Raw genomic sequence first — 57671 nt, forward strand, 5'->3', positions numbered from 1 at the left:
CGCATATGCCGCGTCCAGAAGCGCCTGACAGGCTGCGTCGATGTCGCCCGCCAACGCCTCGGAATCGTCCATAACCGCCAGTGCTTCCTGCAATGCGCCGGCCAATGCGCTCCAGGTTTCGCTGGTAAAGTCCTCTTCGTCCAGTTGTTTCAGGACGGTGAGCAGGTCTTCCAGTGCACGCTTGTCGCCGGGTTTAAATTCCAGGTAGTGGATGGCGTGCAGGAGGTCGGTCCAAGCCCGGTCGATTTCCGCCTGTGTGGCGAGCGGGTCGTCAATCGCGTCTCTGGCGGTCTGATAGGCGTGCAGGAAGGCTTCTTGAACCTCGGGAATCAGTTGGCCTACTGTGCCATTGTCCACATAGGATTTGGCGTAATCGAAGGTCTGTTTTAAAATGGTTTTGCTCGTCAGTTCAAACAGGAAATTCAGCTGGACGGGTTTGCCCGCGGCGATAAAGTCGTAGGTATATGAGGGTTTGCCGACCAGTTCCGTTTGGCCGTTGACCGTCACGGCGCGGAACGTGCGGTCTTCCAGACGCGGCGCGAAGGTCAGGGTGAAGGTGGTTCCGCTCTCCACATCTTTTGCGGCAAACTTTCCGGTCAGGTCCGCCAGCTTCTGCGGTTCTCCGTTGACCTCCAATGAGACGTCCCTGCCGGAATAGGTTACGATAACGTCCGTTTGCGAAACGGAGTGCGGTGTCAGATCGATGCAGTCGAGCTGGGCAAAGCTGTTTTCCAGCCCGGAATGGGTAAAGGTGATGGTGTTGGTTCCCTCGCTCAGCTGAATTGTTACCTCATAGGTGTGCCAGTCGCCCCAAGAGGTTGCGTTGGGATACGAAATAAGTTGTGCATGTGCGGTGTCGCCGTTGATAAAGAATTTATGTGATGCGTTTGGAAAGGCCGTATGGCCGTCCGCTGTGACGGCCATTTGATACATCCCTGCCGATGGGGCCTCTACCGTAAAGGTAACGGTGGCATTTTCGTTGTCGATGGAGGCCACGTGTTGGCCGCCGGAGGACGTTGCACCGCTTGCAACTGCCGCGGGCGCGGTGACGGTACCTTGCTCCGCTTCATACCGCACCGTCGGATTTTCCGTTTCGACGGGCAGAACCAGGTCGATGCAGTCGAGCTGGGCAAAGCTGTTTTCCAGCCCGGAATGGGTAAAGGTGATGGTGTTTTCACCCTTATTAAGCATGATGTCGACCGGGAACTGCCGCCAGTTAAACCAGCCGGTTCCGCCGGGATAACGGATGATCTGCGCGTTTTTTGTGTCGCCATTGACGTAGTATTTGTGGGAGGCGTTCGGGAAGGAGGGGTGGCCGTCCGCAGTGACGATCAGTTCATATTTGCCGGCGGCAGGGGCCTCAACGGTAAAGGTTACGGCAGCGTCCCCATTGTCGATGGACTGAACATGTTTGCCGCCCGACGATGCCGGGTGGCTTCCCACAAACGCGGGCGCAGTAATGGCCGCATCCTCCGCCTCATAGCGGACAACGTTGTCAAGCACCGTTACCTCTGCGGAGACGGTCAGGCGGTTGCTGTTTACATAAAGTGCGGAGGGAGCCGGCGTCCCGATAAAGTTGTAGACGCCCGGCACGGACGGGTCGTAGGACGTACATCTCCAGGCGGAGATTTTTGCCGTTGTGGTCGTGGCGGGGTCTCCATAGGTGACCTCCACCTCCTGCGGCAGCTTGGAAGCGACGTCATTCAGGGAGAGGTATTTTCCAACCTGGATGCCCTCTACTGGGGCGACGCCGGTCAGCGCCGGGCGGGTTTCTCTGCCGGTTTCCTTTAGGCCGGTTTTCAGGCAGCTTTTGGCGAGGTCGTAGTCCATCTCATTGGGTTCATCCGTTGTAAGGACTCGTTCGGCTTCGGCGATTGCCTTTTGCAGGCGCGCCCAGGCCTCATCCGTATAATCGGCCTGAGAAGCGGTGCGGGCTTCGTCGAGTGTCTCAAGCAGGGGGGCTGCATAGCCTGTCAGGTCGGGGCGCACACCCGGGGTAAATACATATTCGGGGGAGTAAATGGTTTCATATGCGTCGCTCAGGCGCAGGTAATAGGAAATACCGTTTTCCAGACCGGTGACGCTGGCTTTATCGCTGGCGAATTTGCTGTTGATGCCGTATACCACATGGTCATACACGCCCGGAGCGGTTCCGTACGCAATTTTCATCTCGCTGGAAGGCCGTTTGTAGGCAAGCTGTGCGCCTTCGTATACACTGTAAACGAGGTCGTCGTAGAGTATGTCTGTGGGTTCTACCGGAACCTCAGCCGCCTCCTCGCGCTCGGCCTCCGTTAGATTTCGCACGCGGAAGGAGGAAACTTCGAACGCCTTGTTCCAGGAACGCACGCCGACTCTGCCGTTCTCATAGCGGGAATCGGTGAACTGGCAGGCCTTTTCACCGTCAATGTAGATGAGGATCCGGGCGCCGCAGGTTACAACCTTGACGGAATAGGTTTTCCCGGCCTGAATGTCGTAGGGGGTATCCTTGACTAGGTTCCAGCCGTATGCGCTGTATCCAAAGCGAACCGCGCCGCTCATCAGGCCGACATAGTAGCCGCGGTAGGAATCGGTGGTAGTACTTGCGCTTTCGTCGACGTCGGTAACGCGGAACATGATGCCGAAATCAGCGCCGCCGGCACTGTCCGTCCGCAGGTCCGCTTCAACCGCGTAGTCGGTCCAGGCTTCATCACCCGCGACAGCCTTGACGTTTCCATCGGAGGCGATCTGTATCTTGCCCTCTGCAAAGGTAACGGCGCCCGGGGTGCCGGAGGGGCTCCACAGCCTGGCGCTGGCTTCGGGATCGCTGAAGTCGTCGTAAAATTCGGCTTTCGGCACGTCTGCTTCGGAACCGGATCCGCTGGTCGTGACAGAAATTTCCTCTGACTCGACCGTTCTGCCGTTTAACAGCATGGAGAGTTTACAATAGTAAGTCGTGTTTTCCCGCAGCCCGGTAAGGTTGGCGACGTTGGTACGGAAGCCGGAGGCGGTCGTGGTATATTCGCCGCTTTCAGTGCCGTACCGCACGCGGTAGAAGCCATCCGCCCGGCTGACGTTGGTGGTCAGGCGGATGGAAGTGGCGTCAGACGCTGTCTCTGTGATTTCCGGCTGGATCAGTCGGTCAATGGGAATGATTTCAATTTGCTCAATGGTGACGCCGCTGTCCCCGAAGAAACGGATGTTGTTGTACTGCCCGTAGCCGAACTGGAATCCCTTGACCGTGGTTCCCAGCATGGAGTCCTCCTGCGCCGGCAGCAGGCCAACCAGATTGTCAATAACGACCGGTTCGCCGCCTTCGGCAAAATCGATCTCCTGGTTGTACTTTGCATTGAGATTCAGGCGCAGCCTGCCCGCGCCGCGGTAGGATATTTTCAACTGGTAGTTTTCCGCGTTGGGCACTATCACATTGTCAAACTCCAGAACCGGCTCGCCGTCCAGCGTTTTGGAATCGGCTTCCCTGGCCTTTCGGACGACGGTTTCTTCCGCATCGCCCACACGGGGCATCTGTACGATGCGCAGGCGGCTGCAGCCGTAAGGGACCAGCTCAATCTGCTCCTGCAGCGCCGGATCGGCCTGGATAGGGGAGTAGGGCGGCTCCGGAACCACGTTGTTGAGCAGCTGCCATTCCGGCACAATCTGCCCTGTGGCCCGGATGGTGACGGGGGCGTTGGCAGTGTGGAAGGGCTGCAGTGCAATCTCATCTGCAACCGTGACGTCAAACGAAGCGGATGGGTCGTCCTGATCGTAAACCAGCGCGTAGTTCCACCGGCTGGCCGGGGTTACCTCGCGGGAGGGGAACGCCTTTGTGGGAGCCACGCCGCCGGGACTCATTTTTAATACGCGCGGATCGTCCATCTCAGGGTCCGGCGTGTGCCAGTCCTCTTTTACATGGATGGTGTAGATCAACGGGCCGCGCTCCACGGCGGTGGAGTTGTTATACCAGGTGCTGGTGTGGATTTCCATTGGGAAATCGACGTCCACCGTATCGCCAAAGGCCCACTCGCGGTCGATCGTGAAATAGCCGTTGGAAAGGATTCCTTCCGCCGGTTCGCCGTTTACGGTAAAAGACGGCGATTCACACCAGTCCGGAACGCGCAGCAGCAACGGAAATTGTGCAGATTCTCCCTCATAGTGCAGCGCAATTGCACCGTCGAAGGGGTATTTGGTCTCCTGGTCAAATACAGCGGTTTTACCGTCTGCGACCTTTGCCTGCACGCGGTTGGGACCGTAGGATATGACCGCCAGGCCGTCGTCCGCCGTTGCCATCCACATGTTCTGAATAAATTTGGGCCAGCCCATGTGCATGTTGGAGATACAGCAGGCGTCGCCCGCCGGGGCCGCAAAGGCACTGCTGTTCCCGTGGTCGTGAATGAATTCATGCGCGCCGTTGGTGGCCATCATCTGGCTCTGCGCCTGGAAATAATTGTGCGCGGTGAAGTCGGGCGTATAGCCGGCGGGCAGGTTGTTGTAGGCAACCCGTTCCATGTCGTCGCCGATCCAGCTATCGCCCAGGATGCGCATGGCGACGCCGTAGGACTGCAGGCTTTCCACCACGGAACAGAGCTCAGCGCCCATATGGGGCAGGTTGTCGCGGGCCCATTCGTCTGAATTCGCCAGCCCATCCACGCGCGCGTGGTCGATGCCCATATTGAAAATACCCTCGCGGATGGCGGTACGGTCGCGCTCCGCGCCGGTAAACTGGTACTGCACCGGCGGGGATTTCATCGCCTGTGTGGTATTGACTACGTGATTGCGCACGGTGCTGTCGTGGAAAATGGTGGTCCAGTCGTTGTAATTGCCAAAGATACCGTGCGAATTTTTCATCAGCTCTTGGGCGACCTCAATCAGCCATGCGCTGGAGGCAGGATCCTCCGGATCGTAAACGCGGTTGTAATACCACAAAACAACTTCGGCATTATCTCCCGCGCGGGCGGCTGCCCAGCTGGTCACCGGATAACCGGGTAGGCGGTCGTGCTGGAACCGGAAGTATTTTTTAAAGAAGGGGAGTACCCGCTCGTCCGGTACGCCGGTATACTCGGTATATTCGTAGTAGTCGCGGATCGCTTCGATCATAATCATGCGGGGCCACCAATCCCAGCCGGCAGACGTGCCGTCCCCGTCGGCAAGGGGACCGAAAAAGCCGTTTTCGCGCTGGTGGTCTAGGCTGAAGTCGATCCACTCCATCGCTTTTTCCTGAAGCTCCGCGTCATCCAGCACGAAGGCCAGAGAAATCAGGCCGCGCGCGTAGTACGGCCCGCGCTCCCAGCCGTCCCCAGAGCCGCCGCGCCAGCCGTTGCTGCTCTTGTACATCTCGTACAGGTCGTGCATTTCCCCCGTCATGCCATGCTTTTGCAGCAGAAGCTGCTGCTTGAGCCAGTCCTTTGCCTGCACGGCGCTCATCGGCAGCTGTACGAACGGGGACGGTTCCAGGTCGCCCTGGTTGGAATAGTAATTCCGGCTCCCCACCCGAGGCGGCTCCGTGCGGGCGGCGGCGAGCCCCGTCAGGGTGCTCAGCACCATCATCAGTGCCAGAATAACGGCGGTCAATCGCTTGATCATAAATACTTCCTCCTTTTTTGTTTTATCCTCTTTTTGTCCTTATCCAGCAGGCGATACGCTGTTGTCATGTACAGTATAGAGGTCCAGTTTTCCGCTTGTATTTACAAAAATTTAGCAGGTTTATACGATATTCTGTTGAAATTCCTTTATTAAGCAACTGGAAGAATCAAATTGGGGTATTTGTTTCACATACCAGAAATTGGAAGGCCTTTTTGCGGCAGACGGCATGTTTTTGCAGTGCGGGGCATACCTATTAAGGACGAGAAAGCGGCAGGCGCCGCGGGGAGGGATCATTTTGTTTGTCTGTTCTGTAAAAGCGGGTAAGAAAAAGGTTTTTATCGTGGTGCTTGCCGTGGTGCTGGCGGTGGTGACCATCTGCTTCGCGGCGGGAAAGCTGCAGGCGAGTTCCGGCGGGGGAAGCGCGCAGTCCTATAGCTGCCAGGCGGCGACCAACGAGGAGCGCATTGCGTTCCTTTCGCAGTTTGGCTGGCAGGTTGGGCCGGAACCGTTGGAGATCAAGGAAGTCACGCTGCCGCAGGCGTTTGACGAGGTGTACAGCAGCTACAACGAGCTGCAAAAGCAGCAGGGATTTGATTTGCTGCCATTCGCAGGAAAGGTCTGCCGCCTGTGGACGTACGAGGTGACAAATTACCCGGACGCGAATCCGGTGCATGCCAACCTGCTGATCTGCGACAATCTGGTGATCGGCGGAGACATCAGCTCCACCGCGCTCGATGGCTTTATGTGTACCTTTGATACGAAGCCGGAGACCGGTTCCTCCGAACCGGTAAAGGACAGCACCAGCATGCCGGCGGAGAGTACCACCCCGGAGGGCAGCAGTGCGGCTCCGCAGGAAAGCAGCGCGGCGACGGCAGCAGAGCCGGAAGAGGCGCAGCAGACGGAAGCGGCGGTCTCTTCGGAAATTCCGGCCAATGCCTGGCCGACCGATTGAGCGAACAGTTCTTTGATCAAAAACAGGACCGGCGGGGCAAAATTTTCCCCCCCCGGCCTGTTGCCCTTTTTTTTTATTTAAGGGAGATCGAATTAATTGCGGGGTTCACCACGGCCGCGGCGGAGGTTTCTTCCAATTTTGTCGTAAAGGGAAGTTTCCGCGGGCTGCCCCCGGGAGCGGCGCAGCAGGGGGAGGCGGGGGCCTCTTCGAAAATCCCGGCAAAGCCGGGGCCGACCGATTGAGCAAACATTTTTTTAAAAAAAAACAGGCCGGGGGGGGCAATATTTGCCCCGCCGGTCCTGTTGCCTTTTTATTGTATTAAGGGAAGATCGATTCAATGGCGAGTTCCACCAGGCCGTCGGCGCAGTTCTCTTCAAATTCTGTCGTAAAGTGAAGTTCCGGCGTGCTGCCCGCGGGAATCTCCTGCGTGATATGAAACTGCGGAATGGTGTGCCGGGGGAAGAGCTCCTCCACAAAACGGCGCAGGGCGTTTGTGTCCAGCTCAATGGTGCGGTCGTGGCTTAAAACCAGATACCGCGGGTTAATGACGGAGAGAATCGCCGCGATCTGGCTTTTGACCTCGTCCATCAGGTTATCCTGCGGCGGCCAGACGTTGCATACCTCGCCGGCAAAGCCGGAAAAACCGTTGATGATTTTGCCGTTGATGATGATACCCGCACCGGGGCCGCTGTGGTTGCGGAACAGGTAAGCCATGCTTTCCTGTTTGAGGGAGACTTCAATATGCCTCTTGTAAAATCCATAGGCCATGGCGTTGACGTCGTTGCAGATTTGAATGGGCAGGTGACAGCGTTTTTCCAGCTCCTCCACGACATTGCATCCTACCAGATAGAACGGTGTGGCCATGTAAACCAGACGGCCGTCCAGAATATTGCCGGGAAGACCGATTTCCACCAGACGGATGTTGGGTAACCGGGTGCGTACGTCGCTGATCAGGTCCGCCGCTTCCAGAATGTGCGTTTCACCCTGGATGGGAATGGTGCCGGATTCCTTTTTCTTCTGTGCCAGGTTATTGACCTGATAGTACAGGCTGTCTGTGGTGAAAATCAGGATCAGCACGTGGTGGTAGTCGTAGTCCAGGCGGTATTTGTCAGAGCAGCGGCCGCCATAGGAGGTCTCCTTTCCCACTTTTACGGCCTGACCGGTTTCCACCATTTCGGCCAGAACCTTTGCGACGGTTGGATGGCTTAGTCCGGAGCCGTTGGCGATGTCCATCTTGGTACATTCCCCGTACTCCATCAAAAAACGCTTGACGAGTTTTTCATTGCTTTCGCGGATATCGGTTGCACGGATTCCTTCCATAGCAGCTAAACCCCTTTCCTGAATATACGAGTGGATGGCTTCTTTGTTGAGCCTATCGTAACACAGAGAAAACATAAATGCAATACATTTTGAAAAATAATTTTAAAAGTATTTTCAAAATTATTTTTGCGGTAAAGTTTGCTACAGAATGAGATTGTTTTTTCAGGAGAGAACCGATATAATAGGGGACAATCGAGGAATGGAAGTGATCACAATCGAACGTCTGGATAAAGTGCTGGCATCCCAGAATGTGGGGAGCCGGAAAGAGGTGGGCGCGCTGGTACGGCGCGGCGCGGTGACGGTCAACGGCGCCGTGGTGAAAAAGGCGGATTATAAGGTGGACGCGGACCGGGATGCAATTGAAGTGAACGGACAGCGCGTGCGTTTTCAAAAATATGTATACATTATGATGAATAAGCCCATGGGGGTGCTTTCCGCTGCGCGGGACGAACGTCAGAAAACCGTGGTGGATCTGCTGCCGCCGGAACTGCGGAGGCGGGGCCTGTTTCCCGCGGGACGGCTGGACCGGGACACAGAGGGCCTGCTGATCATCACGGACGACGGCGATTTTGCTCACCGGATGCTGGCCCCTAAGAGCCATGTTTTTAAACTGTATGAAGCGGAGCTGGACCTGCCCGCAACGCCGGAAGACGTCACAGCGTTTGCACAGGGGCTGGAGCTGGACGATATGACCTGCCTGCCGGCGGAACTGTTTCTGCCGGAAAACGGCGCGCGGGTGCGGGTGCGCATCCGGGAAGGCAAATTTCATCAGGTGAAGCGCATGTTCCGTGCGGTGGGCAAAACGGTGGTGCGATTAAAGCGGCTGCAAATCGGCGGCCTGGCGCTGGATCCCGCTCTGGAGCCGGGACAGGCCCGTCCGTTGGACCAGGAAGAGCTTGCCAGCATCTTTTCTGAACATCTTTCATGAAAAAATGCATTGGGATTTGTCTTTTAGCGGATTTACATAAAGTGTTTGTTGCATTTTTGGGTAAAAAACGTCTGTTAAAAGAATAGGGCTTCTGCTATGATAGGGACTATCAATCTAAAAACGGGCAAAGAATGCCCGGAAAGCTGCATGCCCAGCCGGCATTCCTGGGGGAATCCGCAGGATGGGACACCAAACGCGATGTAGGAGGTTTACATATGGCGGGCTTATCATTGAAACATATCTATAAAGTATACGAGGGCGGCGTCACGGCGGTTTCCGACTTTAATTTGGAGATCGAGGACCGGGAATTCATCGTTCTGGTCGGTCCCTCCGGATGTGGAAAGTCCACGACGCTGCGGATGATTGCCGGTCTGGAAGAGATCAGCAAAGGCGAACTCTATATTGGGGACACGCTGGCGAACGACGTTTCGCCGAAAGACCGCGACATCGCCATGGTGTTCCAGAACTACGCCCTTTATCCGCATATGACGGTTTATGAGAACATGGCGTTTGGCCTGAAGATGCACAAGACGCCGAAGGACGAGATCAAACGCCGGGTGGAGGAGGCCGCGGAAAGCTTGGGCCTCACCGATCTGCTGGACCGCAAGCCGAAGGCGCTTTCCGGCGGGCAGCGGCAGCGCGTGGCGTTGGGCCGCGCGATTGTGCGGAACCCGAAGGTCTTTCTGCTGGACGAGCCGCTCTCCAACCTGGATGCGAAGCTGCGCGCACAGATGCGCACGGAAATCAGCCGGCTGCACAAACAGCTTGGCACCACCTTTGTCTATGTAACGCATGACCAGACGGAAGCCATGACCATGGGAGACCGGATCGTGGTGATGAAGGATGGCTTTGTCCAGCAGGTGGATACTCCGCAGAATCTGTATCACCATCCGGTCAACCTGTTTGTGGCGGGTTTTATGGGCTCGCCGCGCATGAACTTCCTGCCGGTGCAGGTGGAAAAGAGCGGCGCGGGCTATGCACTGCGGTTCGGCGCCTATGCGCTGCCGGTTCCGGCAGAGAAAAACGGGGAGGACGTGCTGGCGCCGCATGTGGGCAAGGCGGTGACCTTTGGCATCCGCCCGGAGGATGTACACGATGAACCGGCCTTCCTGGAGGGCGCGCCGGACTGTACGGTGGAAGCTGATGTGGACATGACGGAGCTGATGGGTGCGGAAACCTACCTTTACCTTTCCTGCGAGGGGAATCCCATCACCGCGCGCGTGCGCCCGGAGACAAACGCCGTGGGTGGTGAAAAGCTCCGCGTAGCATTCGATATGCGCAAAATGCACCTGTTTGACAACGATACAGAACAGGCAATCCTGAACTGAATCAAGAAAAAGCCGCGTCATTTGGGTAAAAATACCTGTGGCGCGGCGCTTTTGATGTATAAATCGAATTTTTTAGGACCAGAATAGGATTAAGTTGGAAATCCAGCGGCATTTTTCACAAAAATATTTTTTATTTTGTGATATATAGTTGAAATGTTCCTCAACTTTATGTAAAATATATGTAGCCATTGTGAAATAGGAAAAGAAAGATTAGCAAATATAGATAAAGTGAGGGAAAAGCATGTCAAACAGGCTATTTCAAGGGGTTATCCATCAGATGCGCGACGCCATCGACAGAACCATCGGTGTGATTGACGAGACATCCGTCATCATCGCCTGCAGTGAGCTGGGGCGCATCGGGGAAGTCAACGAAAGCATTACCGCAGACGTCCTGGCAGCGCCTGGAACGTTCGTGGTAAACGGATACACATATAAATCCTTTGGCAGCCGGCCCAGACCGGAGTATGCCGTCTTTGTATCCGGCTCCGACCCGGAGGCAGGCCGCTATGCGACATTGCTTTCGGTCTCTCTGAGCAGCATCAAGCAGTACTATGATGAGAAGTACGACCGCAGCAACTTCATTAAAAACGTCATCCTGGACAATATTCTTCCGGGAGACATCTACCTCAAGGCGCGGGAGCTCCGCTTCAATTCCGATGTAAGCCGCGTCTGCATGCTCATCAAGATCACCAACAAGTCCGATATTTCCGCATACGACGTGGTGCAGAACCTGTTCCCCGACAAGAACAAGGACTTCATCATCAATATCAACGAGACGGACATTGCGCTGGTCAAGGAAATCCGCACCGGCATCGAGCCGAAGGACCTGGAAAAGCTGGCGGGCTCCATTGTGGACACCCTGTCCAGCGAGTTCTACACCCACTGCGTTGTGGGGATCGGCACCACGGTGACCGGGATCAAAGACCTGGCCCGTTCCTTTAAAGAAGCACAGGTTGCTCTGGAGGTCGGCAAGGTGTTCGACACGGAGCGTTCCATTGTCAGCTACGACAACCTGGGCATCGCGCGCCTGATCTATCAGCTGCCGACGACCCTCTGCGAGATGTTCCTGAAGGAAGTTTTCAAGCGCGGTTCCATTGAATCCCTGGACCATGAGACGCTGTTTACGATCCAGCGCTTCTTTGAGAATAACCTGAACGTTTCCGAGACATCCCGCAAGCTGTTTGTCCACCGCAATACGCTGGTGTATCGTCTGGAGAAGATTAAAAAGATTACGGGCCTTGACCTCCGCGAGTTTGAGGACGCCATTGTCTTTAAGGTGGCGCTGATGGTCAAGAAGTATCTGTCGTCCAATCCGGTCAAATTCTAAGAAATATCCGAATTCGGCAATAATTTGTAAAAATTACAAAAATATTACAAATTATTTCCAATTAGGAACAATAAAAATAGCGCCCATTGGTATTATGTAAACGTCCCAATGGGTGCTATTTTTGTGTGCATTTTAAAGGACGCCGGCGGTTTATCGGCGGGCTTTATTTTCGTTGGGAATTCTGAACGGGAATGATTGGCGTTGTGCATAACGCTTTTGAGTGGATCCGGGAAAAGTCCGGAGAAGAATGAGCGCCGGTGCAGATGCGCTGTACCGCACGCGCAATGAGGCTGAGAAAAAAGGTCTTGGGAGAGATTTGATGATAGAATTTAAAAATGTAAGTAAAACTTACAGCAATGGAACGCACGCGCTGCGCAATGTAAGTTTGGAGATTCCCGACGGAGAGTTTGTCTTCATCGTCGGTTCTTCCGGTGCGGGCAAAAGTACGTTTTTGAAGCTGATTATGTGTGAGGAAACGCCGAACGAAGGGGAGATCATCGTCAACCAGACGCGGCTTTCCAGCCTGAAACGGCGGCAGATCCCGTATCTGCGGCGCAAAATGGGCATCGTATTTCAGGATTTTCGGCTGATTGATACTATGAGCGTCTACGACAACGTGGCGTTCGCCATGCATGTCATCGGCGCGACACAGAGCGAAATCAAGAAACGCGTGCCGTACATATTGAGCCTGCTGAATTTGCAGGATAAGGTAAAATGCCGGCCGACGGAGCTTTCCGGCGGCGAACAGCAGCGTGTGGGGCTGGCCCGCGCGCTGGTCAACAACCCGAAGCTGATCATTGCCGACGAGCCGACGGGCAACATCGACCCGGCGCTGTCGTTTGAAATTGTCGATCTGCTCAGCGAGATCAACCGCAGAGGAACCACCATTCTGATGGTGACCCACGAGCATTCGCTGGTCAAACACTTCCACAGGCGCGTGGTGGAAATCCACGACGGACAGATAGTGGCGGATACTGCCGCGATGGAGGTGCAGCAGGATGCGGAATAAATCGATTAAAAAAACAACGGGCAGCTCCGCACGGACAAGCGGCGGACGGGGGAAGGCCTCCGGTTCCCGCATGGCGAGCCTGCAATATTTGCTGAAAGAGGGCGTCCGGAACATCTGGAGCAACCGGACCATGAGCTTTGCTTCCATCGGCGTGCTGGTTTCGTGCCTGCTGCTGACGGGCGCGGCGATCCTGTTTTCCATGAACGTGGACGTGGCGATGAAATCGCTGGAGGGCAACAACTCCACCACGGTTTATCTGCAGGAGGGACTTCCCACCCTGACCAGTTTGCAGGTGGGGCAGGAGATCAAGAAGCTGGACAATATAGAGGACTGCGAGTTTGTCTCCAAAGAGGATGCAGTCCAGAATATGCTGGATATGCTGGGGGACGACGGGACGGTGCTTTCGGGCCTGCTGGGGGATGAAAACTTCCTGCCGGACGCGTTCCGCATCTCGGTGAAGGATCTTGCGCTGTACGACGAGACGGCGGCGGAGATCAAGGCGATCAATGGCGTCGACGAGATTATCGACTACTCCGACATCGCGGAAAAGCTGATGAGCATGGACAACCTGGTGACCACGGCGGGCTTCTGGGTGATCCTGATGCTGAGCCTCGTTTCGCTGTTCATCATCTCCAATACAATCCGCGTGACGATGTTCTCGCGGCGGCTGGAGATCAGCATTATGAAATCCGTGGGCGCGACAAACTGGTTTGTGCGTGTGCCGTTTATCGTGGAGGGCGTAATTATCGGCTTATTCTCCGGCGGCGTTGCCAGTTTGCTGCTCAACCTGGTCTACAGCAAGCTGATCGAATCACTGACCTCCATCCCGGTGTTTTCCCCGGTGGACATTGGCCCGATCTCGTGGGAAATCACCCTGGCCTTTGTGCTGACCGGCACACTGTTCGGTGCGATCGGCGGTCTGATTTCTCTGGGTAAGTATCTGAAGAAAGAAGGGGGAGACGTCGTTGGCTTCTAATAAGAGATGGGTGAAAGGCCTGGTTGCCCTGGTGCTGGCGTTCAGTGTGTTCTGCATGCCGGATACATTGCAGCTCCACGTGGGCGCGGCCTCCTCCGATAAACTCTCTTCCCTGCAGCAGAAGCAGCAGGATCTTAAAAAACAGAAGAATGAGCTGGCGAAGCAGCAGGCGGCCACCAATCAGAAGCTGGCCAATTTAAAGGCGGACAAAGCCAAGCAGCTGGAATATAAAAACGCGCTGGATGAGCAGATGAACAATCTGCAAAGTCAGATCAGCGTGCTGAATCAGCAGATTTCCACGCTGGATCAGAATATTACGGAAAAAACCGCGCAGATCGCGGATAAGCAGAAGGACATCGATTACAATTACGAGCAGCTGAAAGAGCGCCTCTGCGCACTGTACAAGACGGGCGAAGCAAGCAGCCTGCAAATTTTGCTCAATTCCGAAAACGTCATGGATTTGGCAAATAAGACACACCTGCTCAAGATCATCACCGAGCACGACACGGAGCTGATCAATACGCTCAAGGCGGAGATGCAGGCGATCGCAGACGAGAAGGCGGAAATTGAAGAAAACCGCAAGGAGGTTGCGGCGGCGAAGACCGAGCTGGACGGAAAGCGCAATGAGCTGGGCATGCTGGAGAGCGAGGCGCAGAAGGTGCTCAGCGAGATCAGCGCGAACGAGCAGGACGTGCAGTCGGAAAGCAACGCGCTCGCCGCGCAGCAGAAGAAGATACAGAAGGAAGAGGCCGCGGCAGCGGCGGAGATCGACAAATGGTGGGCCGATTACTATGCGTCGCAGAAAAGCGGCAGCAGCAGCGGCGGCTCTTCCGCACCGCTCTCCTATGTGGGTGGAACGTTCACTTGGCCGGTGCCGGGGTACACGCATATTTCCTGTAACTACAGCAGCGGACACAAGGCGATCGATATCAACCGCACCAACGGGCGCAGCATCTCCGGTGCTTCCATCGTGGCGGCGAACGGCGGCACCGTGGTGAAGGCGGAGTATCACTACAGCTATGGCAACTATGTGATGATCGACCACGGCGGCGGGTATTCCACGCTGTATGCGCATGCCAGCAGCCTGGCGGTGAGCAAGGGCCAGAAGGTAAGTAAGGGCCAGACCATCGCTTATGTGGGCAGCACCGGCAATTCCACCGGCCCGCACCTGCATTTTGAAGTGCGCGTCAACGGCGTGCGGAAAAACCCGTTTAACTGGTTCTCCGCGGGCTGAACCGGCGATAGGAAAGAGACAAATACAAAAGGGACTGTTGCAGCGATACCGAATGCGACAGTCCCTTTGCAAAATATGGGGTAAAGGAGACCGGTCCATGGATAAAAAACGCAAAGCCCGAAAAGCGGCGGCATTCCTGCTCGCAGTGCTGATGCTCTGTTCATCCGCTTCGTCGGGGTATTTACAGCGCGCGTATGCCGTTGAGGGAGAAGACGACCTGACCTCTTTGCAGCAACAGCAGGAGGAGCTGCAGCGGGAGCGGGAGCAGCTTGCCCTGCAACAGCAGGAGACCAACGCCAAGCTGGAGAAGCTGCGCGCCGATAAGGCCAAAAAACTGGAGTACAAAAATACGCTCGACGGGCAGATTGAAAACGTCCAAAGCCAGATCAGCGTATTAAACCGGCAGGTTGAAACGCTCGACGCCAATATTCAGGACAAGACCGCGCAGATTGCAGATAAGCAGAAGAGCATCGACGAACAGTTTGAGCAGCTCAAAAAGCGCCTTTGCGCCATCTATAAGACCGGGGAGGCCAGCACGCTGCAAATTCTGCTGAACGCGGACAACGTGATGGACCTGGCGAATAAATCGCATTTGCTCCGGATCATCACCGAGCACGACACCGGCCTGATCGAAGGGCTGAAGGAGGAAATGCAGGGCATTGCGGGGGAAAAGGCGGAGATCGAGAACAACCGCAAGGATGTGGCGGCCGCGAAGGTGGAGCTGGACCGCAAGCGCGCGGAGCTGGGTGTTCTGCAGACCGAGGCACAGCAGGTGCTGAACGGGTTGACTGCCGAGGAGATGGGCTTTGAATTTGAAAGCGGCGATCTTGAGGAGCAGCAGCGCGTTCTGCGGCAGAAGGAGAACGAGGCTGCGGAAGAAATCGACCGATGGTGGGCAAACTACTATGCGGAGCAGAAGCGCCGCCAGGAGGAGCTCAAACGCCAGCAGGAGGAAGAAGAGCGCAGGCGGCAGGAAGAGGAACAACGGCGTCAGGAGGAACAGAACCAGAATCAGGAGCCGGAATCCGAACCGGCGCCGGAGCCTCCGCAGGAGCCGGAGCAGAACCAGCCGGAGGCACCGAACGTACCGGACGACGCCCCGCTGGAATATGTGGGCGGCGCGTTTGCCTGGCCGGTACCGGGCTTTACCCATATCTCCGACAATTACAGCAGCGACCATAAGGCGATTGACATCAACCGCACCAATGGCGTCAGCATCGACGGCACACCGATCGTGGCGGCGAATGACGGCGTGGTGGTCAAAGCGGAAAGTCATTACAGCTATGGCAACTATGTGATGATCGACCACGGTGGCGGGTATTCCACGCTGTACGCGCATGCCAGCCGTCTGGCGGTCAGCGCGGGCCAGCAGGTCAAAAAAGGCCAGACCATCGCGTATGTGGGCAGTACCGGAAATTCCTCCGGTCCGCACCTGCATTTTGAGGTGCGTGTCGACGGCGTCCGGCAGAACCCGTTCAACTGGTTCTCCGCCGCAAACTGAAATTTACAATTTCCGGTATAAATTCGTGTGAATTTCCGGTATGATAAAACAAAAGCAAAATGATGGCGCGGGGTCGCCCCGCCAAGGTTAGGAATGATAAAATGGGTAAAAAAATATCGCTGGGAGCGGCGGTTGCGGTCGCAGGCATTACGGCGGCGGTGACGGTGTCCCTGACCTATGTGTACGCCATGAATAATTTTAACACCAAGGTTGCGGACGTCAATGAACGGCAGGCGATGTATACCAAGCTGAGCGAGATCGACCAAAAGGCACGGCAGGCATATGTGGGCCAGATCGACGAAGCAAAGCTGACCGACGGCATCTGCGCGGGCTATGTCGCGGGCTTGGGCGACCTGCAAGCGCAGTACATGTCCGCGGAAAGCTACAAGGCGTACCAAAGCGGCACGGCGGGGAAAAACGTGGGTGTCGGCATCAAGACGATGCAGGACGAGGACGGCAACATGGAGGTCATCCAGGTGATGCCAAATTCTCCCGCTGAGCAGAGCGGAATCCGCAAGGGCGATACAATTATTACAATGGACGACAAGGAAATTGTGCGCATGACGTACGGTGACGCGTGGAACAAGCTGGACGGCACGGCGGGCACTACCGTCAAGCTGGGGATCCTCCGCGCGGGCCAGACGGAGAACGCGGAGAGCGCCGCGTCGGAGCCGCAGGGCGAAAAGCTGGAAATCACCGTGACGCGCGCGGAGTATACCAAACAGAGCATCGTCTCCAGCATCATCAACGGCAACGTGGGCTACCTGAAAATCTCGGAATTTAACGACAGCAGCGTGGAGCAATTCAACGCGGCGCTGACCTCCCTGACCAAACAGGGCGTGGTTGGGCTGGTGATCGACCTGCGGAACAACTCCGGCGGAAGCATCGAGGCGATGGCCTCCATGCTGGACACGCTCCTGCCCGCCGGCAATCTGGTGACGATCCAGGACCGGTCCGGGAAGACGACTGTGGAGTACACCTCGCGCGCGAATGAGATCGCACTGCCCATCAGCGTAATCGCCAACGAGACCACCTTTGGCGCGGCGGAAATTTTTGCCGCGGACGTCAAGGAGTTTAAAAAGGGACAGGTGATCGGCGGCACGACGGCGGGGTACGGCACAAAGGACGAAGTCGTGCCGCTTTCCGACGGGTCCGCGGTAAAGCTCTCTGTGGCGTACTATCTGACGCCCAGCGGCAGCGTGTTCAACCGGTCGGGCGTGCCGGCGGATATTTCCGCGTCGCTGACGGACGAGCAGAAAACGCTGCTATCCCGCAACCAGCTGGCGCAGAAAGACGACGCACAGCTGCAGGCGGCGGTCAGCGCTTTGCTGCAGCAGGGCGCGGCGGTGCTAGAGCCTCCTGGAACGGCCGACACGGCGGGGACGGACGCGCTTCCGGAGAGCGAGATGGCGGACGAGCTTGAAAGTCCGGCGGAAAGCGATGCGGCTTCCTCGGAGGAACAGGGATAAAAGCGGCGTTTTCCCGCGGTTTGGCACGCACGGTTCCTGTTGACAGGCGGGAAAGGTTTGATTATAATAAATAGAAATGTACGCATTGATCAAAATGCCGCACGATCCGATGCGGCGACGACAAAGGTGGTAAAGAAAATATGGCGGGTAAACCGGTAGTGTTAACACAGGAAGGCCTGGAAAAACTGGAGAACGAGCTGGAAGAGCTCAAGAGCGTCAAGCGCAAAGAGATTGCGGAAAAAATCAAGGTGGCGCTTTCTTTTGGCGACTTGTCTGAAAACAGCGAATACGACGAGGCGAAAAACGAGCAGGCCATTATGGAGGCCCGCATTGCCGACATCGAAGTCACGCTGAAAAACGTGAAGGTCATCGATGAAAGCGAACTGAGCAACGAGAGTATCCACGTCGGCTCCAAGGTGGAGGTACGCGTCAACAACCCGCGCACCGGAAAGGCCAACGTGATGAATTATAAAATTGTCGGTTCCAATGAAGCCGATCCGCTCAACGGCAACATCTCCGATGAATCTGCCGTAGGGAAGGCGCTGTTGGACCGCAAAATCGGCGATAAGGTCGAAGTGGAGGTTCCCGCGGGCGTGATGGAATATGAGGTGCTGACCATCTCGAAATAAATCGTGCAGGCGGAACGCGGGCGGCGGAGACGGCGCTCCGTCCGCCTTTTCTTTATGGAAACAGGAATGAAAATAAAGGGAGCGCGCAAGCGCCTCTGAGACAGGGAGAGCTGAACATGAGCGAAAACAAGAACGAACAGCCGGTGCAGGACGCGCTGCCGGAACAGGATCTCAGCGAGCTGCTGCAAATCCGCCGCGATAAGCTGGCCAGACTGCAGGCGGAGGGGAAGGACCCGTTTACCATTACCACCTGTCCGCGCGACCGCTATGCGCAGGAGATCCGCGACAACTTTGAGGCGCTGGAAAACCAGGACGTCTGCATCGCGGGCCGCGTCATGAGCTGGCGTGATATGGGAAAGGCAAGCTTCATCGACCTGCACGACAAGACGGGTCGTATGCAGGTGTATATCAAGATCGACCAGGTGGGCGAGGACGCTTACACGGAGATGAAAAAAAGCTGGGACCTGGGCGACATCGCTGCGGTCTACGGCTATGTGTTTAAAACCCGCCGCGGGGAAATTTCTGTTCACGCGACCAAAATTGAGCTGCTGAGCAAATCCCTGCTGCCGCTGCCGGAGAAATTCCACGGCCTGAAGGACACCGATCTGCGGTACAGACAGCGCTATGTGGATCTGATCGTCAACCCGGAGGTCAAGGATACCTTTGTACGCCGTTCCCAGATTGTCACGGAAATCCGCAATTTCCTGAATGACGAGGGCTTTTTGGAAGTGGAGACGCCGGTGCTGCATCCCATTGCGGGCGGCGCTTCTGCAAGGCCGTTCATCACGCACCACAATACGCTGGATATGGACATGTACCTGCGTATTGCGCTGGAACTGTACCTCAAGCGGTTGATCGTGGGCGGCTTCGATAAGGTTTACGAGCTGGGCCGCACCTTCCGCAACGAGGGCATGGATACCCGCCACAACCCGGAGTTTACCATGCTGGAGCTGTACCAGGCATTTACTGATTACAACGGCATGATGGACATTACCGAGCGGCTGATTCGCACCGTGGCACAGAAGGTGCTGGGGACCACGGTCATCACCTACGGCGACGTGGAAATTGATCTGGGCAAGCCGTTTGAGCGCATTTCCATGGTGGACGCGGTCAAGAAATACGCGGGTGTGGACTTCGATGCGATCGAGACGCTGGAGGAGGCCCGCGCCATTGCCAAAGAGCATCATGTGCAGTACGAGGAGCGCCACAAGAAGGGCGATATCCTCAACCTGTTCTTCGATGAGTTCTGTGAGGACAAGCTGATCCAGCCGACCTTCCTGATGAACCATCCGGTGGAGATTTCCCCGCTGGCGAAAAAGATGCCCGGCAACCCGGCGTATACGGAGCGCTTTGAACTGTTCATCGTGGGCCGCGAACATGCGAACGCATTCTCTGAGCTGAACGATCCGATCGACCAGCGCCAGCGCTTTGAGGCGCAGGCCGCGTTGAAGGCGGCGGGTGACGACGAGGCGTGCGACGTGGACGAGGACTTCCTTACCGCGCTGGAATACGGCATGCCGCCTACCGGCGGACTGGGCATCGGCGTGGACCGTCTGGTCATGCTGCTGACAAACGCGGCCTCCATCCGCGACGTGCTGCTGTTCCCGACCATGAAGCCGTTGGACGGGAAATAATTTTAAATTTATCTCTCTGAGAGCCGGGACTGCATTGAAAATGCGGACCTGGCTCTTTTTACAGAGTTGTACAGGCGATACCTGGTCTCGCGGCTATGGAAAATTTGTGGGCAGGTTTTCACCCGTCTTGTGATTTAAAAGGGGATATGCTATACTGAATTTTATGCAGCCGGGTGCGATTCGACCGTTTTGTCCGATTGATACAAAAAAGAAAGCGGGACGACAGCGGTCGCGGCGTTTGTATAGGCGGGACACTGGAAAATAGCTTTTATGAATGAGCAAGAGGCTGGCTGTGAAGGGGAAAATAGAAGGGCGGAAATCCGTCCTCTCAATTCAAAGGGACCGCCGGTTTGTGCGGCGGTTTCTACATAAAGGAGAGAAAATATTATGAGAAGCGATTTAATGAAGGAGGGCGCGACGCGTGCGCCGCACCGCTCCCTTCTGCGCGCGCTGGGATTGACTGACGACGAGATGAAGCGGCCCTTTGTGGCGGTAGTTTGTTCCGCCAGCGATTATATCCCGGGCCACAGGCATTTGAAGGACATTGCGGAAGCGGTCAAGGCCGGTATCCGCAACGCGGGCGGCGTCCCGTTTGAATTTGAAACCATCGGGGTATGCGACGGCCTTTCGATGAACCACAAGGGGATGAAATATTCCCTGTGCTCCCGTGAGCTGATCGCGGATTCCATCGAAGTGATGCTGACCGCGCATCCGCTGGACGCGGCGGTTTTCATTCCGAACTGTGATAAAATTGTTCCCGGTATGCTGTTGGCAGCGTGCCGTATGAATTTGCCGAGCATTTTTGTCAGCGGCGGCCCGATGCTGCCCGGCGAGCACAACGGCGTTCGCTTTGGCCTCTCCGAAATGTTTGAGGCAGTGGGCAGCCATGCGTCCGGTAAAATCGACGCGGATGAATTGCTGGCGCTGGAAAAATCCGCGTGCCCGACCTGCGGCTCCTGTTCCGGCATGTACACGGCGAATTCCATGAACTGCCTGACGGAGGCCATCGGCATGGCGCTGCCCGGCAATGGCAGCATCCCGGCGGTTTACTCCGAGCGCATCGCGCTGGCAAAGCGCGCGGGCGCGCAGGTGATGGAGCTGTACAAGCAAAATCTGCGCCCGTCCGACATTCTGACGGAACAGGCGTTTCAAAATGCCCTGCGCAGCGAAATGGCGCTGGGCTGCTCCACCAACTCCGTGCTGCATCTGACGGCGATCGCCTATGAGGCGGATGTGAAACTGGATATTGACACCATCGATGAGATGAGCCGTTCCACGCCGCAGCTCTGCAAGCTGAATCCCGCCAGTCAGGTGTTCATCACCGATCTGAACCAGGTGGGCGGCATTCCCGCCGTGCTGAAGGAGCTTGCGCGCAAGGATTTGGTGCATCTGGATATCCCCACGGTGTGCGGTACGGTGCGCGAGCGCATCGAGTGTGCGCCCGATGCGGACGGTACCGTCATTCGCACGGTGGAAAATCCGTTCCGCGTGGACGGCGGCATCGCGGTGCTCAAGGGCAATATCTGCCCGGATGGCGCGGTTGTCAAGCAAGGCGCGGTCGTGCCGGAGATGATGCATCATATCGGCCCAGCCCGCTGTTTCGACTGTGAAGAGGATGCCTCCGCGGCGATCCTGGGCGGTGAAATCAAGGAGGGCGACGTGGTGGTGATCCGCTACGAGGGACCGAAGGGCGGCCCCGGCATGCGCGAGATGCTGGCCCCGACCTCCGCACTGACCGGCATGGGGCTTGGCTCCAGCGTGGCGCTGCTGACGGACGGGCGGTTCTCCGGCGCGACGCAGGGCGCGGCGATGATCGGCCATGTTTCCCCGGAGGCCGCGGTGGGCGGCGCCATCGCGCTGATCCGCGACGGCGACATTGTGGATGTCGATATTACAGGCCGTCAGCTGAACGTACAGGTCAGCGATGAGGAGCTGGAAAAACGCCGTGCCGAATGGAAGGCGCCCAAGCAGGAGCTTTCCGGCTACATCAAGCGCTATGCGAGCCTCGTGACCTCCGGTTCCCGCGGCGCTGTGTTTGAGAAATAAGACGGCCGCGTTGTAGGCGGCAACAAAGGGTGCGGGACTGTCTCACCATTGGCAGGACACGCAAAAAACCGGCTGAATATGGTGATTCCCCCCGCCGCAGGCAGGGGGAATCACTCTTATCCTGCTATTGTTCAGTATCAAACCTGCGTTTTAACAGGAACCCTTTTTATGGGGATGAAAAAAATCTGAATTGTAGCGCAGTTTACATTCTGCCGTCCGGCAGTATGATAAGATAGAAGACAAAGGCAGGGAACCAATGATAAAGGAGGAATTTCCCATGGGAATGACAATGACGCAGAAGATCCTGGCGGCACACGCCGGATTGGACAGCGTGGTGGCGGGCCAGCTGATCGAGGCGAAGCTGGACGTTGTACTCGCGAATGACATCACCGCCCCGGTGGCAATCAACGAGTTTGAAAAATGCGGTGCAAACGCGGTATTTGACAACACACGCATCGCGCTGGTGCTGGATCATTTTACGCCGAATAAGGACATCAAAGCGGCGGAACAGTGTTTGCAGACGCGCAATTTTGCGGATAAATACGATATTAAGAATTTCTTTGATGTGGGCGAAATGGGCATCGAGCACGCATTGCTGCCGGAAAAAGGCATCGTTGGCCCCGGCGACTGCGTAATTGGCGCGGACTCTCACACCTGTACCTACGGCGCGCTGGGCGCGTTTTCCACGGGCGTCGGCTCCACGGATATGGCGGCAGGCATGATCACCGGCAAGGCGTGGTTCAAGGTTCCGTCCGCCATCAAGGTGGTTTTGACGGGCAAACCGGGGCGCTGGGTGAGCGGCAAGGATGTGATCCTGCACCTGATCGGCAGAATCGGTGTGGACGGCGCGCTCTACAAGTCTTTGGAATTCACCGGGACCGGCGTGGAGCATCTCAGCATGGACGACCGTCTCTGTATTGCCAATATGGCAATTGAGGCCGGTGCGAAAAACGGCATTTTCCCGGTGGACGGCATTACGCTTGAGTATTGCGACGGGCGCTTCCAGCGCGATCCGGTGGTGTTCAGCGCGGATGTGGACGCCGAGTACGAATCCACGGTAGAAATCGACCTTTCCACCCTGCGTCCGACGGTTTCGTTCCCGCACCTGCCGGAGAATACCAAAACGATCGATGAGATTGCGGCGATGGAGCCGGTGCAGATCCAGCAGTGCGTGATCGGTTCCTGCACGAACGGCCGCATTGAGGACCTGCGCGCCGCAGCAAAAATCCTCGCGGGCCGCAAGGTCGCGAAGGGCGTGCGCTGCATTGTGATCCCCGGTACGCAGAACATCTACCTGCAGGCGATCAAGGAGGGGATTGCGGAGGTCTTTATTAAGGCTGGCGCGGTGTTCAGCACGCCGACCTGCGGCCCGTGTTTGGGCGGACACATGGGCGTCCTGGCGAAGGGCGAGCGCGCGATTTCCACCACAAACCGCAATTTTGTCGGCCGTATGGGCCACGTGGAATCCGAGGTCTATCTGGCAAGCCCCGCGGTTGCGGCGGCGAGCGCGGTAGCCGGTTATATTGCGGACCCGGATCAACTTGACTGAGGAGGAAACGGACATGAATGCACACGGTTTTGTTCATAAATACGGGGACAACGTCGATACGGACGTCATTATCCCCGCGCGCTACCTGAATACGGCTTCCCACGCGGAGCTGGCTGCCCACTGCATGGAAGACATCGACAAGGAATTTGTGAAGAACGTCAAGATGGGCGATATCATCGTGGCGGATAAAAATTTTGGCTGCGGCTCGTCCCGCGAGCACGCACCCATCGCGATCAAGGCGAGCGGCGTTTCCTGCGTGATCGCCTCCACCTTTGCGCGGATTTTCTACCGCAACTCCATCAATATCGGGTTGCCGATTCTGGAGTGTGAGGAAGCGGCGAAGGCCATCCAGGCGGGCGACGAAGTGGAAGTGGACTTTGATACCGGCGTGATCACCGACGTGACCACGGGCAAGAGCTTTAAAGCCCAGCCGTTCCCGCCGTTTATCCAGAATATCATTGAAAAGGGCGGCCTGCTTAAAAGCATCTTGTAAATGGAAGGTTGCATAAAGAGAAAAGGTTCTGCATTGCAATGCGTATTTTGCTTGTGACGTAGAGCAAAAAGTGTTTTCCCACTTTTCTAAAAAGTGGCGGGATCAAAGGGCAGGGCCCTTTGCCGTTCTCCGCAGAGAACGGAACTCTTGTTCCTGAGAAGAGCGAGTGGAAACGAGTGATATGGTTCTTTATGGATCTTTTATGCTGGCGGGTGAGCTTATGGGGCTGTTGCGGTTTTCAAACTGCAACGGCCCCATTGTTCGTTTAGCCAGTTTTTTGCATGCTGTCAATTGTGATACAGAGCATTTTTTGTATATTTGACTATACTTAATACAGATTGTATTGATGGTGCGGCATAAACCCGGAATTTATAGAATATTCATGACTTTTGGCGGCAAGTATCTTATAATAAATAAAGTATCACTATTGTGATATAAGAAATGATGAGAGAATCAGGAATAGAAAGTATTCGGGCGGTTGCATGCCCGCGTTGATAAAGGGGGCCGCGCGGCGCGCGGACAGTTGAAGGAGGAAATAAAATGGCGTCTGGCAAAATTCTGGTAGTGGACGACGATCAAAATATCTGCGAGCTGCTGCGTTTGTATATCGAAAAGGAAGGCTTTGACGTGGTCATTGCCAATGACGGCCGCAAGGCGCTGGAAATGTTTGAGGCGGAGAATCCCGATCTCATCATGCTGGACATCATGCTGCCGGAGCTGGACGGCTGGCAGGTCTGCCGCGAAATCCGCAAAAAATCGCAGTGCCCGATCATCATGCTGACCGCGAAGGGCGAGGTCTTTGACAAGGTATTGGGCTTGGAGCTGGGCGCGGACGACTATGTGGTTAAGCCGTTTGAAGCGAAGGAAGTGGTTGCGCGCATCAAGGCGGTGCTGCGCCGCTTTGGCAAAAGCGATGAGAACCTTGTCAAAGAGGTCAAATACGATAAACTGAGCATTAACCTGACCAACTATGAATTGAAAGTCAACGGCAAGGTGGTGGATACGCCGCCGAAGGAGATGGAGCTGATCTATCACCTGGCAAGCAATCCGAACCGCGTCTTCACGCGCGATCAGCTGTTGGACGAGGTGTGGGGCTTTGACTACTACGGCGACAGCCGCACCGTGGACGTGCACGTCAAGCGCCTGCGTGAAAAATTGGAAGGCGTTTCTGACCAGTGGGCCCTGAAAACCGTTTGGGGCGTCGGTTATAAATTCGAGGTAAAAGACACAAATTAAGGCTGGAGTAATGCTGCATGCAAAAAACGCTGTTTAAAAAATATCTCCGGGTAACGTCCCTGATTATTCTGATCAGTTTTTTCCTGCTGGGGCTGGTTATGCTGGTGTTTGTTAAATCGTACTGGCAGGACGAAAAGCTGGATCTGCTCAAGCGCAATGCGACAAGCATTGCGGAAATTGCCGCGGGCAGCGCAACCTCTGTAAAAGAAGACAATTATATTTTACTGGACGGCGAAAAGATGCAGGCGTTCATGAACGCGTTCTCTGCCAACATTGAAGCCGACATCTTTGTGACAAATCGCCAGGGCGACAGCGTCCTGACCGCCTATGGCAGCGGGGGCGCGGTGAACCGCACCAATTTCAGCGAGAATATGATGGAAAAGGCGCTGCTCGGCCCATACAGCAGTATGGGAGACGGCGACGGGATTTATGACACACCCAATTATATTGTGGGGGTGCCGGTTCGCGTGGTAAACGGGGACGGAACAAAGTCGACCATTGGCGCGGTCTTCACAGCGTTCAGCGCCCGGTCGTTTAATGCGTACCGCGACGAACTAGTTAAAATGTTTGCTCTGGCGGCGGTGGCGGCATTCCTCGTGGCGTTCTGCATCAGCTGGCTGTTTTCCTATAAACTGGTGCGCCCGCTGCGCGACATGGCCATTGCCGCGCGCAGTTTTGGGCAGGGGAATTTCTCAATCCGCGTGCCTGTGACAAGTCAGGATGAGATCGGACAGCTGGCGGCGGCGTTCAACAATATGGCGACGTCCCTTGCGAGCGGCGAAAGTGTGCGCCGCAACTTTATCGCCAATGTCTCTCACGAATTGAAGACGCCGATGACCACCATCGCCGGGTTTATCGATGGTATCCTGGACGGGACCATTCCGCCGGAAAAACAGAGCTACTATTTAAAAATTGTTTCGCAGGAGGTCAAACGCCTGTCCCGGTTGGTGCGCACAATGCTGGATTTGTCCCGCATCGACAGCGGCGAGCTGCGGCTCCATCCGGCGCGTTTCGACCTGACGAATACCATCCTGGTGGCGCTGCTCTCGTTTGAAAAGAGCATTGAGGACAAAAATATTCAGGTGCTCGGCCTGGAAAATGCCGAGAGCCTGTACGTGGACGGAGACCCGGACATGATCCATCAGGTGGTTTACAACCTGATTGAAAACGCCGTCAAGTTTACAAACGAGGGCGGCTATATCCAGTTGATTATCCGTGACCAGCCGAGCTGCGTCTCCGTCGCGGTGAAGAACAGCGGCGCGGGGATTCCGGCGGACGAAATCGCGCTGATTTTTGACCGGTTCTATAAAACGGACAAATCCCGCAGCCAGGATAAAAACGGCATGGGGCTGGGACTGTACATTGTGAGAACGATCATCAAGCTGCACGGCGGAGAAATCACCGTGCAGAGTGTGGAAAACGAATACTGTCAGTTTGAATTTTGGATTCCAAAGCGGGAAGAGCCGCCGAAGCCGAAGACCGGCAAAAAAGACAAAGAACTGGCGAAGGAATAAAGAGGAGGAACACCATGACAGACAGCGAATGGAATCAGGGGATACCGGGTGGGGAACCGCCGGTACCGGAGGAGATACAGCCGCCTGAACCGGAGAAACCGGAAGAGCCTGCGGCCTCTGAGGATAACAAACCACAGGAGCAGACGGGCGTGCCGGAGCCGTATCATTGGCCAGAGGAACCGGCTGCCCCCTCGGTGGAACAGGAGAACCGGGAAGTGCAGGAAGATCTGACGGGCAATGTACCGGGGATTAACCTGGAAAAGGAACCGGTTCCGCAAGCGGATGTGTACCATGATATTTCCAGTGGCAATCCGATTCCGGAGGAACCAACACAGCGGGAAGAGCCGCCCGCACCTGTGGGGAATCCCTACCAGCAATACAGTCAATATGGCCCGTACGGGCAGCCATACCAGCCGCCGCAGCCGCCCTACGGCGGGCAGCCGTATCAGAACCCGCAGACCCCGTACCAGTATCAGGCACAGCCGCCGTATCAGTACTGGAACTATCAGCAGACGGGACCGCAGCCCGGCGGTGTTCCGCCCCAGCCGCCGCAGATACCGCAGCAGCCGGAGGAGCCGCGCAGAATGAGCGGCGGGCTCAAGGTGTTTTTGTGGATTCTGGGTATTTTGGCGGGGTTGTTCCTGCTTTCATTCTGTGTGGTGAGCATCAACACGGCGATCCGGCAGATCGAAAATCCAGGGCAGGCGCAGAGCAGCCCGCCGTCCGCGAGCGCGCCGGCTCCCGAAGGGGAGCAATCTCCGGATAACGGCGCGCAGGAGGAACAGCCGCCAGTCGACGCCACGGACCCGAACAATTCCGGCATGATTATTGAACCGCGCCCGGATGGCGCGGAGCTGACGGCAAAAGAGGTCTATCAGGATGTGGTGGCAAGCGTGGTCGGCGTGGAAACGACGCAGGACGACGGGACCGGGCTGGTCAGCCAGGGCTCCGGCATCGTCGCGACGCGCAGCGGATACATCATCACCAACGCGCATGTGGTGGAGTATTCCAGAGACAGCAAAGTGTCTGTGATCCTCCACAACGACGAAACAAAATATGACGCCATTGTGGTGGGCTATGATAAAAGTTCGGATTTGGCAATTTTGAAGATTGACGCGCGCGGCCTGCATCCGGCGGTGTTCGGCGACGCGGACGCATTGGAGATCGGCGACCAGGTGCTTGCAATTGGCAACCCCGGAGGATTGAATTTTGCCAGCACACTGACCGGCGGCTATGTCTCCGCGCTGGACCGCAAGCTGAGTTCCAGTGCCAGCGATACGATGACCTATATCCAGACCGATGCGGCGATCAATCCCGGCAATTCCGGCGGTCCGCTGGTGAACATGTACGGGCAGGTTGTGGGCATCAACTCCAACAAAATCATCGCGCAGGGCTACGAGGGAATGGGTTTTGCCATCCCGGTGAGCCATGCGAAGGCGATCATCGACGACCTGATCAAGAATGGCTATGTGAGCGGCCGCAGCCGCCTGGGCATCACCGCGAAAAATGTGACCGCGGAGGAAATGGCCCTTTCAAAGCTGCCCGCCGGTGTGCGGATTATTGCGTTTGATGAGGAAAGCAGCTTCGGCGGCACCGACGCAGCGGAAGGCGATATCATCATTAAGGCCGACGGGGATACCATCAGCACGATGAACGACCTGTATGTGGTGTTGAATCGCCACAAGGCTGGGGATGAGATCGTGGTGACGCTGTATTCGCCCAGGGCGAACAACGGCAACGGCGGCGAGCATGACGTGACGATCCGGCTTCTGGAGGACAAGGGAGAGACGCAGAAGACGGTGAGCCAGCCGGAAAATTAAATTAGAAAATGAAACAGGGCGCTTCGATCATTGACCGAAGTGCCCTATTTCTTTAGTTAATTTAATGTAAAGATAAAAATGAGCCGAACAAATCGTTCAGCTCGTTTTTATGGTTCTTCCAGACAATGTTCAATCATACTTACGACCACATTATTAAAGCTGGTTTCATGCTCTGTCGCAATTTTTTCCAATTTATCGATTAGCTCTTGAGAAAGATAGAGTGTCTTATAACCAGCCTTCACTTTTTTCTTTGTTTCTTTTGGAACAAATGGCATAAGAACCCCTCCTCTCTTTGAAGTCTATTCTAACTTAAATGAAAAAGTTAAAATACATGAGAAAATTACAATGTATTAATATATTAGATATTTCTGTTGTAATTATTCTTGAAGTTTGTTAGGATATGAATGGGAGGAGGGAATAAAATTGCTTAGCTGTGAAAATCATTGGTGTATTTATAATGATGAACATTATTGCATGTTTGAGGAAATTGAATTGGACGAGATAGGTTTGTGCAGGAATTGCATTTTAATTACTATACCGGATGAAATGGAGGAGCAATTTAAAGATGAAGTATTAGAGTATTTTAAATTTCAGGATTAATAAATAAAACAGTCGTTTGATTGTAGTATTATCAAACGACTGTTTTTAATCGATAAAGAATTAATATTAAAGTAAAACCGGCGTTTCCCATGTGCTCTCATGGGAAGCGCCGGTTTAATTTTTACCGTTCTTTGCCCAGGAAGAACAGGGCGATGGTGCCGGGGCCGGAGTGCGCGCCGATGACGGGACCGACATAGTTGATTGTGACTGGCTTTTTCACGCCAAGGCGCTGCCGCACCTGTTCCGCCACATACTGCGCGTCTTCCAGAGAATCACCGTGGCTGATGAAAACCGTCTGGTTCTGCGGGTCGATGGCGAGTTCTTCCATGCGGTCGACCAGTGCGTTCAGGGAGGCGCGCCGTCCGCGCGTCTTGCTGACATTGACCAGATGGCCCGCGTTGTCCATATGCATGACGGGCTTGATACTGAGCATGCTGCCCACCAGCGCGGTGGTGGCGGAGATGCGCCCGCCTCGCTTGAGGAAGTGCAGGTCCTCCACTGTGAACCAGTGGCAGAGGCGCAGTTTATTGGATTCCAGCCAGGCGCGGACTTCGTCGATGTTTTTGCCCGCCTCGCGTTCCTGTGCAGCAAGATACACCAGCAGTCCCTGTCCAAGAGAGGCGCAGAGGGAATCCACCGCGTAGATTTTGCGTTCCGGGTATTTTTTGGAAAGTTCCTCCACCGCGAGAAGCGCAGCGTTGCAGGTGTTGCTCAGCCCGGAGGAAAATGCAATGCACAGCACGTCCTGTCCCATCCGGAGCAAAGGCTCCATGGCGGTGGTGAAGGCGTCTACATTGACGGCGGAGGTAGTACAGAGTTCACCCGCGCGCAAATTGGCGTAGAACTCCTGAAAAGAGAGCTCGTGCTCGTCCAGATAATTGTAGTATTCCTTCCCCTTCATTAAGAAAGCAAGCGGCAAAACGGTGAGCTCGATTTCTTTTGCCAAATGCACGGGAAGGTCACAGGAGGAATCCGTAACAATTGCAAATGATTTCATTGTCAAATCTCCTTGCTGGAAATGATTTCAGCTTGATGGTCTTAGTTTACCACAGGGAAAAGAAATAAGTAAATAATCAGAAAGAAATATAATGAATAATTGCTCTTTAGATTACAAGAAATAGTTTTGAATATTACATGAAAGGCTGAAAAGCGGCAAAAACTTGAAAAATCCCGGTTAAACTGCGTTTGTCCCGGTCAGGCTACATTGGTTTTGCCGCCAGATATAAATCTATGGTGTCATAAATATGGATTGTTCCGCCCGCTCTGTCAATGGCCTGTTTCATGTCTGTCTCAAAGGCCGGCCGGATTTGTTTTGGTAAAGCCCGGTGGTCGGAGTAAGTATTGAGCAGTCCAATGTATGCGTCCGATGACAGGGTTCGCGTCCGGCGGTAGAGCTTTGCGGCCCGGTCGACAAACCCGTACTGCCGTAACTCTTCCAGTCTGTTCTGGCAGTCCATTTCGGAAAATTCGGCGGGCGGATCGTCGTACGGGCGGTATTTTTCATATATTCTGCGGTTTGCCCGGTTTGATGCATCGTCCAGGCGGTTTACATATGGATGGTTCCAGAACAGGGCGACGGCGCCGCGCGGTTTCAGGAGGGATTTTATTTTGCAATACCCTTCCGATTTGGGAATCCAGTGAAATGCTGTTGCGGAATACACCAGATCGTATGCTTGCGCGGCTAACTCACACGTTAAAAAATCCGACTGGATCAAATGAAAGTTTTGGTATTTGGAAAATTTATTTTGCGCAAACGCCGCTAGCCGGTTTCCCAATTCGACGGCTGTAACGTGGCATCCGGCATCCAGAAACGGGAGCGTCGCCTGCCCGGTGCCGCAGCCAATTTCCAAAACTCTGCCGCCGCGCCGCAGACCGGCGTATGCGATGATTTCCTGATGGAGCTCCGTTGGGTAGGCCGGGCGGTATTTATCGTATTGTTTCACGTCCTCATTGAATGCCAGACGAAGGTCCATGGCCGGTTTTCCTCTTTCACTTGCTTTGTTCCCTTTAATGATAGGGCGAAATAGAAAAATGGTCAAGCACATTGGGATAAAGTTGAAGTAAAACAGCTGTTTTTTTGTAATATTTGCTGGTTCGGGCAAAAAACGGCGGTTGTGCGCCGGAAAGCTGAAAGGAGGGATTATTTGGACGTTCAAAAAAACGGCATCAGGAAGAAAAAATCCACGCGCCGGGTGAAAGGCGGATATGAGCTGCTGGCGTTCGGCGGCATCGAAGACGCGGTGCGGCTGCTGTTTCTCGACCAGCCGGACCCGGCGGAGCTGGCGCATATGAATCTATTTAACGTTGCGGAAATCCGCAGGCCGCCGTCGGGCGGGATGGAAATTATATTTTACGACCGTATTAAAGCGCTGGAATGCCTGGAACGCATGGAGTCGGAGGCGGGACAGTTTGCGCTGTACGACGCCTTGCAAGCCGGGGCGGAAGCGCTGAAAAAGGATGAAGGCCATGCTTGATGCATTTTCAGAAAAACAGTTGCAGGCTATGTGCTGGTGGATGCCGGGCGGGCCGCACAGCCGCTGTGACGCAATCATTTGTGACGGGGCGGTGCGCAGCGGAAAAACGCTCTGCATGGGCATCGGGTTCGCGGCGTGGGCCTGCGCACGTTTTGACGGGCGGTCGTTTGCCTTTTGCGGCAGGACGATTCGGTCGCTTAAGCGCAACCTGATTACGACTCTTCTGCCGGTTTTGCAGCAGGCTGGCTTTGCCTGCGCCATGCGGCAAAGCGAAAACTGTCTGGAGCTTTCGTGCGGCGGGCATCGGAACCGCTTCTATCTGTTCGGCGGAAAGGACGAGGGGTCGTCCGCGCTGATCCAGGGCGTGACGCTGGCGGGCGTACTGTTTGACGAGGTGGCGTTGATGCCGCGGTCGTTTGTCGAACAGGCGTTGGCGAGGTGTTCCGTGGAAGGGTCCCGGTTTTGGTTTAACTGCAATCCGGAGCATCCGCAGCATTGGTTTTACCGGGAGTGGATTTTGCAGGCGGGACGGAAAAATGCGTTTTACCTGCATTTTACGATGGAGGACAATCCGTCCCTGAGCCGGGAGATGCGGCGGCGCTACGAAACGCTGTACGCGGGTGCGTTCTACGAACGGTTTGTGCTGGGAAAGTGGACAGCGGCGCAGGGGCTGGTGTATCCGTTCCTGACAGAGGCGATGTTTTGCCCTGTACCGACGGGGCTGGAGGAATACCGCGTATCCTGCGACTACGGCACGGTAAACCCCGCTTCGTTCGGACTGTGGGGACGCAAAAACGGCGTCTGGTACCGGGTGGACGAGTATTACTTTGACTCCCGCCGCGAGGGCTTGCAGCGCACGGACGAGGAGCACTATGCGGGGTTGGAGACGCTCTGCGAAGGGCGGGCGGTCTCGTGCGTAATCGTGGACCCCTCCGCGGCGAGCTTTATGGAGACCATCCGTCGGCACAATAAGTTCCGGGTGCTTCCGGCGGAGAACGACGTGCTGGATGGAATCCGGCGCGTCAGTGTGGCGCTCAAGCAGGGAGAAGTGCGTATCTGTGCCAACTGTGCCGACGCGATCCGGGAATTCGGCCTGTACCGCTGGGCGGATGCAGCCGGGAAGGACGCGCCGGTCAAGGAGAACGACCACGCGATGGACGATATCCGCTATTTTGTCGCCTCTCTGCCGCGGGAAACGGACGCGTTCTGCGCAATCAGCGTCAAGAGATGAAAGGAAACAAAGATGATTTTTAAGAAGGAAAACGGGTGGTTCCGAAGGCGCATGGGGCAGGCGGAACGGTTGGCGGTGCAGACGGCGCCCCGTGACCCATTGACGCCATATGCGTGCAGCGCCCCCGCCGGAGCAGGGGAACGACGTCTGTACACCGCGCTGCGGGAGTCCATCCCCATCATCGACGCGGCGATCGGTAAAATCCTGCGTTTGGTGGGAAGCTTTACAATCCAATGCGATGATAAAAACGTAGAGTATGAAATGAATCGTTTTTTACAAACAGTAAAGGTCAACGCACTGGAAAACGGCGTACAGAGTTTCCTGAACACCTATCTTTCCCAGCTGCTGACCTATGGAAACGCGGTGGGGGAAGTTGTGCTCACAGCGGGTGGGGAGATCGGCGCGCTGTACAACGCGTCGCTGGACGACGTGGAGCTGCGGGAAACCGCGCCGTTGGAATTGTGCATCTGCCGGCGGGAGGCGGGCGGCTGTGTGCCGGTGGCCTACCCGGAACTGGTATTGGCTTCCGCGCTGGACCCGCCGCCCGGCTGTGCGCGGGGCGTGTCCCTGCTGCACGGGTTGCCGTTTGTCAGCGGGATCCTGATGCAGATTTATCAGACTATCGGGACGAACTGGGAACGCGTGGGCAATGTGCGATTTGCCGTGACCTACAAACCGACGGGCGACGCGGCGGACCGCGCCTTTGCGAAGGACCGCGCCAAACAGATCGCACAGGAATGGAGCGGCGCCATGCAGAAAAACAGCGTCCGCGACTTTGTGGCGGTGGGCGACGTCAATATTCGGGCGATCGGGTCGGATGTGCAGATTCTCGACAGCAACGTCCCGGTGCGGCAGATGCTGGAGGAGATTGTGGCCAAGCTGGGGCTGCCGCCGTTCCTGTTGGGCCTGTCCTGGTCTTCAACAGAGCGCATGTCCAGCCAGCAGGCGGATATTCTGACCAGCGAGCTGGAAGCCTACCGCAGGGTGCTCAACCCGGTGATTGGGAAAATCTGTTCCCTGTGGATGCGCCTGCGCGGACTGGAACCGCGGTATACGATCGACTGGAACACCATCACCTTGCAGGATGAGGTGGACATGGCGAACGCGCGCCTGATGAATGCGCGCGCCTTGCAGATCGAAGAGCAATTGCAGAAGGAGGACGGCGCATGAAAGAGACAGGCGGCGTTATTTTGAAAGGCGGCGCGCTGGCGGCGGACGAGCTGGAACAGATCAACCGGTATACCCGCAGGCCGTTCCAGGAAGAGGAGCTGTATACCTTTTCCGTGGCGCTCTGCGATAACGAGATAGACCGGGACTGGGAACGGTTCACAGTGGGCGCGCTGCATCAGCTGAGCAGTTTGTTTTTGGGGAAAACGGGGATTTTTAATCATAACCCGCAGACGCAAAACCAGGCGGCGCGCATTTACGACTGCCGGGTGGAACCGATTCCGGGACGTAAGACCCGCGCGGGCGAAGGTTATCATCGCCTGGTGGCGAAGGCGTACCTGCCGTGCAGCGAAAAAAACGCGGATCTGATTCTGGAGCTGGAAAGCGGCATCAAGAAAGAGGTCAGTGTGGGCTGTGCGGTGGCAAAGGCGGTGTGTTCTATCTGTGGCGCGGATCGCAGGAAGAAGGACTGCGGCCATAAAAAAGGAGAATCGTATGGGGAAGCCGTATGCTGTACGGTGCTGGACGAGCCGACGGACGCCTATGAATGGTCGTTTGTAGCGGTGCCCGCCCAGCGGGAAGCAGGCGTACTCAAGCAGTACGGTGAGAGGAGGAATCGGAATTTGGAAGATATTTTAAAGAGCCTGGACGGCGAAGGAGAACTGGTGCTGGATTTTGAGGAGCGCTCCGCACTCCGCCGGGAGGTGCAGCGGCTCTGGGAAGAGGCCGCCTGCGGCAGACAGTACCGTGAAGATCTGGAGAAAAGCGTGGTGCGGCTGTGCAGCGTCGCGGAACCGGGATTTCCTGTGCAGGCAATGCAGCGCGCGGCGGAATCCATGAGTCTGGAAGACTTGAAAGCGTTTGAAAAGGCGTTCCGCGGCAAAGCGGAACAATCGCTGCCGCTTGCACCGCAGCTGGCGGGCGCGCAGAAAAAAGAATCCCCGGCGGAAAACCGGGCGTTTCAAATTTAAGGGAGGTACATATGAATATTTCTTTGAGAGGGTACGGGGAAAACGTCGCGACGTTTCAGGTCTCCGGCAATGTAACGGCGGGAATGCCGGTCAAAATCAGTGCGAACGGGACGGTGTCCCCGTGCGCGGCGAAGGATAAATTCTGCGGCGTGGCGCTTTCCGTGCGCGGCGGCTATGCGGCGGTTCAGACGGCGGGATATATGCAGGCGCCGTACGCCGGAACAAAACCCACAGTGGGGTATCAGACGATCAACGCGGACGGCACGGGCAAGGTGCAGACAGAGGCCAGCGGCAGGTTGCTGCTGGTGACGGATGTGGACGATCCCGCGGGCACCTGCGGCATCCTGTTGGCATAAGGAGGAGAAATGATGGAACATTTTGAACAGCTGAAACTGGAAAAGGGCATGTACAACGCGCCGGGAAAAAGTTTTACTCAGGCGCTGGAGGAACTGGACCGTTCGGAACATTATGCGGGCACGCCGCTGGAGGGCCTGGATGCGTATCAGCGCCAGCTGAAGCGCTTTGACATCCGTGTGAGCGGCCCGGCCTCCGACCTGGTGGAGAAATTTTTCCAGACGGGAGACTCCGCGGCGCTGTTCCCGGAGTATGTGACGCGCGCGGTGCGCCAGGGCATGGAACAGGCGGACCTGCTACCGCACATCGTGGCGACGGTGACGAACATCAACGGGATGGATTACCGCACACTGACTTCCGAGCCGGCGGAGGACGACAAAAGACTCAAGCCCGTGGCGGAGGGCGCGGCAATTCCGCAGACACTGGTGACAACGAAGGATCATCTGGTGCGCCTGAACAAGCGCGGAAGGATGCTGGTGGCCTCCTACGAGGCGCTCCGTTTCCAGAAGCTGGACCTGTTCACTGTCACACTCCGGCAGATCGGCGCATATATTGCAAGAGCGCAGCTCAACGATGCGGTGGACGTGCTGGTCAATGGGGACGGCGGCGGTTCCTCCGCGGCGGAGAACGTGGGGACCGCAGGCAATGCGGTGGATTACGCGGCGCTTGTCTCCCTGTGGGGCAAGCTGGCCCCGTATCAGCTCAACACCCTGCTGGCGTCCACGGAGACAATGCAGCAGGTGCTGAATCTGACGGAGATGCGCGACGCACAGGCCGGACTGAATTTTCAGGGCACGGGCAAAATGGTGACGCCGCTGGGCGCAAACCTGCTGCATGTGCCGGCCCTTGCGGCAAAGGGCGTGATTGGTCTGGACAAAACCTGCGCGCTCGAAATGGTACAAGCGGGCGGCGTGACGACCGATTCCGACCGGCTGATCGACCGCCAGCTGGAGCGCACGGCGATCAGCGCGATCGCCGGTTTTGCCAAAATCTTTGACGGAGCTGTGAAAACGCTTCACTATCAAGCCTCCTGAGTGTGACGGACGGGGCGTGCGATGGAGACGGAAAAGATTTTGGAACAATTTGCGCTGATGGCGGAGCTTGACGAGCGGCGGGCGGACAAATACCGTTCCTTCTGCGATCAGGCGAAGGAACAGCTTGAGGCGTTGGCGAAGCCGGGCGAAAGCTATGCGGCGGCACGGGCGCTGGAAGCCGCGGCGGCGGCGCTTGCTTTTTACCGTTGGTCCCTGTTCCGCACCGCAGTGGGTGTGGAGACAGGGTTTGCCGCGGGAGAGGTGCGCGTGACCAAAAGCGGGACGGATGTGGCGATGGCCCGGCAGCTCTGGAGAGAGGCGGAAGCCGCCGCCGCGCCGTACCTGCGGGATGAGGGGTTTGTATTTGAACGCATTTGAGGAAGGGATGACGCAGTGACAAGGCGCGAACTGATCCGGCTGTTGCTGGAAAAATACGGCCAGGAGGCGCGGGTCAAAGAGGGAACGGCGTACGCCCTGATCCGCCCGATCGGCTTAAAAAATGACAAGGCGCCGATGGAATACCTGTACACCGGGACACCCGATCAGAAACCCGTGGCGGGCGATGTGATCGCCACGGCGGAGGGCTCTTACGTGACGGCCCGCAGCGGTGTGGAAACTGTTGCGGGCGAGGAGCTTTATGTTTGGGCGGTCCTGCACGGAGAGGGGGAAACGGCCCTTTGCACGGAGGAGTAACATGCAGGAGGAACAAATGGACCGCGCGGAGCAGCTTTCTGAACAATTGGAACGCGACGTGCGGCGGTACCCGAGGGAACTGGAGGAAGAAAAAGCATGAGTGTCAGCGGGCAGGCTTTGCGCTTTAAGGACTATGTTTGGAAAAGCAATCCGGAAACCCTGCGGCTGGAATATGAACGGAATATCAAACGGCTGCCAATGCCGTACGCGGGCGAGCGTTTACAGGACTATGGGAGCCGCAGGCGCACAGTCACCGGCAAGGGCGTCTTTTGGGGAAAGGACTGCACGGCGTCGTTCGACCGTCTGGCGGCTGTGTTCCGGGAGGGCGGCGGCGGGATGCTGTGCGTTCCCGGAACCGCGCCGTTCCGCGCGGTATTTGCTTCCTTGCAGATGCTGGGAGAAGCGCGGCCGAACACAATTTCCTACAGCTTCCTGTTTGTGGAGGATGAGATGGAAGCGCAGGCGGACGGCATTTTGCAGGAAAAAAGCTATGTGTGTACGGACGGGGAAACGCTGTGGGAGCTGGCAAACCGATTTTCTACGACGGTGGACGACCTGCTGGCGCGCAATCCGCAGGTGATGTGGCCGAACAGGCTGCCGGAGGGAATGAAGGTGGCGCTGTGCTGAACTGTGTGGGAATCACGCCGGACGGCGTGGCGCTGCCGCTTCCCGCGCCGCTGTCTCTCCGCTTGCAGCGGGAGGAAGAGGCGCCGGCGGACGGCTTGGAAGTGTTTTTTCCCGCGGAGGGAGACTGGGAGACGCTGGCGGGCATCCGCTGTTGGGATACAGAAAACCGGATGGCGTTCGACGGAATGGTTGACGAACAGATTTGGAAATACACGGGTACGGGCGCGACCCGGCAGGTCGTCGCCCGCAGCCGCGCGGCGCTGCTGTTGGATAACGAAGCACTGCCGCAGACGTATTATATGCCGTCATTGAAAGTACTGTTCGAACGTCATGCCGCTCCTTATGGATTTTCCGGCTATGTGGGCCGGGACGAAGTATTCGGCGGCGCGTACACGGTGGAAAAAGGCGTCAGCGAATGGCAGGCGCTGCGGGACTTCTGCCGGCAGTTCCTCCATGTGGAGCCGGTGCTCCGCGGGGACCGGCTGGACGCTTCCGGAGAGGGGCAGGCCGGATCGGTGCGGTTTTCCAACCGGGGCGGCGTGCCGTTTACGGAGCTGGAACTGCGGTGGAATGATTACGAGCGGATTTCCGAGGTACGGCTGCGCGCGGGCGAAGCCGGGGATTACAATATGGTGCTCCGGGACGGCGAAGCGGTTGCGCGCGGTGTGCAGCGCAGGCGCTTTTTGAGCGCGGCGGATGCGGAACAGGCGCGCCGGCTTTTGGATCAGGCGCGTCAAAAGGCGTTTGCGGTACGTGTTGTCTGTCCGGGCCTGGTGGAAGTTCCGTTGGGGACGGAAGCTTCTGTTGAGCTGGGCGATGACCGGCGTGCGGGCTTACAGGTCGCCGCGTGGATGTACCGGTTAACGGCGTCGGGAGAAACGACAAGCATGACGTTGCGGGAAAGGGGAACATCGGATGTGGTTATCTAAAAAAATGGCGGAACAGACGCAAAAGCGGCCTGCGGCGGATTTGGCCACGGTGACAGGCGGTTCCGCCGCCCAGGGCCGCAGCGAATACCGGGACTTTTCACTGATTGCGCCGTGGGGCATTGCGTACCGGCCGCCGGACGCGGCGCGGGCGGTGCTGGTGGAGAGTACAAAGGGGATGGTTTGCGCGGGCGCGGTCGTGGACGATACAGAGCTGGAGCCGGGAGAACTGCTGCTGTTCTCCGAGGGCGGCGCATGCATCCAACTGAAAAACAGCGGCGAGGTGGTCATTAATGGCCAGACCTTTGCGGCGAAGGGGGCGGAATAATGGATACGGCATTGGAAAACGGCGATTTTGCGGCTGGCGCGAATGGGTTCCCAAGGCAGATCGACGGGGTGGACGAGCTTTTGCAGCGGGCGAAGATCCGCCTGCGTGTGCCGCTCGGGCGGTTTCCGTACCAGCCGGAGCTGGGGAGCCGGCTGTATACCCTCCATGCGGGGGACGATGGCAACGACGCGCTGGCTCTGACCATGGCGCAAGAGGCGCTGAAACGATTGCCACAGTTGCGTGTGGACAAAGCCGTTTGCAGTGTTGAGGAACCGCTGACGGTGTCCGTTGCGCTCGCGTGGTCGGGCGGAGAATCGGTGGTGGAGGTGCGGCTTTAATGGATACATACGAAGCCATTTTATCCCGCATGCAGGAGCGATTTTCAGCGCTGGCGGGCTATTCGGCGGACGACGCGTCGGATATTGGAATCCGTATGCGGGTTTTGGCAGGGGAGTTGTACTCTCTGACGGCGGCGGTGGAGTGGCTCAAGCGCCAGACCTTTGCGCAGACCGCGCAGGGGGAGGAGCTGGACCTGCGGGCGGCGGAGCGCGGTTTGACCCGCAAACCCGCGCAAATCGCCGCGGGAAGCCTGACGTTCCGGCGGGAGAAACCGCTCTGGTACAATGCAGTGATTGAACAGGGGACCGTATGCGCGACAGCGGGACAGGTGCGGTTTGTGACGACGGAACAGGCTGTGCTGAAAACCGGACAGACGGAGGTGACCGTTCCGGCCCGCGCGGAAACAGGCGGCCGGAGCGGCAACGCAGCGGCAGGGACGGTGACGGTGCTGGTTACACCGCCGCCGAGCCTGGAGTCTGTGACAAATTTGCAATCGTTTACCGGCGGGCAGGACGCGGAAACCGATGCGGAATTGCGGAAACGCCTGCTGCGCTGTTACGCGGACCTTCCCAATGGGACGAACGCGGCCTTTTACCGGGAACAGGCAATGCAAGCAGATGGTGTTTTTTCCGCCGGCGTGGTCCCCCGGGAAAACGGAGCGGGGACGGTGAGCGTCTATCTGGGCGCGCAGGGCGCGGCGGCGAATGCGGAGACGGTGCGGCTTGTACAGGAACGGATCGACGCACTGCGGGAAATTGACGTGAAGGTTCACGTCGCCGCGGCGCGGACGGTTTCCTGCAATGTTTCTGTGCGGATTTTGCAGAAGGAGGGCGTCGCCTATGAAACAGCGGAAGCCGCGGTAAAAGAGGCGGCAAAGGACTATTTCAACGGTCTGGGCGTCGGGGACGGCGTGCTGACGGCGGCGTTGGGCGCGCGGCTCTTTGATACAGGTGTGTTGAGAAACTATCTTTTTTTGAGTAACTCTACACTGGACCGCCCCATGCTGAATGACCAGCTTGCGGTATTGGGGACGGTCAGCGTGCAATCATGGGGAGGGTCCGGAACATGAATGCGCTGGACAGCATGAAGAAAGCACTGCGTTCCACCGGCCTCTATGCGCTGACCGGGGAAACGCTGGCGGACCGGGAGCTGGACGCCTACGCCGCCGGACTGCATGGACTGGCGGAGCAGGTTGAAGCGCTGCGGAAGGAAAGCTTTGTCCCGACGGCGGAACGGGAGGGGCTGATGCAAAGAGAGGCGCAGTTCGGCCTTTCTGCGGTGGGAAAGACGGTACAGGAGCGGCGGGACGCACTGCTCCTGTACGGCGCGGTGACCTCCAACAACAATACGCCCGCCTTTTATAATAGGTTTTTTACGTCGCTTGGGTTGTCCATGGAGCTGGTGGAGGATGCGGAACAGCGCATTTATTGGAACGACCGCTCGGAACAGGGCGAACCGGCGGAACGGATGGCACGTGCGCGGCGCGTACAAAATTTTTTGCCCGCGCATCTGCCCGCCATTTTGGATTTTCGAACAATTTTTTGGAATACTATTGACCGTGCCGAACGGACTTTTCAGGAGATGGATGCGGCTGGATTGGACTGGGATGCAATCGACCGGTATCAAGATCTGCTGTTAGAGCTCTGACGGAGGGTGGAAAGGAATCAATATGCCTACCAATCAAAAGACAAGTTTGGGCCTGAACCGCTGGCAGGGGACGGACAAGCCGATGCGCAGCGACTTTGTGGCAGATAACGACACGCTGGACGCGCTGCTGACCGAACATTTTGCCGACACGGACAAGCATTTGACCGACGCGGACCGTCTGATCCTGAATGGGCCGGTCGTGGGAACGTATGCGGGCAACGGCGCTGCAAGCAGGACCGTGACGCTCGCGTTTTCTCCAAAAGCCGTGCTGGTTTTTATGGCGGACGCGCCGGTGCAGGGATACGACAGCAGCCGGCAGTGCCGGTTGGAAAACGTGGGCTTTGCCACACAGCAGGGCGGGACGCGGACACTGTCTCTGGCAGGGGCGGCGATGACCGTCCACCAGACGCAGGGAACGCCCGCGGCGGACGGGACGGCGGAAAACCTGAACCGGACGGCGGCGCAGTATCTCTATGTGGCGTTCCGCTGAACAGAAGAATTGACATTCTTTTGCCGCTTGTTGTAGAATAAGAGAAATAGCAGGGAGATCTGGGAAGGGGTTGCATGGTTGGAACTGACAGATAATGAAAAGAGGCCGGAACGCGCTTTACTGGTGGCGGTGGATACCGGGGCATACGACGCGGAGGCTTCTCTGGCAGAGCTCTATGAGCTGGTGCGCAGTGCGGGCGCGGAGCCCGCGGGCGCGATGACGCAGAAGCGCCCCTCGCCGGATACAGCGACCTGTGTGGGGTCCGGCATGATGGAGGAGATCGCCTCCTTCTGCAAAAATTATGAGATGGATTTGCTGGTGTTTGACTGTGAGCTTTCACCGACACAGATCCGGAACATTGAGAATATCAGCGACGTGCGAACCATCGACCGCACGATGTTGATTTTGGATATATTCGCCGCGCGGGCCAAAAGCAGCGAAGGAAAGCTGCAGGTAGAGCTGGCGCAGCTGAAATATATGCTGCCGCGTTTGAGCGGCAAGGGTGTGGCGCTTTCCCGTTTGGGCGGCGGCATCGGCACGCGCGGCCCGGGAGAAAGTAAGCTGGAAACCGACCGCCGGCATATCCGGCGAAAGATTTCCAATCTGAAGGCACAGCTGGAAGAGGTGGAGAAACGGCGCGGACAGATCACCCGCCGCAGGCAGAAGGACGGTGTGATCACGGTGGCGCTGGTCGGCTACACCAACGCGGGAAAAAGCACGCTGATGAACGCGCTGACGCAGGCGGGCGTGCTGGCGAAGGACATGCTGTTTGCCACGCTGGACCCGACCGCCCGCGCGCTGAAACTGCCGAACGGAACCACCGTGATGCTGATTGATACCGTCGGCCTGGTGCGGCGGCTTCCCCACCATCTGGTTGACGCGTTCCGCTCCACGCTGGAGCAGGCGGCACTGGCCGATATCATCCTGAATGTGTGCGACGCGTCCAGCCAGGAAGCGCAGGTGCATCTGGACGTTACGCGCAGCCTGCTGACGGAACTCGGCTGCGGCGGCAGGCCGATCATCCCGGTGCTGAACAAGTGCGACCTGGTGCCTTCGCTGCACGACCTGCCGATGATCGGCAACGCGGTGCGGATCAGCGCGAAGACCGGACGCGGGTTGAACGCACTGCTGGATGCCATCGAGGAAAACCTGCCGGTCAAGACGACGACGGTTCATTTGTTGCTTCCGTTTGCCCAGAGCGGGCTGGCGGCGCGGCTGCGCAAGGACGGCAGCGTATTGGAAGAGGAGTATACGGGAGATGGTTTGCGTCTGACCGCGCAGGTTAATCCGGTGCTGCTGGACCTGGTGAAAGAATACGTGGTGTTTTAAAAGATAAAGGTCTGTATCATAATTGACGAAATGGTCGCGTTGCAAAACAGCCCTGCATTGTCAACCTTGTAGGATATTGCTTTGAACGTGTTTTTCCGCTTTTCTGAAAAGCGGCGGTTTCCAAAGGCAGCGCCTTTGGCCGTTCTCCGCAGAGAACGGAACTCTTGTTCCTGAGAAGAGCGAGTGGGAACGAGTGATATTGCTGTTTGTAAAGCAGAGAGCTGTTTCCTGAACTTTTCTTGTTTCCCCAGCGTATGCTGGGGATTAAGGCCCGTTGTAAGGTGGCTTTATAAAAAATAGTTGTGTTTTCTCAGTTCCCGAGCACTTTCCTGGTTGACCTGATAGGAAAGGATTTTTTGTTACGTTTAGAAGTGGAAAATCTGATGATTTTCTTCATGTAATAAAAAAATATACAAAAACGCCCTTGAATCTGGCTGTGAATCAACAGGCCATTTTCAAAGGCGTTTTCTCTTATAAAAAGCTGTTTCTTTGTGCGATTTGGTATCTACAGGTTCTTTGCATACGCTTTACGCTTTGACCAGCACCTTGACAATATCCCCGATAAACATCTGGTGGTAGTCTTTGCCGGGATAGCAGTCCCCGTCCACGGTGGGATCGATGAAGCCCGCCGGGTCAATGGCCTGCTTGTGCATCTTACGGCAGATGAAGACCATTTTTGCTTCCGCAAAATACGGCGCCGTCTCGTCAAAGACAGGCGTCAGGCCGGTTTCCCCGGCTTTGTCGCAGTCGCGCCCGGAGTGGCTGCCGCAGAAGGAGAGCGCCTTGCGGAAGCTTTCGTCGAAGAAGCAGAGGGAATAGCAGTCCTCCCGGTCGACAAATTCCATTGTATAGCGCTGTGGGCGGATAAAAACAAACGATACGTATTTCTTCCAGAGCTCGCCCAGACCGCCCCAGCTGGCCGTCATGGTGTTGTATGATTGCGCGTTGCCCGCGGTGACGAGCATCCATTCCTTGTCGATCAGGGTAAAGGGATTGAATTGCAGGTCTTTGATTTCTACCGGTTGAAAACCGTTCATAAAACCGCCTCCGATTGTAAAAGATTGGGATATACCCCCATTATAGCACGCGTGACAAGCCGTAGGAACCGGAATTTTGGGGATTGCGGCTTGTTTTTGTTCCGCGCGGTTGTTATAATGCAAGAAGAACATCTGCTGGCATGCAGATTTATGAAATCATGATACGAGGAGTTGTCTCTATGAAAAAAATGATCGCCATGGGTTTGGCGCTTTGTCTGGTCCTCACAGGCTGCGCCGGAGGACAGTCGTTCAATTCCACCGCCGATTCCTATCAAATCGGCAGCGGCGGGGAAGGCGTCTACAACGACGATGCCAAAATTGTTTCGGATCAGGACGATTTCAGCGCGACAAAGATTAAAATGGACGGCAAAGCGGACAAGGATACGAGTAAAGTGACCATGAGCTTTGATACGTTCAACGGCAAGCAGCAGCTTTTTGAAATGGAAGTCACCGAATGGGAGGACCATACGGTGTCCTACCGCATGAAAGCGGGCGAGGGCAGCATGAAGCTGATGCTGGTGCTGGAAGGCCAGGCGTTCCCGATCGCGGAGACGGTGGGGACGGAGGAGCTCAACAGTGAGATTCCCTGCGCGTTCGGCGAGGGGACAAGCCGCCTGCTTTTGGTCTGCGACCAGGTGAAGAACGGTGAAGCGGAAATCTCCATCGACCGCGGAAACAGTTTGTCGGTTGATTCGCTTTCCAGTTGACAGGAGGAAACTGCTATGAAGAAAATGATGGCCGCCATATTGGCGGCCTGTCTTTTGCTGACCGGATGCGCGGCTTCTGTCAACCCGTTTTCCGTGTTTGACAAATTGGGGCCGGACTTTCACGGCAGCTACTCCAATTTCCGCATTGCGGGAAGCGGGGGAAAAGATGTATACGACGACGATGAAAAAATATGCAGCTGGTTTGAGAGTATATCGGTGGAGGAGATCACAGCGCAGCCGGAGCTGGACGACGATGCAAGCGCGGTGACCATCAGCTTTGATAAGCTGCATGGAAAACAGCAATATTTCTATACGGAGGTGACGGAAGAAAAAGAAGTCACCATCCAATATAAGATGCAAATCGAGGAAGGCAGGCTCAAGCTGGTGTTAATCCATGACAAGGACGAATTGCAGGTACTGGCCGAGATCGGAGCGGACGAAGACGTGGACGATTTGCTGGATATGACGTTCTCAGAAGGGGACTACCGGCTGCTCTTGGTCGGAGACGAGGCGCTGCATGGCACCGCGGAGCTTTCCCTGAATCTTCCGGACAGCTACAATGAAGGGAATGGGCTGTAAATCCGTTTGCAGGCCATCTTTTGGAAAAACTGTGAACATCATACAAGGTTCGGAAGCGCGAAGGCTGTCAATTTATGGAATAGGGATAACGTGAATATTTATACATAAAACACTTGATTTTTTGCATAAACAGCGTATAATAAAACACAACAACAATAACGGGGGCAATGAAAATGACAAATCAGACTGCAAATAAAGACAATATCAAAAAAGTGGTTCTGGCGTATTCCGGTGGATTGGATACCTCCATCATTATTCCGTGGCTGAAGGAAAACTACAACAACTGTGAAGTCATTGCGGTTGCCGCGGACGTTGGGCAGGGCAGCGAGCTGACCGGCCTGGAGGAGAAGGCCAAAAAGACGGGCGCTTCCAAGCTGTATATCGCCGACCTGAAAAAACAGTTTGTCGAGGATTACATTTTCCCGACCATCAAGGCGGGCGCTGTGTATGAAAATAAATACCTGCTGGGCACCTCCTTCGCGCGTCCGATCATCGCGAAGAGACTGGTAGAGATTGCGGAGGCCGAGGGCGCGGATGCGATCTGCCACGGTTGTACCGGCAAGGGCAACGACCAGGTGCGTTTTGAACTGACCATCAAGGCGTTTGCGCCGGAGATGAAGATTATCGCGCCGTGGAGAATCTGGGATATCAAGTCCCGTGATGAGGAGATTGAGTACGCGGAAGCGCACAACATCCCGCTGAAGATTACCAGAGAGACCAACTATTCCAAGGATAAGAACCTGTGGCATCTGTCCCATGAGGGCCTCGATCTGGAGGACCCGGCGAACGAGCCGCAGTACAATAAAGAAGGTTTCCTGGAGCTGGGCGTATCCCCGGAGCAGGCGCCCGACAAGCCCACCTATGTCACCATCGGATTTGAAAAAGGCGTTCCGGTCACCGTGGACGGCCAGAAGCTCTGCGCGGTGGATCTGGTTGCCAAACTGAACCAGCTCGGCGGCGAAAACGGCATCGGTCTCGCGGACATCGTGGAAAACCGCTTGGTGGGCATGAAGTCCCGCGGCGTGTATGAGACGCCCGGCGGCGCGATCCTCTACCATGCACACAACAAGCTGGAGGAGATCTGCCTGGATAAAGCGACCTACCATTACAAGCAGAGCATTGCGATCAAGTTTGCCGACCTGGTATATGACGGCGAATGGTTCACCCCCCTGCGCGAGGCGCTTTCCGCGTTTGTGGACAGCACACAGGAGACCGTGACGGGCGAAGTCAAACTGAAGCTCTACAAGGGCAATATCATCGACGCGGGCGTTACCTCCCCGTACACGCTGTACAATCCGGACATGGCGACCTTTGATGAGGACGACTGCTATGACCAGACGGATTCCGCCGGCTTCATCAACCTGTTCGGCCTGCCGATCAAGGTGCGCGCGATGGCGAAGAAGAACTGGCCGGCCGGCAAGTAATTTATTTGCGCTTATACGGCCTGGGATCGTCTGTCAGGTCAAGAAGATAATCGACGCTGGTGTTGTAAAGTTTTGCCAGATGGATCAGGATATCCGGAGACATCGCGTTGACCCCGTTTTCATAGGCGCCATAGGTGCGCCGGTTGATGAACAACAGGTCGGCAACCTGCTGCTGGGTCCAATCCTTGTCTTCCCGCAAAGCGCGGATTCGTTCATAAAGCATTTGCTTCACCTCAGTAAAAGTGATAGATGCCAGAATTTCTGCCATTGGCTCTTGGCATAAATTCTGGCTCTGTGTTTATTTTTGGAGAACAGCGGCCAAAACGGCGGATATGCCGCTTTTTTGTCGGTAGGAATCGTGCTATACTGAGTATACCATTTTTTGAGGGCGGCGGCCCCACTACATAAGAATCGGGAGTGTATGGACGCATGAAGCTTTGGACAGGACGGTTCCACAAGGAGCTTGACAAAAAGACAAACGATTTTAATTCCTCCATTCCGTTCGACAGCCGCATGGCGCGGGAGGATATCGAAGGCAGCATCGCGCACGCCACCATGCTGGGCGCGTGCGGTGTGATCGCGCAGAGCGAAGCGGACTGCATCTGCGCGGAACTGGAAAAGATTCTGGCGGACATTGAGTCGGGGGCGCTGCCCATCGACATGGAGGCCGAGGACATCCACACCTTTGTGGAGGGCGAGCTGACCGCGCGCGTCGGCGACGCGGGCAAGCGGCTGCACACGGCCCGCAGCCGCAACGACCAGGTGGCGCTGGACGACCGCCTGTACCTGCGGGGGCAGTGCGGGATGCTGTATGAGCAGCTGCATGAGCTGATAGAGGTCCTCTGCCATAAGGCGTTGGAATATGCGGGCGCGGTCATGCCGGGATACACCCACTTGCAGCGCGCGCAGCCGATTACCTTCGGCCACCACCTGATGGCGTATGCCGAGATGTTCCAGCGCGACCTGGCCCGCCTGACGGATGCGGTCAAGCGCATGAATAGTTGTCCGCTGGGTTCCGGCGCGCTGGCGGGAACCACGTACCCGCTGGACCGTTCCATGACGGCAAAGCTGCTGGGTTTTGACGACTATACACACAACAGCCTGGACGGCGTGTCCGACCGCGATTTCTGTATGGAAATCGCCTCCGCGATCGCCATCGCGATGGTGCATCTCTCCCGTTTTTCAGAGGAGATCATCCTCTGGTGTTCCTGGGAATTCAAATTCATTGAGCTGGACGACGCGTTTTCCACCGGCTCCAGCATCATGCCGCAAAAGAAGAATCCGGACATCGCGGAGCTGGTGCGCGGCAAGACCGGGCGCGTGATCGGCGACCTGACCACGCTGCTGGCGATGATGAAAAGCCTGCCCCTTGCGTACAACAAGGATATGCAGGAGGACAAGGAAGCCATATTTGATGCGGTGGATACATTACATATGTGCCTGACGGCCTTTGTGCCGATGGTGGACACCATGAAGGTTCTGCCGGAGAATATGCGGCGGGCCGCGGCGAAAGGCTTTATCAACGCGACGGACTGCGCGGATTATCTGGTGGGCAAGGGCCTGCCGTTCCGCGACGCCTATAAAGCGACGGGCGCAATTGTCGCCCATTGCATCGAAAATGATTTGACGCTGGAGACGCTCCCGCTGGAAGTTTACCGCGAGTTCCACGAGCTCTTCGGCGAGGATGTGTATCAGGCGATCTCGCTGGATGTCTGCGTCAACGGGCGCAAGGTGGCGGGCGGGCCGGCGCCGGAGAACGTGAAGCGTGAAGCGGAACGCGTCCTGGGCCTGATGCAAGCGGCTAAATGGCCGTACGCGGAGGAGCGTGAGCAGCGATGAGTCAGAAAAAGGAAATTGGCCTGAAAAAGATGAACAAGCTGCGCGACATGAAACCCGTGGAGCCGCAGAAGGGATACTTTTGGATGATTGTCTGTATCCTTCTCGGTTTTGTGGTGGGCGCGCTGATCGAACAGTATATTATGGGCCCGGTGGTCGGTCTGTGCGTGGGCGTACTGATTGACGAGGGCGTTTACAAAGTGCGCATGAAGCGGTTTGTGGCAAAGGGCGGTGTCCCTTCCGCGCCGCCGAAGCAGGATCAAAAATGAGGGTGAATGATATGACAGTCAAAGCGGGCGTTGTAGGCGCCACAGGATATGCGGGCGCGGAGCTGGTGCGGTTGCTGGCAGGCCATCCACAGGCGGAGCTGGCGGCAATCAGCTCAGTCAGTTTTACAGGGCAGAAGCTCAGCGAGGTGTACCCCGCCTATTACCACATCTGTGACAAGGAGTGCGGCACACAGGAAGAGGTTGTGGAACAGAGCGACGTAATTTTTGCGGCGCTGCCCCACGGCCTTTCACAGGAGATGGCGAAGACTTGCTACGATGCGGGCAAGGTGTTCATCGACTTGGGGGCGGATTTTCGTCTGGAGAGCGAGGACGATTACAAGACCTGGTATGGAGGGGAATATGTCCACAAGGAGCTGCACGACATGGCGGTTTATGCCCTGCCGGAGCTGTTCCGGGAAAACATACGGGGGAAAAAGCTGATTGCCAATCCGGGCTGCTACACCACGGCGGTGCCGCTGGCGCTGGCTCCGGCGCTGAAAAACGGTTTAATCGAGCCGGAGGGGATTATTGCGGACTGCAAGTCCGGCGTGACGGGCGCGGGCCGCAAACCCACGCAGAACACGCACTATCCGGAGCTGAATGAGGGGTTCTCCGCGTATAAAGTGGCGTCGCACCGCCATACGCCGGAAATGGAACAGAGCCTTTCCCACGTGGCGGGACAGCCGGTGCATCTGACCTTTGTGCCGCACCTGCTGCCGGTTAACCGGGGCATTCTGGCGACCTGCTATGCGAAGCTGTGCTGCGATGCATCGTTGGAAGAAATCTGGCGGGTGTACGAGGCGCAGTATCAAAACGAACCCTTTATCCGTCTGCTGCCGGAGGGCCGCGTGGCGGATATCAAAAATGTGCGGTACTCCAACTACTGCGATATTTCGCTGCATATGGACCCGCGCACCCATACCTTCATTGCCATTTCGGCCATTGACAACATGGTCAAGGGCGCGGCCGGGCAGGCCATCCAGAACATGAACCTTGCGTTTGGGCTGGAGGAGACCACCGGGCTGCTGCTGACGCCGCCGGCCTTTTAAAGAGCGGCAATCCATTTTTAGGAGCGATTGATATGAGCTATGTTTCCATAGAGGGCGGTGTGACCGCCGCACAGGGGTTCCTTGCCTCCGGCCTGTATTGCGGCATCCGCAAGAATAAGAGCAAGCCGGACCTGGCGCTGATTTACTCCCGCTTCCCGTGTTCTGCGGCGGCGGTTTATACACAGAATCTGGTCAAGGGCGCGCCGATTCAGGTGACGCGCCGCAACATTGCGGACGGCATGGCGCAGGCGGTGATCTGCAATTCCGGCAACGCCAACACCTGCAACGCGGACGGCGAGGAAAAGGCACAGCTGATGTGTGAGGCTGCGGCAAAGGAATTAAACCTACAGCCCAGCGACGTTGTGGTGGCATCCACGGGCGTCATCGGGCAGATCCTGCCGATCGAACCGATTCAGGAGGCGGCGCCCGCGCTGGCGCAGGCGCTTTCCGAAACAGGTTCCTCTGATGCGGCGCAGGCGATCATGACCACGGACACCGTTCGAAAAGAAGTGGCGGTCGAGGTCGTGATTGGCGGAAAAACAGTCCGCATGGGCGGCATCGCGAAGGGGTCCGGGATGATTCATCCCAATATGGCGACGATGCTCTGTTTCTTGACAACGGACGCAAAAATAGCTCCGGCAGTGCTCGACAAGGCGCTGCGCGAAGCGGTCAAAGATAGCTTTAACATGGTCAGCATTGACGGGGACACCTCCACCAACGACATGACGGCCATTCTGGCGAACGGCGCGGCGGGCAACGATTCGATTGAGGAAAACACGGAAGCATATGAGACCTTTACCGGCGCGCTGAAGGAACTTTGTGTCCGTCTGGCGCGCATGGTGGCGAAGGACGGCGAGGGTGCAACGAAGCTGCTGGTCTGCAATGTGACCGGCGCGGCCAGCGAGGACGCGGCGCGCAAGATTGGCAAAAGCGTGATCTGTTCCAGTCTGCTGAAGGCGGCGATGTTCGGCGCGGACGCCAACTGGGGCCGTGTGCTTTGCGCCATCGGTTATGCCGGGACGGATACGGACATCAACGCGGTCGACGTGGGGTTTGCCTCCGAGGCGGGCAGCATTGAAGTCTGCAAAAACGGCGCGGGGATCCCGTTCAGCGAGGAAGAAGCGAAGAAAATCCTCAGCGAGGATGAAATTAATATCAATGTTACCCTGCACGACGGCGCGGAACAGGCGTCCGCCTTTGGCTGCGACCTCACCTACGATTACGTGAAAATCAACGGTGACTACCGCACCTGAGCAGCCAAACTGAGTTTGGATGCACGGCCGGCGCATAGCCGGCTGTGGAAAGAGGCTGTGATTTCGCCGGACAGAAACAACAAATACCAGTCCGAACTGAGTTTGGATGCACGGCCCGCCCTTCACTTTTGATCAGCGATGAAGCGCGCAGGGGCGGGACAGAAACAACAAATACCCATTTGGGTGGATTTTATAAATTTAGTCAAGTACCATCCTTAAAGGAGAGCCGAACATGAAGATATCGAATGCCGACAGAGCCAGAGTTCTGGTACAGGCGCTGCCGTACATACAAAAATACGCGGGAAAGACCGTCGTGGTCAAATACGGCGGCAACGCGATGATCAACAAAGACCTGAAGGACGCTGTGATGAGCGACATCGTGCTGATGCAGCTGGTCGGCATCAGCGTGGTGCTGGTGCACGGCGGCGGGCCGGAAATCAGCGCCATGCTGAAAAAGGTCGGCAAGGCCAGCGAGTTCGTCGGCGGTATGCGCGTGACGGACGAAGAGACCATCGACATCGTGCAGATGGTGCTGGCGGGCAAGGTCAACAAGGATCTGGTGCAGCTGCTGGAGCGGCACGGCGGTCAGGCGGTCGGCCTGTGCGGGCTGGACGGCGGCATGTTGACGGCGGAGAAGCTCCGCTCCAACGAGGGCGATCTCGGCTATGTGGGCCGTATTACAGAGGTCAACACCGATATCATCATGAACGCGGCGAAGAACGGCTATGTGCCGATCATCTCCACCGTGGCGGCGGGTGAAAACGGCGAGGTGTTCAACATCAACGCCGACATCGCGGCGGCGCGCATCGCGGCGAAGCTCGACGCGATCAAGCTGATCCTGATGACGGACATCCGCGGCCTGCTGCGCGATAAGGACGACGAGGACACGCTGATTCCCGTGGTCAATGTCAGCGAGGTGCCCAGCCTGAAAAATCAGGGCATCATCAGCGGCGGCATGATCCCGAAGATCGACTGCTGTGTGGAGGCCGTCCGGCGCGGCGTGAGCCGTGCGCACATTCTGGACGGGCGCATCCCGCATTCCATTTTGATTGAGCTGTTCTCCGACGAGGGCGTCGGCACGATGCTGTATTGATCACAAATAACATTTGAAATAGATAGGACTGGCAAATGAACTTTAATCAACGCGTATACGAAATTGTGCGGCGTGTCCCACGGGGGCAGGTAATCTCCTACGGGCAGGTTGCCTTCCTGGCCGGCAGCCCCAGGGGCGCGAGGGCTGTCGGCTGGGCGCTGCACCATAATCCTTACCCGTGGGTCATGGGCGGGGAAAATCCCGTCCCATGCCACCGCGTGGTGAACCGCGAAGGGCGGTTGGCGCCGGAATTCGCATTCGGCGGGCCGGAGGAGCAGCGCAGGCTGCTGGAAGGCGAGGGCGTGGAAGTCGGTGACGGCGGTTGCGTCGATATGAAACGATATGGCGTCAAATTTTAAGCAGATAGAAGGAATCAACATGCATTTTGATACGGTCAAACAGCAGGAACAGGCCTACCTGATGCCCACCTACGGCAGGTTCCCGGCGGCGCTGGTCAGCGGCAAAGGGGCCACGGCGGTGGATACGGAGGGGAAAACCTATATCGATTTTACCGCGGGTATCGGCGTCAACGCGTTGGGCTACTGCGACCCGGATTGGACCAAAGCGGTGGCGGAGCAGGCGGCGACGCTCCAGCACATCTCCAACCTGTACTACAGCCCGGTGATGACGCAGCTTGCGGAGCGGCTCTGTAAGGCATCCGGTTTTTCCAGGGTATTCTTTGGCAATTCCGGCGCGGAGGCCAACGAATGCGCGATCAAGCTGGCGCGCAAATACGGCACGCAGACGCGCGGGGAAGCTTGCAACCAGATCATTACCCTGAACAATTCGTTCCACGGGCGCACCGTGACCACACTGGCGGCAACGGGACAGGACGCGTTCCATCAGCATTTTACCCCGTTCACAGAGGGCTTCTCCTACGCGGATACCAACATGGAGAGCGTCCGCGCAACGGCGAATGCAGCCACCTGCGCGGTGCTGATCGAGCTAGTCCAGGGCGAAGGCGGTGTCTGCCCGCTGGAACCGGCGTTTGTGCAGGAGCTGGCAGCGTTCTGCAAAGAGCGCGATATTCTGTTGATGGTCGACGAGGTGCAGACCGGGATTGGCCGCACGGGCAAACTGTTCTGCTTTGAGCATTATGCGATACAGCCGGATGTTGTCACCAGTGCGAAAGGCTTGGGCGGCGGGCTGCCGATCGGCGCATGTCTCTGCACGGAGCGTCTGGGCAATGTGATGAATGCGGGCATGCACGGCTCCACCTTCGGCGGCAACCCCGTGGTATGCGCGGGCGCGCTGGCGGTGCTGGATAAGGTACTGCGGCCCGGCTTCCTGGAAGACGTTGTGGAAAAAGGCGCGTACCTGCGCGGAAGACTGGAAGCGATGGACGCGATAGAAGAGGTGCGTGGCATGGGTATGATGCTGGGCGCCGTTTTGAAAAAAGACAATGCCAAAGCGGTTGCGGCGGCCTGCGTGCCGAACGGCCTGCTGGTGCTCACCGCGAAGACACTGCTGCGGTTCCTGCCGCCATTGACCATTACCAAAGAAGAAATTGATCAGGGTCTTGCGATTTTGCAGCGGACCATTTCTGACCTTTAAAAACCTGTAATAGAACGCCAAACGGCGAAAATGGGAGGATACTACCAATGAAACACCTGTTGAAAATGCTCGACCTCACCACAGAGGACATCACCAGCATCCTGAACCTTGCGGACCAGCTCAAATATGAGCAGAAGCACGGGATAGAGCACCGCCACCTCGCGGGCAAAACCCTGGGCATGATTTTTGAAAAGGCTTCCACGCGTACCCGCGTTTCGTTTGAAGTCGGCATGTACCAGCTGGGCGGCCTGCCGCTGTTCCTTTCCTCGAACGACCTGCAGATTGGCCGCGGTGAGCCGGTGGAGGACACCGCGCGCGTGCTGTCCCGCTATCTGGACGGCATCATGATCCGCACCTTCAAACAGTCCGAGGTGGACGCGCTGGCGCAGAACGGCACAATCCCGATCATCAACGGCCTGACCGATTTTGCTCACCCCTGCCAGGTGCTGGCGGACCTGATGACCATCCGCGAGAAGAAGGGCAGCCTTGACGGGCTCAAGATGTGTTTCATCGGCGACGGCAACAACATGATGAATTCCCTGATCGTCGGCTGTCTCAAGATGAAGATGGAAGTCGCGGTTGCCTGCCCGAACGACTACAAGCCCAGCGCGGCGGTCCTCGACTTTGCGGTGCAGCATCCGGCGTTCAGCATCACGAACGACCCGAAGGAAGCGGCGCGCGGCGCGGACGTTGTGATCACAGACGTGTGGGCTTCCATGGGCCAGGAAGAAGAGGCGCAGAAGCGCCGCGCAGCCTTCCAGGGCTTCCAGATCAACGACGAGATTATGTCCGTTGCAAAGCCGGACGCGATGGTGCAGCACTGCCTGCCCGCGCACCGCGGCGAGGAGATCACCGCGGAGGTCTTTGAGAAGCATTCGGCGGAAATCTTTGACGAGGCGGAGAACCGCCTGCACGCGCAGAAGGCTGTTTTGGTTAAGCTGCTGGGTAAAAAATAATAGAAAATCGTGGCTGTGTCACAGTACACGTTTTGCGCAGAATAAGTGTGATTCCCCTCGCCTCAGGCGGGGGGAATCGTTGGATTCAGCCGGTTTTGCGTGTTCCGTCAATTGTGATGCAACCCTTTCTCAGCACAGCGGAAAGGGGCGAATAAAATGAAAAAGATCGTATTGGCGTGGATGATGGCCATCTGTATGGCGGGGGTTTTGGTGGGATGCGTATGGACAGTGAATCAGGTTCCCGAAGAATCGCCGCCGCCCAGCCAAACCGCAGAGAGCTCCAGTTCTGAAGAAGCGCCCGTTTCTTCAGAAGAAAGCACCGTTCCGGAGGAAACGCCTTCTGCTCCGGAAGAAACCGCCGCGGAGGGCGCCGCCGCCAACCAGCTGATTCCCGAACCGGAACTCAGTAAAGGCCTGACCTTGCCGGCGTTTTTGAACGGCGACCAGCAGCTTTTGTATCAGGCGGCGTACCGCATGTATTTCCACTTTTCCATGACCAGCGGCTTTGAGCCGGATATGGAGGCTGAAGGCGAAGAGAATGGGAACGGCAGGGTCTATTATCCGGACCGGGGCTTTGACAGCTATGCCGATTACCGCAAAGCGATGGAAAGCGTTTTTACGGTGGAGTATACTGATTTCCTGAATGAATCACAGTGCTATATCGACGACGGAGCGGGCGGGCTGCTGACCGCGCCCGGCGACCGCGGCAGCGATATCACCTACAAAGAGACGACGTTTGAGCTTGTCAAACAGGATGAAAACGAGGTCGAATTCAATTTGATCGGCCATTACAATGACGCCCTGCCGGAGAGCAGCGGCGATCCGGCAGACGATACCACGGTGTCGTTTGCCATCAAAATGGTGAATACGGAGAACGGCTGGCGGTTTGACAGTTTTGCGATTCCCTATTGACCGGAAATAAGGGATCTGCATCACAACGCACGGGTTGCATAAAATTTTGGCTGAATAAACGATCCCTCCGCCGCAGACGGAGGGATCGTTTATTCAGCCGGCTTTTTCTAGATTCCACCAATGGTAATACAGGCCTTTTTTGCAGAGCTGAAAGTTTTTTTCGATAGAAACCGGCTGTTCATAAAAAGTTTACAAAGTTCTTGCGGCAGAGACGTTATTGAACAGATGTCCGGCAAAGTGGTATGATAGATCCAGAAAGGAGCATTCGGTTCATGGAAAAAATCAACAGCCTCTTTGAAAAAGTCCGGGCGAGTGTGAAAGAAAATTTCCGCTTTGCTACCTTGGACTTTATTTTTATTGTTGCGTTCGTCAATGTGTTTCAGGCCGTATTCGGTGCGGAGAACTCTATTGTCGGCGTAATTTTTACCATTATGATGGCGTCTTCCATGGTGCGCGACATGACGGCGGCGCCGTTGCGGCATCTGTGCACGCAGGCGCTGGTGTTGGTACTGATGGCGGTGGCGGCCTGCTTTGTGGTGACGCTCAGCCCGGTTCCTGCTCTGCTGATCAATTTTGCCGCCATTTTTGTCATTCTGTACGTATTTACGTATGAGCATGCCAGCCACATGTATTTTCCATACATCCTGTCCTATCTGTTCCTGGTATTCATCTCTCCAATCACGCCGGAGCAGCTTCCAAAGCGCGTGCTGGGCATGCTGGTCGGTGCGGTCTGCATCATCCTGTACCAGTTTGTGATGGGCCGCAAGCGGGTGGTGGAGACCACGCGGGACGCTCTTTCCGCCATAATAGAGGAGGCGAAGCAGTGCATCGGCTGCCTGCTGGACGGGAAGGGACAGCCCGACGACCCGCAGACAGTGCGTGAGAATCTCTTTAAGCTCAGCCGCATGGTGTATGAGCGTCGGAGAAAGCCGCTGTGCGTCTCGGACGCGAGCTTTGCCATGATCGATTCCGGGCGCGGTTTAGAGCATCTGATTTTACAGCTCTACGACCTGGAAGGCCCTGTCACGCCGGCGCGCGCGGAGCTGCTGCACTGGGTTTTGAAACAACTGGATGCCTTTGAAGCATTTGTGCAAAAGAAGCAAAAGACGCTGGAGCCGCTTGTAATCCCGGAGGGAATGGATGACCCGGCGGCGTCCGGACTCTGCGACGGCGTGGCGTATATTCGTTCCCGCCTGCTGCACATGACGGACCCGGAGAAAAGGACCTTTTACCGTCCGACCGCCCTCTCTCTTTCTGTGCGGATCAAGGCCGCGCTGGACATCAGCCCAGTGCGTTTGATCTATGCGCTGCGCGTGGCGGTCCTGCTGGCGGCGGCGACCCTGCTGGTACAGGTGTTTTCCCTTCCGCACGGCAAGTGGCTGTTGTTCACAATCGCTTCCGTTTCCCTGCCCTATGCGGACGATGTGGGATTGAAGGCGAAAAAGCGTCTGATCGCAACAGCGGTTGGCGGCGTCGCGGCAATGGCGCTTTATGCGCTGATTCCTTCCATGGCGGGCCGGACGGCGATCATGATGCTTTCCGGATACCTGTCCTTCTATTTTTCAGATTATACGGGTACCTATGCCTGTTCCACCATCGGCGCGCTGGGCGGCGCGGTGCTGATGAGCAGCTTTGGCTGGGCGGAGGTTGGGTCCATGCTTGCCATACGCTTGGGCTACATTCTGCTTGGAATTGTGGTTGCCATGGTCTTTAACTGCCTGGTTTTTCCGTTCAGCCGCAGGCTTGCCACCCGCCAGCTCTGGACCAAATACGCGCGGACGACGGAGCTGCTCACAGAGGTTTGCCGGCAGGAAAACGCGGACCCGCAGCTCTACTACAGTTTGGTCATTCAGTCCTACCTGCTGGAAGAAAAGCTCTGCCAGAATGCAAAGGACGCCGATTGGGAGGGGCTTGCCGACCTGCTCAGGAAGTGCCGCGCCGAAGTGCGCCGCGCGCACGATGGAAACCGCATCACGGAGCGCGCAATGGCTCCGGCGGCCAATTAGATGGGAATAAAAGGGGCGCGTGTAAAACACCCACTATTTTGGTTATGGTGTAGGAAAAAACGTATTTTTCCGCTTTTCTAAAAAGCGGCGGGATCAAAGGGCAGAGGACGTGCAACGTCTTTCGCGCCTCCGGCGATTGTCGTTTAGAGCATCGAGCGAGACTTTAGCCTCTAGCGAGTGTCCCGACCGGAGGTCCTCTCTTTCTGAGAAGAGCGAGTGGGAACGAGTGATATGGTTTTTTGTAATCCTTGGTGTTACCGTGTGG

Annotated in this window: 53 protein-coding genes (1 of these 53 only partly in view); 46 read left to right on the top strand and 7 right to left on the bottom strand. The window is 56.6% G+C overall.

All coding sequences use genetic code 11. The annotated features are described in order from the left end of the window. Nucleotides 1-5556 carry the 5' portion of a CBM35 domain-containing protein gene (locus BN2106_RS02820; protein WP_050697065.1) on the bottom strand. Its footprint begins 792 nt before the window's first position, so the window shows 5556 of its 6348 coding nt (coding positions 1-5556); the start codon lies at nt 5554-5556; the stop codon falls past the left edge of the window. Between the two features lie 295 nt (nt 5557-5851). On the opposite strand from BN2106_RS02820, the gene BN2106_RS02825 reads away from it, so the two are divergent. Further along, nucleotides 5852-6508 carry a DUF4830 domain-containing protein gene (locus tag BN2106_RS02825; protein ID WP_050697066.1) on the top strand — a complete coding sequence of 219 codons (657 nt, stop codon included), beginning with the start codon at nt 5852-5854 and terminating at the stop codon, nt 6506-6508. Nucleotides 6509-6826: 318 nt separating this feature from the next. On the opposite strand, the gene BN2106_RS02835 is transcribed toward BN2106_RS02825, so the two are convergent. After that, nucleotides 6827-7828, bottom strand: a complete 1002-nt coding sequence (locus BN2106_RS02835) for an ROK family protein (RefSeq protein WP_050697068.1) — start codon at nt 7826-7828, stop codon at nt 6827-6829. Nucleotides 7829-8027: 199 nt separating this feature from the next. Between BN2106_RS02835 and BN2106_RS02840 the strand changes: the two genes are divergently transcribed. The 16 genes from BN2106_RS02840 (at nt 8028) to BN2106_RS02915 (ending at nt 28521) form a co-directional block, all read left to right on the top strand. After that, nucleotides 8028-8756 (top strand): pseudouridine synthase, encoded by a 729-nt coding sequence (locus BN2106_RS02840; protein WP_195891768.1) that lies wholly within the window; start codon nt 8028-8030, stop codon nt 8754-8756. Between the two features lie 215 nt (nt 8757-8971). Then, a complete protein-coding gene (locus BN2106_RS02845) occupies nt 8972-10084 on the top strand; it encodes an ABC transporter ATP-binding protein (RefSeq protein WP_050697069.1) in 1113 nt (370 codons plus the stop codon). Nucleotides 10085-10325: 241 nt separating this feature from the next. Further along, complete coding sequence (locus BN2106_RS02850; RefSeq protein ID WP_050697070.1) at nt 10326-11411, top strand: PucR family transcriptional regulator; 1086 nt, start codon at nt 10326-10328, stop codon at nt 11409-11411. Nucleotides 11412-11730: 319 nt separating this feature from the next. Continuing rightward, a complete protein-coding gene (gene ftsE / locus BN2106_RS02855; protein ID WP_050697562.1) occupies nt 11731-12420 on the top strand; it encodes a cell division ATP-binding protein FtsE in 690 nt (229 codons plus the stop codon). After that, on the top strand, nt 12410-13396 hold the full coding sequence (ftsX, locus tag BN2106_RS02860) for a permease-like cell division protein FtsX (RefSeq protein ID WP_082236340.1): 987 nt from the start codon (nt 12410-12412) through the stop codon (nt 13394-13396). The genes ftsE and ftsX overlap by 11 nt, the downstream gene beginning before the upstream one ends. Then, nucleotides 13386-14630, top strand: coding sequence for a murein hydrolase activator EnvC family protein (locus BN2106_RS02865; RefSeq protein ID WP_074017388.1), 1245 nt, complete (start codon nt 13386-13388; stop codon nt 14628-14630). Before ftsX ends, BN2106_RS02865 begins: the two co-directional genes overlap by 11 nt. A gap of 97 nt (nt 14631-14727) precedes the next feature. Further along, entirely contained in the window at nt 14728-16131 is a 1404-nt protein-coding gene (locus BN2106_RS16585; protein WP_050697072.1) for a murein hydrolase activator EnvC family protein, read from the top strand. A gap of 101 nt (nt 16132-16232) precedes the next feature. After that, the gene (locus tag BN2106_RS02875) at nt 16233-17600 is read left to right on the top strand and encodes a S41 family peptidase (RefSeq protein WP_050697073.1); all 1368 of its coding nucleotides are present in this window, start codon (nt 16233-16235) and stop codon (nt 17598-17600) included. Between the two features lie 140 nt (nt 17601-17740). After that, entirely contained in the window at nt 17741-18229 is a 489-nt protein-coding gene (greA, locus tag BN2106_RS02880) for a transcription elongation factor GreA (RefSeq protein WP_050697074.1), read from the top strand. A gap of 116 nt (nt 18230-18345) precedes the next feature. After that, complete coding sequence (gene lysS / locus BN2106_RS02885) at nt 18346-19863, top strand: lysine--tRNA ligase (RefSeq protein WP_050697075.1); 1518 nt, start codon at nt 18346-18348, stop codon at nt 19861-19863. Between the two features lie 387 nt (nt 19864-20250). Next, on the top strand, nt 20251-21909 hold the full coding sequence (gene ilvD / locus BN2106_RS02890) for a dihydroxy-acid dehydratase (RefSeq protein WP_050697076.1): 1659 nt from the start codon (nt 20251-20253) through the stop codon (nt 21907-21909). A gap of 277 nt (nt 21910-22186) precedes the next feature. Beyond that, the gene (leuC, locus tag BN2106_RS02895; protein ID WP_050697077.1) at nt 22187-23458 is read left to right on the top strand and encodes a 3-isopropylmalate dehydratase large subunit; all 1272 of its coding nucleotides are present in this window, start codon (nt 22187-22189) and stop codon (nt 23456-23458) included. Nucleotides 23459-23471: 13 nt separating this feature from the next. After that, nucleotides 23472-23951 carry a 3-isopropylmalate dehydratase small subunit gene (leuD, locus tag BN2106_RS02900; protein WP_050697078.1) on the top strand — a complete coding sequence of 160 codons (480 nt, stop codon included), beginning with the start codon at nt 23472-23474 and terminating at the stop codon, nt 23949-23951. Nucleotides 23952-24491: 540 nt separating this feature from the next. After that, entirely contained in the window at nt 24492-25187 is a 696-nt protein-coding gene (locus BN2106_RS02905; RefSeq protein ID WP_050697079.1) for a response regulator transcription factor, read from the top strand. 17 nt (nt 25188-25204) lie between these two features. Then, entirely contained in the window at nt 25205-26701 is a 1497-nt protein-coding gene (locus tag BN2106_RS02910) for a sensor histidine kinase (protein ID WP_050697080.1), read from the top strand. Nucleotides 26702-26715: 14 nt separating this feature from the next. Then, nucleotides 26716-28521, top strand: a complete 1806-nt coding sequence (locus BN2106_RS02915) for a S1C family serine protease (protein ID WP_050697081.1) — start codon at nt 26716-26718, stop codon at nt 28519-28521. A 107-nt stretch (nt 28522-28628) separates the two neighbouring features. Here the strand turns inward: BN2106_RS02915 and BN2106_RS16015 are convergent, their stop codons facing one another. From BN2106_RS16015 to BN2106_RS02925, 3 genes are all read right to left on the bottom strand, one after another. Next, nucleotides 28629-28796: a hypothetical protein gene (locus BN2106_RS16015; protein WP_154666407.1), complete on the bottom strand. Its 168-nt coding sequence runs from the start codon at nt 28794-28796 to the stop codon at nt 28629-28631. Nucleotides 28797-29242: 446 nt separating this feature from the next. Next, on the bottom strand, nt 29243-30118 hold the full coding sequence (locus tag BN2106_RS02920) for a DegV family protein (protein WP_050697082.1): 876 nt from the start codon (nt 30116-30118) through the stop codon (nt 29243-29245). A gap of 202 nt (nt 30119-30320) precedes the next feature. Continuing rightward, on the bottom strand, nt 30321-31094 hold the full coding sequence (locus BN2106_RS02925; protein ID WP_050697083.1) for a class I SAM-dependent methyltransferase: 774 nt from the start codon (nt 31092-31094) through the stop codon (nt 30321-30323). 171 nt (nt 31095-31265) lie between these two features. Here BN2106_RS02925 and BN2106_RS02930 point away from each other — a divergent pair, with 171 nt between their 5' ends. The 16 genes from BN2106_RS02930 (at nt 31266) to hflX (ending at nt 42731) form a co-directional block, all read left to right on the top strand. Continuing rightward, a complete protein-coding gene (locus BN2106_RS02930) occupies nt 31266-31595 on the top strand; it encodes a hypothetical protein (RefSeq protein WP_154666408.1) in 330 nt (109 codons plus the stop codon). After that, nucleotides 31588-32826, top strand: a complete 1239-nt coding sequence (locus tag BN2106_RS02935) for a PBSX family phage terminase large subunit (RefSeq protein WP_050697084.1) — start codon at nt 31588-31590, stop codon at nt 32824-32826. Before BN2106_RS02930 ends, BN2106_RS02935 begins: the two co-directional genes overlap by 8 nt. Before the next feature lie 12 nt (nt 32827-32838). Then, nucleotides 32839-33996: a serine/threonine protein phosphatase gene (locus tag BN2106_RS02940; protein WP_195891769.1), complete on the top strand. Its 1158-nt coding sequence runs from the start codon at nt 32839-32841 to the stop codon at nt 33994-33996. After that, nucleotides 33993-34964, top strand: coding sequence for a hypothetical protein (locus BN2106_RS02945; protein ID WP_050697085.1), 972 nt, complete (start codon nt 33993-33995; stop codon nt 34962-34964). The genes BN2106_RS02940 and BN2106_RS02945 overlap by 4 nt, the downstream gene beginning before the upstream one ends. An 11-nt stretch (nt 34965-34975) precedes the next feature. Beyond that, nucleotides 34976-35320 carry a hypothetical protein gene (locus tag BN2106_RS02950; protein ID WP_050697086.1) on the top strand — a complete coding sequence of 115 codons (345 nt, stop codon included), beginning with the start codon at nt 34976-34978 and terminating at the stop codon, nt 35318-35320. Between the two features lie 12 nt (nt 35321-35332). Continuing rightward, complete coding sequence (locus BN2106_RS02955; protein WP_050697087.1) at nt 35333-36352, top strand: phage major capsid protein; 1020 nt, start codon at nt 35333-35335, stop codon at nt 36350-36352. Between the two features lie 21 nt (nt 36353-36373). Next, the gene (locus BN2106_RS02960; RefSeq protein ID WP_050697088.1) at nt 36374-36730 is read left to right on the top strand and encodes a hypothetical protein; all 357 of its coding nucleotides are present in this window, start codon (nt 36374-36376) and stop codon (nt 36728-36730) included. A gap of 15 nt (nt 36731-36745) precedes the next feature. After that, nucleotides 36746-37045: a hypothetical protein gene (locus BN2106_RS02965; RefSeq protein ID WP_050697089.1), complete on the top strand. Its 300-nt coding sequence runs from the start codon at nt 36746-36748 to the stop codon at nt 37043-37045. 96 nt (nt 37046-37141) lie between these two features. Further along, a complete protein-coding gene (locus tag BN2106_RS02970; RefSeq protein WP_050697090.1) occupies nt 37142-37672 on the top strand; it encodes a LysM peptidoglycan-binding domain-containing protein in 531 nt (176 codons plus the stop codon). Continuing rightward, nucleotides 37666-38601 carry a hypothetical protein gene (locus BN2106_RS02975; RefSeq protein WP_050697091.1) on the top strand — a complete coding sequence of 312 codons (936 nt, stop codon included), beginning with the start codon at nt 37666-37668 and terminating at the stop codon, nt 38599-38601. The genes BN2106_RS02970 and BN2106_RS02975 overlap by 7 nt, the downstream gene beginning before the upstream one ends. Then, nucleotides 38588-38926: a hypothetical protein gene (locus BN2106_RS02980; RefSeq protein ID WP_050697092.1), complete on the top strand. Its 339-nt coding sequence runs from the start codon at nt 38588-38590 to the stop codon at nt 38924-38926. The genes BN2106_RS02975 and BN2106_RS02980 overlap by 14 nt, the downstream gene beginning before the upstream one ends. Then, nucleotides 38926-39264 carry a hypothetical protein gene (locus BN2106_RS02985; protein ID WP_050697093.1) on the top strand — a complete coding sequence of 113 codons (339 nt, stop codon included), beginning with the start codon at nt 38926-38928 and terminating at the stop codon, nt 39262-39264. Before BN2106_RS02980 ends, BN2106_RS02985 begins: the two co-directional genes overlap by 1 nt. Next, nucleotides 39264-40334, top strand: a complete 1071-nt coding sequence (locus tag BN2106_RS02990) for a baseplate J/gp47 family protein (protein WP_050697094.1) — start codon at nt 39264-39266, stop codon at nt 40332-40334. Before BN2106_RS02985 ends, BN2106_RS02990 begins: the two co-directional genes overlap by 1 nt. After that, the gene (locus tag BN2106_RS02995; protein ID WP_050697095.1) at nt 40331-40912 is read left to right on the top strand and encodes a hypothetical protein; all 582 of its coding nucleotides are present in this window, start codon (nt 40331-40333) and stop codon (nt 40910-40912) included. The genes BN2106_RS02990 and BN2106_RS02995 overlap by 4 nt, the downstream gene beginning before the upstream one ends. Nucleotides 40913-40934: 22 nt before the next feature. Continuing rightward, nucleotides 40935-41402, top strand: a complete 468-nt coding sequence (locus BN2106_RS03000) for a hypothetical protein (protein WP_050697096.1) — start codon at nt 40935-40937, stop codon at nt 41400-41402. A 78-nt stretch (nt 41403-41480) separates the two neighbouring features. Further along, entirely contained in the window at nt 41481-42731 is a 1251-nt protein-coding gene (hflX, locus tag BN2106_RS03005) for a GTPase HflX (RefSeq protein WP_050697097.1), read from the top strand. Between the two features lie 527 nt (nt 42732-43258). On the opposite strand, the gene BN2106_RS03010 is transcribed toward hflX, so the two are convergent. Beyond that, complete coding sequence (locus BN2106_RS03010) at nt 43259-43768, bottom strand: flavin reductase (RefSeq protein ID WP_050697098.1); 510 nt, start codon at nt 43766-43768, stop codon at nt 43259-43261. A 179-nt stretch (nt 43769-43947) separates the two neighbouring features. On the opposite strand from BN2106_RS03010, the gene BN2106_RS03015 reads away from it, so the two are divergent. From BN2106_RS03015 to BN2106_RS03025, 3 genes are all read left to right on the top strand, one after another. Then, nucleotides 43948-44475: a hypothetical protein gene (locus BN2106_RS03015; protein ID WP_050697099.1), complete on the top strand. Its 528-nt coding sequence runs from the start codon at nt 43948-43950 to the stop codon at nt 44473-44475. A 15-nt stretch (nt 44476-44490) separates the two neighbouring features. Further along, entirely contained in the window at nt 44491-45054 is a 564-nt protein-coding gene (locus tag BN2106_RS03020) for a hypothetical protein (RefSeq protein ID WP_050697100.1), read from the top strand. Nucleotides 45055-45227: 173 nt separating this feature from the next. Next, nucleotides 45228-46478 carry an argininosuccinate synthase gene (locus BN2106_RS03025; protein ID WP_050697101.1) on the top strand — a complete coding sequence of 417 codons (1251 nt, stop codon included), beginning with the start codon at nt 45228-45230 and terminating at the stop codon, nt 46476-46478. A 1-nt stretch (nt 46479) separates the two neighbouring features. Here the strand turns inward: BN2106_RS03025 and BN2106_RS03030 are convergent, their stop codons facing one another. Beyond that, on the bottom strand, nt 46480-46701 hold the full coding sequence (locus tag BN2106_RS03030; protein WP_050697566.1) for a helix-turn-helix domain-containing protein: 222 nt from the start codon (nt 46699-46701) through the stop codon (nt 46480-46482). Nucleotides 46702-46907: 206 nt separating this feature from the next. Here BN2106_RS03030 and argH point away from each other — a divergent pair, with 206 nt between their 5' ends. The 10 genes from argH (at nt 46908) to BN2106_RS03080 (ending at nt 57406) form a co-directional block, all read left to right on the top strand. Next, the gene (gene argH / locus BN2106_RS03035; protein ID WP_050697102.1) at nt 46908-48317 is read left to right on the top strand and encodes an argininosuccinate lyase; all 1410 of its coding nucleotides are present in this window, start codon (nt 46908-46910) and stop codon (nt 48315-48317) included. Beyond that, complete coding sequence (locus BN2106_RS03040; RefSeq protein ID WP_050697103.1) at nt 48314-48583, top strand: YoaK family protein; 270 nt, start codon at nt 48314-48316, stop codon at nt 48581-48583. The genes argH and BN2106_RS03040 overlap by 4 nt, the downstream gene beginning before the upstream one ends. Before the next feature lie 11 nt (nt 48584-48594). Then, the gene (gene argC, locus BN2106_RS03045; protein WP_050697104.1) at nt 48595-49632 is read left to right on the top strand and encodes an N-acetyl-gamma-glutamyl-phosphate reductase; all 1038 of its coding nucleotides are present in this window, start codon (nt 48595-48597) and stop codon (nt 49630-49632) included. A gap of 32 nt (nt 49633-49664) precedes the next feature. Further along, the gene (gene argJ, locus BN2106_RS03050; RefSeq protein WP_050697105.1) at nt 49665-50885 is read left to right on the top strand and encodes a bifunctional glutamate N-acetyltransferase/amino-acid acetyltransferase ArgJ; all 1221 of its coding nucleotides are present in this window, start codon (nt 49665-49667) and stop codon (nt 50883-50885) included. Nucleotides 50886-51117: 232 nt separating this feature from the next. After that, nucleotides 51118-51978, top strand: coding sequence for an acetylglutamate kinase (gene argB / locus BN2106_RS03055; RefSeq protein ID WP_050697106.1), 861 nt, complete (start codon nt 51118-51120; stop codon nt 51976-51978). A 35-nt stretch (nt 51979-52013) separates the two neighbouring features. Beyond that, nucleotides 52014-52337 (top strand): MGMT family protein, encoded by a 324-nt coding sequence (locus tag BN2106_RS03060; protein ID WP_050697107.1) that lies wholly within the window; start codon nt 52014-52016, stop codon nt 52335-52337. 19 nt (nt 52338-52356) lie between these two features. Beyond that, complete coding sequence (locus BN2106_RS03065; RefSeq protein WP_050697108.1) at nt 52357-53532, top strand: aspartate aminotransferase family protein; 1176 nt, start codon at nt 52357-52359, stop codon at nt 53530-53532. Nucleotides 53533-53579: 47 nt separating this feature from the next. Beyond that, nucleotides 53580-54488 carry an ornithine carbamoyltransferase gene (gene argF / locus BN2106_RS03070; protein WP_050697109.1) on the top strand — a complete coding sequence of 303 codons (909 nt, stop codon included), beginning with the start codon at nt 53580-53582 and terminating at the stop codon, nt 54486-54488. A 156-nt stretch (nt 54489-54644) separates the two neighbouring features. Beyond that, a complete protein-coding gene (locus BN2106_RS03075) occupies nt 54645-55400 on the top strand; it encodes a hypothetical protein (protein WP_050697110.1) in 756 nt (251 codons plus the stop codon). Between the two features lie 272 nt (nt 55401-55672). Further along, entirely contained in the window at nt 55673-57406 is a 1734-nt protein-coding gene (locus tag BN2106_RS03080) for an FUSC family protein (RefSeq protein WP_050697111.1), read from the top strand. The last annotated feature ends 265 nt before the right edge of the window (nt 57407-57671 follow it).

The organism is Anaeromassilibacillus senegalensis (assembly GCF_001261775.1).
GTDB lineage: Bacteria > Bacillota > Clostridia > Oscillospirales > Acutalibacteraceae > Anaeromassilibacillus > Anaeromassilibacillus senegalensis.

Coding starts and splice junctions, on each gene's coding strand:
- ilvD (WP_050697076.1), top strand. CDS start 20,251: ATGAGAAGCGATTTAATGAAGGAGGGCGCGACGCGTGCGCCGCACCGC.
- BN2106_RS02840 (WP_195891768.1), top strand. CDS start 8,028: ATGGAAGTGATCACAATCGAACGTCTGGATAAAGTGCTGGCATCCCAG.
- BN2106_RS02980 (WP_050697092.1), top strand. CDS start 38,588: ATGTGGTTATCTAAAAAAATGGCGGAACAGACGCAAAAGCGGCCTGCG.
- BN2106_RS03040 (WP_050697103.1), top strand. CDS start 48,314: ATGAGTCAGAAAAAGGAAATTGGCCTGAAAAAGATGAACAAGCTGCGC.
- BN2106_RS02940 (WP_195891769.1), top strand. CDS start 32,839: ATGATTTTTAAGAAGGAAAACGGGTGGTTCCGAAGGCGCATGGGGCAG.
- leuC (WP_050697077.1), top strand. CDS start 22,187: ATGGGAATGACAATGACGCAGAAGATCCTGGCGGCACACGCCGGATTG.
- BN2106_RS02945 (WP_050697085.1), top strand. CDS start 33,993: ATGAAAGAGACAGGCGGCGTTATTTTGAAAGGCGGCGCGCTGGCGGCG.
- BN2106_RS02960 (WP_050697088.1), top strand. CDS start 36,374: ATGGAGACGGAAAAGATTTTGGAACAATTTGCGCTGATGGCGGAGCTT.
- BN2106_RS02910 (WP_050697080.1), top strand. CDS start 25,205: ATGCAAAAAACGCTGTTTAAAAAATATCTCCGGGTAACGTCCCTGATT.
- BN2106_RS02995 (WP_050697095.1), top strand. CDS start 40,331: ATGAATGCGCTGGACAGCATGAAGAAAGCACTGCGTTCCACCGGCCTC.
- BN2106_RS02920 (WP_050697082.1), bottom strand. CDS start 30,118: ATGAAATCATTTGCAATTGTTACGGATTCCTCCTGTGACCTTCCCGTG.
- BN2106_RS03010 (WP_050697098.1), bottom strand. CDS start 43,768: ATGAACGGTTTTCAACCGGTAGAAATCAAAGACCTGCAATTCAATCCC.
- BN2106_RS02985 (WP_050697093.1), top strand. CDS start 38,926: ATGGATACGGCATTGGAAAACGGCGATTTTGCGGCTGGCGCGAATGGG.
- BN2106_RS02875 (WP_050697073.1), top strand. CDS start 16,233: ATGGGTAAAAAAATATCGCTGGGAGCGGCGGTTGCGGTCGCAGGCATT.
- BN2106_RS03080 (WP_050697111.1), top strand. CDS start 55,673: ATGGAAAAAATCAACAGCCTCTTTGAAAAAGTCCGGGCGAGTGTGAAA.
- ftsX (WP_082236340.1), top strand. CDS start 12,410: ATGCGGAATAAATCGATTAAAAAAACAACGGGCAGCTCCGCACGGACA.
- BN2106_RS16585 (WP_050697072.1), top strand. CDS start 14,728: ATGGATAAAAAACGCAAAGCCCGAAAAGCGGCGGCATTCCTGCTCGCA.
- argB (WP_050697106.1), top strand. CDS start 51,118: ATGAAGATATCGAATGCCGACAGAGCCAGAGTTCTGGTACAGGCGCTG.
- ftsE (WP_050697562.1), top strand. CDS start 11,731: ATGATAGAATTTAAAAATGTAAGTAAAACTTACAGCAATGGAACGCAC.
- argF (WP_050697109.1), top strand. CDS start 53,580: ATGAAACACCTGTTGAAAATGCTCGACCTCACCACAGAGGACATCACC.
- argH (WP_050697102.1), top strand. CDS start 46,908: ATGAAGCTTTGGACAGGACGGTTCCACAAGGAGCTTGACAAAAAGACA.
- BN2106_RS02835 (WP_050697068.1), bottom strand. CDS start 7,828: ATGGAAGGAATCCGTGCAACCGATATCCGCGAAAGCAATGAAAAACTC.
- lysS (WP_050697075.1), top strand. CDS start 18,346: ATGAGCGAAAACAAGAACGAACAGCCGGTGCAGGACGCGCTGCCGGAA.
- BN2106_RS02845 (WP_050697069.1), top strand. CDS start 8,972: ATGGCGGGCTTATCATTGAAACATATCTATAAAGTATACGAGGGCGGC.
- BN2106_RS03000 (WP_050697096.1), top strand. CDS start 40,935: ATGCCTACCAATCAAAAGACAAGTTTGGGCCTGAACCGCTGGCAGGGG.
- BN2106_RS02950 (WP_050697086.1), top strand. CDS start 34,976: ATGAATATTTCTTTGAGAGGGTACGGGGAAAACGTCGCGACGTTTCAG.
- BN2106_RS02925 (WP_050697083.1), bottom strand. CDS start 31,094: ATGGACCTTCGTCTGGCATTCAATGAGGACGTGAAACAATACGATAAA.
- BN2106_RS02915 (WP_050697081.1), top strand. CDS start 26,716: ATGACAGACAGCGAATGGAATCAGGGGATACCGGGTGGGGAACCGCCG.
- BN2106_RS02955 (WP_050697087.1), top strand. CDS start 35,333: ATGGAACATTTTGAACAGCTGAAACTGGAAAAGGGCATGTACAACGCG.
- BN2106_RS03075 (WP_050697110.1), top strand. CDS start 54,645: ATGAAAAAGATCGTATTGGCGTGGATGATGGCCATCTGTATGGCGGGG.
- BN2106_RS02990 (WP_050697094.1), top strand. CDS start 39,264: ATGGATACATACGAAGCCATTTTATCCCGCATGCAGGAGCGATTTTCA.
- argJ (WP_050697105.1), top strand. CDS start 49,665: ATGAGCTATGTTTCCATAGAGGGCGGTGTGACCGCCGCACAGGGGTTC.
- BN2106_RS02850 (WP_050697070.1), top strand. CDS start 10,326: ATGTCAAACAGGCTATTTCAAGGGGTTATCCATCAGATGCGCGACGCC.
- BN2106_RS02935 (WP_050697084.1), top strand. CDS start 31,588: ATGCTTGATGCATTTTCAGAAAAACAGTTGCAGGCTATGTGCTGGTGG.
- BN2106_RS02905 (WP_050697079.1), top strand. CDS start 24,492: ATGGCGTCTGGCAAAATTCTGGTAGTGGACGACGATCAAAATATCTGC.
- leuD (WP_050697078.1), top strand. CDS start 23,472: ATGAATGCACACGGTTTTGTTCATAAATACGGGGACAACGTCGATACG.
- BN2106_RS03015 (WP_050697099.1), top strand. CDS start 43,948: ATGAAAAAAATGATCGCCATGGGTTTGGCGCTTTGTCTGGTCCTCACA.
- BN2106_RS03025 (WP_050697101.1), top strand. CDS start 45,228: ATGACAAATCAGACTGCAAATAAAGACAATATCAAAAAAGTGGTTCTG.
- greA (WP_050697074.1), top strand. CDS start 17,741: ATGGCGGGTAAACCGGTAGTGTTAACACAGGAAGGCCTGGAAAAACTG.
- BN2106_RS03065 (WP_050697108.1), top strand. CDS start 52,357: ATGCATTTTGATACGGTCAAACAGCAGGAACAGGCCTACCTGATGCCC.
- BN2106_RS02970 (WP_050697090.1), top strand. CDS start 37,142: ATGAGTGTCAGCGGGCAGGCTTTGCGCTTTAAGGACTATGTTTGGAAA.
- BN2106_RS03060 (WP_050697107.1), top strand. CDS start 52,014: ATGAACTTTAATCAACGCGTATACGAAATTGTGCGGCGTGTCCCACGG.
- BN2106_RS03030 (WP_050697566.1), bottom strand. CDS start 46,701: ATGCTTTATGAACGAATCCGCGCTTTGCGGGAAGACAAGGATTGGACC.
- argC (WP_050697104.1), top strand. CDS start 48,595: ATGACAGTCAAAGCGGGCGTTGTAGGCGCCACAGGATATGCGGGCGCG.
- BN2106_RS03020 (WP_050697100.1), top strand. CDS start 44,491: ATGAAGAAAATGATGGCCGCCATATTGGCGGCCTGTCTTTTGCTGACC.
- BN2106_RS16015 (WP_154666407.1), bottom strand. CDS start 28,796: ATGCCATTTGTTCCAAAAGAAACAAAGAAAAAAGTGAAGGCTGGTTAT.